Consider the following 56768-nt stretch of genomic DNA (forward strand, 5'->3'; position numbering starts at 1 on the left):
GTCGCACTCTTTCAAGTTGTGCTTTGACTGCTTTGGAAGCTTCTATCGTCGCACCCAAAGAGGCCTGCAGACTTTTGAGATTATAATAATCCTCTGTTATGGCAAGAAGTGTCAATTTTTTTGTCTCTTTATAACTGAAAGAAGCAGATTTTCTTTCATTCTCTTTTTGTTTTTTTGTATTTGATTTCTTTCCGCCGTCATATATGTCAAACCCGATTTTCGTCCTTGCTCCGTATGTTGTTCCAGGGAAAAAAGGACTCGGTTTATCATCTCTTTTGTAAAAAGCGCTCACATCTACCGTAGGGAAGTAATTGCTTGCGGCACTTTGTACCTCTTTTGCTTTTGCATGTACTGCTATTTTGGAGGCATTGACAAGATTGTTATTCTCTTTTGCAAATTCCATAAGTGTTTTCAGGTCATCTCCAAACAAAAGAGCAGGGACAACAGTGAGTAAAAGTAGTTTTTTCATAATCATTTCTCCATTAAATCAAATAAAATATCTATTTGCGTATCTATTTTTTGTTTTAAATCTTCTATGGCACTTGTGGTGACACTCATAATAAAAGTCCCCTGAGCAAAAGCAAAAATACCCATAACCAACTCTTTTGCTTCACTCTTTAACTCGTTTTTTTCTATGCCCTCTTCTATGATATTTTCCATCCATTTTTCATAATTTTCCATCCATTTTTCATAAAGCGTATAGCATTCTGTTTGAAAAGCCACCATCTCTTCATTTGTACTGCTCAGAGCAATGGCAGTAAACTGCTTGTATATTTCACGCAGTTCCTGATCTTCATCGGCATAAAAAAAGCTAAAGAAACTTTTGACTTTTTCCCGTGTGCTTACATGTAGTGAGAGTTGTTTCTCTTTTCTCTCGTTATGCTCCTGCATCAAAATCTCAACCAGTTCAAAGACTATCTCATCTTTGTTCTTGAAATATTCATACACAGTGCCTTTGCCTATGTTGGCAGCTTTTGCAATCTGAGAAATTGTTATATTGTTAATTCCGTCTTTAAGAATTAACGCTTTTGTTCCAAGAGCAATATCTTTTTTTTTCTGTTCTTTGTCAACTATAATTGCCAACACAACCCTCCGAAAATATTTTTGACCGACTGTCGTTCAATTATTATAGTAGTATTATTGTTAATTTTTTCTTAATGGCAATGGAGGTACCCTGAATATATCAGACTTCGTAGAGTGTAACCCGGTTTTTTCCGTTTTTCTTGGATTTGTACAGTGCTTCATCTGCCACTTTTATCATTTTTTCCAAAGAATCCGCCATCCCGTATGCTATGCCAAAAGAAACTGTATATCTGATTTTCATATTGTTGTATGTAATGATGTTGTTTTCAAAATCTTTTCTTATTTTTTCAAAAAGTTTTTCTGCATCCTCTTTGGAAATATCATCAAGAACAACGCAAAACTCTTCTCCTCCAAACCGTGCAAACAGATCATATCTTCGCAGATTTTTTTCTAAAATCTTTTTAACTTCTATGATAGCCAAGTCACCTGCATCGTGACCATAAGTATCATTAACACTCTTAAAATCGTCAATATCCATCATCACTACAGCCAGTTTGGTATGTTTTCGCAGCGCTTTGGAAAAAATTGCCCTGGCAACTTCAAAAAAATATCTTCTGTTATAAGCACCGGTCATATAATCCACTATAGTCTGCATTTTGAGTTTCTGATTGATAATTTTTGATTTTTGATACAAAAAAATCAAATAAAGGCTCAAAAGCATTAAAAGAAAAATAGGAAAGGTATATAAAAAAGATTTAAACCAAAGAGTGTGTGCCTGCACTCTATAAACAAAGTGCAGATGTACATACGGGAGTCTTTTGACAAAAATATATTGAGAGTCTTTGTATTGCAGAGATTCTAAAGTTTCATTCATATTTTGTATGGAGAGATCCAGAAAATCATCTATCTTGTATATCTTGCTTCGGTTGAAATCCTGTATCAGATTATGGCTTGCCACTATCTGGTTCTTGTTGTTATAAATCACACTTTGATTATTAAAATAATCCAGACGTGAAAGCAGATTGTCAAAATTGTTCAATGTTATATCCACATCAAGTGTCCCCAAAAAATGATTTTTGTAATACAAAGGCTTGCCGACAGTCACCATAAGCCCTTTGCCTATGGCATCCATATACAAAGGTGTCAAAAAGAGTTTTTTTTGAGGATTGGCCTGGGGAGTTGCATCATGATAGAAAGGTTTTTTCTCAACTACAGGGGTAAACTGAAAATCTGCAGAACAAACATAAGGGTAAAGAACCGTAAAATGATTTTTGGAATAGTAATAAATCCAGGCAAAATTTTTATTTTGTTCAGCAACCAGTTGAAAAAACGGAGTGAGTTGCAGTGCCGCCTCCATCTCCTGGAGCAGTCTTTTGTCCGAAAGTGCTTTTTTGCCAAAACCCAATAAGTTTACTTCTTTGTTTTCATCCAGTGCATAGGTGCCGTTTTCATTAACATACTTTACATGTAAAGCCTCATTTGGCTTGAGATTTTCTTTATTTTTAAAAATCTGCTCTGCGGCTACATGTAAATACTCTACCGCATTGATACTCATACGCATTTCATGTTCAATACTCAATGCCATCTCATTTGCATTTCTAAAAATATTTTTCATCTGCATTCTGTTAAACTGCAAAAAAAACAGCATATTTAATAAAACAATAATAAATACAGTAATTATAAGTTTTTTATTATCCATACCTATCCATTTCGTTTGAATAAGTATATCTAATCTCACAAAAATATCAAAGTATCGTATTTTCCTGGAAACTTTTTGAAGAGACAACTTTTTTGTTTTCTATTTTCAAGATTCTGTCACACAGCGGCAGCATCGCTTCATCGTGTGTCACCATGATTACCGCCACATTCTGTTCTATAGCTATCTTTTTGAGCATTTTTACAACATCAACAGAACGCTTGGAATCAAGTGCTGCTGTCGGTTCATCTGCCAATATAATCTGGGGTTTGTTTGCCAGAGCCCGTGCTATGGCTGCTCTTTGGTTCTGTCCGCCTGAGAGTTCTGAAGGCATAGAATAGGCCTTGTCCGCAATTTCAAAGTACTCCAAAAGTTCCATTGCTGTTTTTTTGCTCTCTTCTTCTGAAACACCGTTTACCTGAGGGACCAAAGTAATATTTTCCAAAATATTCAAAAAAGGAATCAGATAATGCGCCTGAAAAATAAAACCGATTTTTTCCCGTCTTATTTTTCGCGTCTCATTAGTCAGCCATTTGTTCTCATATACCTTTTCATCTCCCAGCCAAATGACGCCGCCTGTCGGCTCTTCCACACAGCCTATCATCATAAGCAGTGTTGTTTTTCCGGCACCGCTCGGGGCAACAAGTGCTACAAGCTCTCCTTTGTCTACACTGAAAGATGCACCGTCCAAGACCTCAACAAGAGAATCTCCCTTGCCGAAATTCTTCACCAGATTTTCTACTCTAATTGCCTGTTTACTCATATCAACCGCCTATTGCCTGTGCAGGATCTGCTGCAATTACTTTTTTTACCCCTATTAAGGAAGCCAGTATGGATGCAATAACAACAACGATAAAAAGTGCTACAGCATCCTGCGTTTCCAATACCACTCTTTTTGGAAATTTTGTATAAATAAGATGTGCAAAAATGTTACCAGTAATAAATGCCAATACTCCCATAATGAGTGTCTCTTGTACAATCATTTTGATAATCATACTGTTTGGTATACCGATAAGCTTCATTATAGCTATCTCTTTCATTTTTTCCAGCGTCATCGTATAGATAATCAGCGCAATAATAATCGTCGACACAATTACCAAGATAACCGTAAACATTCCTATCTGTTTCGACGCCCTTTCAATAAGGTTTTGTGTCAGTATTGTCTTCTCTTGGGCAGCCGTATATACTGCTTTATGTTTCCATTTTCTTATCTGCTGTGCAATAACATCAACATCATAACCATTTTTTTTCGTTGCTATCACAGCATTGACCATGTGTGAATTCACACCGGAAACACCTCTTGCTCTGTCATTTCGTATACGGGCATTGGAATATAAAAACTGTAACTGCTGTGCATCTTTGAGACTGATATACACCAAAGGATCGCCGCCTGAGGAGACGGTTCCGTGTGTTACACCGACCACATGGTAAATATCCCGTCCTAAGCGAATAGTGTCGCCCAGTTTAAAACCTGTTTTGTCAGTGACAACCATTTCATAATGATTTCTGCGAAGTCCTCGTCCGCTTATTAAACGCTTTGGATTAACAGGGTCAATGTCACCAAAAGGATCAAATCCCACTGCAAAGACACGGACAGCGCCGTTTTTTGACGGAAGCTGCAAATTTTGAAATGTCATTCCTTCTACTTTGTCTATTCCTTCAATAACCTTTACTGTATCTTTGAAGTCTTCATGTATCCGTGAGGATTCGGCAAAAGGACCAAGGGTATTTTCCTGTACTATCCAGAAGTCAACACCCACATCATCCAAAAGAACCTGCGCATCGATAATCATTCCTCTGTAAACACCCATCATAACAAAAACGATACCAAGCAGCATACCTACGCCTATCGCAGTAACGATAAACTTTCCAAAAGTATGGGCTATCTCTTTTTGTGCTAGATTTATCATTTGTAAATTCTCATACCTTCACTGAACGATTTTTTGGTTTTATCCGGGACCAAGAGTCCAAGAGTCGTATCCAGATTTTTCACAGCTGCTTCTTTGTCTGTTATAGCCGTTATATTTACATGTAAGAAGTGTGCATGTCCCTCTTTCTCTATCCAGACACCGGCCTTTTTATCTTTATAGACAATCAAGTAAGCAGGTATTTTAATCACATTTTTCAGTGTTTGTGTTGTAATGAGTACCTCTGCCTGTTCATTGATATAAAAGGGAGTCGGCACAGCATAAAAACTGACATCAACTTCTCGCTCTTGTGTCACAGCATCACTCTGTGCGACAATGCGGCTTACATACCCTTCAAGCTTCTTATTGCTTTGAGAACGCAATGTCACAACGGCACGCTGTCCTGTTCTGACATCTCCGCTTATCTTTTCATCTATATATGCTTTAATCCATACAGTTTTCGGGTCAACTATTTTCAGTATAGGCTGTGTCGGCAGAACATTTTGTGCAACCTCAGCCTCTTTGGCAATGACATAGCCGTCAACCGGCGCATAAATTTTATAACGTGAGAGCTTTACATGTAAGGACTCTACAGCCTTTTGCAAACGAACCACTTCTGTTTTTGAAGAATCTATATGCGCCTGTGTTGCCTGTATATTTGCCTCAATGCTGTCCAGGTCCGCCTTGGCTTTGTCATACTCCGCCTGAGAGACAAAAGCCTTTTCTTTTAGCTTTTTATACCGTTCATAGGTCAGTTTTGCCAAAATTTTCTGTGCAGCCAGGGATTTGAGCTCTTTTTGTGTTGCTTTGAGTTCAGACTTTGCTTTGTATACCGACATTTTTGCCTCTTCAATCAACTGGGGCAGATCTACACTGTCTATAACGGCAAGCAGATCACCCTTTGCAACCCATTTTCCCTCATCTGTATTTATCTGCACAATTTTCCCGCCTGTCTGTGCGGTGATGGCATAAATATTTTTTGCTCCTACTTCTCCTATCCCAAAGACCTCTTTGTTTAAATCACCCCGAGTCGGATGCACGGTTTCAAATGTATGTTTTGGAATAAAAACTTTGTTATAAAATACAATTGCGGCTACCACACCCAAAACAGTAAAAATTATATATTTCATTTTTGTACTCATTTTATTTTTCCTTGTAAATAATCGATTCTGTCTATACTCAGCGTTTTTGAGTAATAGGCCTCAAGCAGTCCGAGTTCTGCCTCTAATACCAGAGAACTCGCATCCAAAACTTCTATATAGGTAGAGAGTCCCTCTTTGTATCTTCCGTCAAGCACTCTTTTTGTCTTTTTTGCCGAATCCAGCTGTGCTTTTTTTGCTGTTATGGTCTCATCATATCTGTGTATATCCAAAACAAGATTGCTTATTTCTTCTTTTAAAGCGAGTATTTTTGAAGCTTTTTGCTCTTTGGCGACCTGCAGTCCTATTTTCGCATTTTGTGTCTGTGCTGTCAGTTTTCCTCCGGCATACAAAGGAATGTTCAGCACAACACCGACAAGCTGTGTATTATACAGATTTAAAGAGCTGACACGATTATACGAAGCGACGGCATCAAGCGAACCATAATGGGAGGCTCTTGCAGATTTATGCAACAAAGCATTTTTCTCTATGGTTTCATCATAGATCTTCAATTCGGTATTTCTCTCAAGTATCTCTTGTACAGTATTTTGAGTACTGTCAAACTCTTTTTTTAAAACATCAGCTTCCAAATCGACATTCTCCTCTATTGTCTCTCCCATGTAAAGAGACAAAGAATTTTTTGCTTTTGCATAAAGAGATTTTGCAATGGCCAGATTGTCTTTTGCCGCATATACCGCTGACAAAAAACGGCTTGTATCTGCTTCGGTCTTGAGTCCCTGCTGCAAAAGTGCTTTTGCCTGGGCATAATAGGCCTCTTTTACATGTAAGTCCGCTTCTCGTACAGCAATCGCTTCTTTTTGGACAACCATCAATTCATACAAAGATTTTACTTTTGAAGCAAGCAATGCCTGAAAATCTTTCAAAGAAAGTTTCGAGATATCTTCATCAAGTCTGCTTGCATCTATCTGCAAACTTGTTTTGGAAAAATCCCAAATTTTCTGTTTGACATTTACTCCTATATTCCATCCTGTATCATTAATTGTATTAAACTGTCCGTTGACAGGGAAAATATAGGTCTGTGTCGGGTTGTATTGCGCAGACAGATTCACCTGGGGCAGGTATTCTGCACGTGCAGATGTATACCCTGTATGCGACTGTTTTATTTTCAACGCAAAAGATTTTGCATCAGGATGGTTTTGCAGTGTTTTGTCTATACTTTCTTGTAAAGTAAGTGTTTTTCCCTGCAAAGAGAGTACCAGGAACAATAAATTTATATATGCTAACTTTTTCATACACAAAGTATAGCTTTTTCGTGTTAGCACAATGTTAAGAGCGCTTTTTTATTGAATGATTTTATACTTCCTGTTAAAAAAGTGGCCTCTGACATATCGTCCGTAGATCAGTTCAAAGAGACCGGAAATAATGATAAAGCCCATAAAAATAACAACTGCTCTCGGGTTTGATGTGTATGTATGAAAAAGCAGAGTGCAAAGCGCCAAAAAACTCAGTACAGATGATGTCAGCAAAACAAAACGGTTTGCCTTGATCTCTTGAGAGAGCTTAAATGCACTGATATTGACAAGCAAAAATATCAACAAAAACCCTGCACTGCCTATAATGGCAATTTCTGTCAGATCAATGCTGTTTGCCAAAACCAGACTCAAAAGAGTGGTATATAAAACACCTTTAAACGGGACACCCGATTTTTTGCCCTCATCCATTAAAGCTCTTGGCAGCTTGCCGTCTTTTGCTATGATGTATCCGAGTCTTGCATTGCCGTAAATTGTAGCATTGATGGCAGAAAATGTCGACAACAGCGCCGCAAATGCCACAAGGGTAAAGCCCATCTGCCCCAAAGAGGGTTTAGCCGCTTCTGCCAGGGCATAATCTTTTGCCTGCATCAAAATATTTTCCGGAACATTCCCTACTGTGATGACCGCAATCAAAATATACAAGGCTATCACGATAATGACAGACGCATAAAAGGCCCGAGGCAGATTCTTATCCGGATTTTTGATATCCTGGGCAGAATTTGCTATAAGCTCGAACCCCTCATACGCAACGAAAATGATCATACCTGCTGTCACGATGGAAAGAGCAGAACCCCAATGCACAGGAGACATACGCTCTGTATCTACATAAAAAGAACCTGCCGCAATTACTAAAACCAGCAAGGCAACTTTAATAACAACAATAACAGTTTCGCTTTTACCGACAAACGAAGCACTGACCAGGTTGATAACTGCCGGAATGATGATAGAAATAACAATAAGCCCGTGATGGAGCCATTGCGACTTATGTGTAAAAAACGTTTCGCCGTAAGAGGCAAAAGCTGTGGCATATAAAGATATTGTCACCAAATAACTCAGCCACAGCATCAAATTGACACTCCCCGAGAGGATATTGTCGCCAAAGGCTTTGTCTATGAAAGTAACCGTTCCGCCCTCACTTTGATATGTTACAGAAAGTTTCGCATACGAATATGCCGTCAATATTGCTACAACACCGGCTATGGCAAAGGCAACTGCCGTTGCCCCGTGTGCCAAAGAGACCGCTTCTCCCAAAACAGCAAATATACCGCCGCCTACCATACCGCCTATACCGATTGAAATCGCGCCTAAAAGTCCTATACTTCTCATTTATCTCCTTATGAAATCTCTGTCTATTGTTTTTATTATCCTGCTGATATTTTTATCTTTTACAAAACATCTTCTCAAGGTACATGCCAAAAAATCTTTATACTCTTTTGCTTCACGCAGCAGATAAGGATATTGTACCGTTTGCAGTATTTTAGCATTTTTGAGCAAATTTCCTTTTGTACTTTTCACGACGACAACACCCAGCTTCTGCATTAAATGCGCCTGTGCCAGTGCCGGTGCATTTGACTCTTCTCTTATAAGCTCTTCTTTGAGTTTTTCCATACTGCTTTGAAACAGTTTTTCATATTGAAAAGAGGCTTTGAGCGATGCCAGTCTGATTATGTTTTGCAGCATCTTTGAGAGCGGTGATGTATAATATTTGTCATTTATCCCGGCCTTTACATGTAAAGCGTCATTTGAGAGATACCATATACCGTTTTTGTAAAACCTGTACTTTGCCTGTGCTGCCAAATACTCGGCAAAATCAAGTTTGGCAGTATCGTAATCAACTTCATACCCGCTGATAAGCGCTCCAATCAAAAAACTGTAATCTTCCAGCAAAGCTTTTTGTCTGGGCACAGCTCCCTCTATGGTCTGATGATACAACTCCCCTCGCACAAACATCAGATTTTGCAAAGCTTTTAAATTTTTTTCTGCTGTGTCTGCGTATCTTTTGTCAAGAGCAGAGGCTTTGTACAGTGCTTCTATCATCATAGCGTTCCAGGCCGTGTTTATTTTTGTATCTATAAAAGGGTATTTTTTCTTTGCTCTTACATGGTACAGTATCTCCTTAAAGGATGCAAAACCGGGAGGCCTTTTGTCTGTATCAAAATTTATATGTACGCGGTTGTTGAAGTTTCCCTCTGTGCTAAATCCCAGAGCATCCTGTATTGCATTGGCATAAGGATTATTTTTGAGCGCCCTGTCTATTTCATCTGGGCTGAATGTGAAGTATGCCCCCTCTTTGCCCTGGCTCTCTGCACTGCTTGCACTCCAGTAAAGATTATGATGCAAAAAACGTTTTTGTACCATCGCTATCGTCTCTTGCACCACGCTTGCATAAAGCTTTTTATGACTTTTTTCATAAGCTCGGCCATACAGACCAATAAGCTCCGCCTGCGTATAGAGCATCTTCTCAAAATGAGGAATCTCCCAGTTTGCATCCACACTGTATCTGAAAAATCCGCCGCCTATATGGTCATACAAACCACGAAGTGCCATAGTGTCAAGCATTGCAAAAGAGTATTTTTTCAATGTTTTGTCTGCCGTTATATCCGCTATATCCATCATCAAAGCAAGTTTGGAGGCCTCGGGAAACTTTCTTCCTGTTCCAAAACCGGTATAAATATCATCAAAAGATTTTTTGAGAGAATTTTTCAGTGCAGTCAGGGAAACATTTTTGTCTTCTGTGTCTGAGAATTTTACTCTGCTTGCCACTGCCTTTTGAATCCTGTCTGTTTCTTGTCGGAGCGCTTTTTTGTCGGTATATAATTTTGAGAACTTTCGTATTAAATCCGAAAATCCTTCAGAATAAAACTCTTTTTTTGGAGGAATATATCCTGTTATATAAAAAACTTCTCTTTGCGGTGTCATAAAAACACTCAGAGGCCAACCGCCGGTCCGTTTATGCACATGCCGAAAAATATTTTGGTACAAAGCATCAACCTGCGGCATCTCTTCACGATCAACTTTTACAGATATGAAATATTTGTTCAAAAGCTGTGCGATTTTTTTATTTTCAAAGGATTCTCTCGCCATCACATGACACCAGTGACAGGTGGAATAGCCAATAGAGAGAAATATAGGTTTGTCTTCTTTTTGTGCCTGCAAAAATGTTTTTTTCTTCCAGGCATGCCAGTGCACCGGATTGTTCTCATGCTGTTTTAAATAGGGTGATGTTTCGTATTGTAAATCATTTTTTGCGCATAACAGTGAAGCAACACTCAGAAACAAAAGAAATAATATTTTCATATTTTATTGTACAATAATGTTGGAAATAAAATGCTTTTAGCGTGACTTGTGAGAAAAACTAAATTTTTTTCTGTAAACTGAGTTTTTAAAGACATACAGCCCGCACTGAAGTACGGGTTCCGAAAAGTCTATTCATCGGAATCGGTACTTTAGTGCCGACTGTGCGTCTTTGCTAAATTTGAAATTATTTACAGATATATAATTATATAAACTAAGATAATTTTAATTATAAGCAACTATAATTATAAAAATACTCAAAAAGGTTTTATCATGCAGTTTTTAGATGAAGATATTTATAATGCAGTACAAAACTACCTGCCAAAAGTAAGCGAATATGTCAATTCACACGGTGGCGGTATAGAACTTCTCGGCACAAAAGACGGTGTTGTCTACATCAAACTGACAGGAGCCTGCGGAGGCTGTTCTATGAGTCTGATGACAACAAAAATGGTCGTACAAAAAAAGTTGCGTGAACTGATTCATCCCGAACTGCAGGTTGTCAATGTAGACGGAACTCCTGAAAACGAAATGCCAAAAGATGCCTACACCGGTCCAAAAAAAGAAGAGCCAACAGTTGAAAAACACGGCTTTTTGGATAATGTAAAACATATGGTAGGTCTCTAAGATGGTGGTGGATTATGCAGACAAAGCACTTACACAACGCTATCAGCTTATGGCGCAGACCATCATCCCAAGGCCAATTGCCTGGATTTGTACGCAAGATGCAAAAGGCACTCTTAACATTGCTCCTTTTAGCTATTTCATGGGGCTCAGCTCTGAACCTCCTACAATGATAGTCAGTATAGGGCATAAAAATGACGGCAGCCAAAAAGACACGCTTAAAAATCTGCGTGAACACAAAAAATGCACAATATGCATGGTAGATGAGGCACATTTACAACAGATGCATTTTAGCTCCAAAGAACTTGATAACACGCAAAGCGAAGCAGAAATTTTTGGCATTGAGACAAAAAGCATAATCAAAGACTTCCCTCCAATAGTGACTGGCATACCGAGTGCCTTTTTTTGTGAACTCTACCAGGAGATAGATCTCAAAGGCTCAAAAACCATCCCGCTTGTCGTAGAGATAAAGTCCCAGTATATTGATGATAAAATCATTACAGACAAAGAGAAACTCACGCTTGATTATGAACCGCTCGCCCGTGTCGGCAAAAGCTACGCCCTGCTCTGCAAAAGAATCAATCCTCCAAAAATACCATAAATGCATGACTATATTCTCTTTGGTTCTATCACCCTTATACTCTCTACAGTCTTTTCTATGGGAGGAGCGGGTTCGGGTATAGCGCTTATTCCGATTTTACATTTTTTAGGACTTGATTTTACTGTGGCTAAAGCGGTCGGACTTTTTGCAGGAGCATCTACCACTGTGACAGCAAGCATTATGAATATCAAACGCAAAGCTGTTGAGTATACCTTTGTCTTGCCTATTGCTGTGACAATGCTCCTTTTTGCACCTCTTGGCGCATATTCCAGCAGTTTTATCAATGAAAACATAGTCAAATTTTTCTTTATGCTCTTGCTTTTTTACTCTGCAAGCATGATGATGTTTGGCAAGAAAAAAGCTCTTTTTTCCGCCCACTCAAAACTCATACTTTTGCTTGTCGGTGCTGTGATTGGGTTTATTGCCGGACTTTTAGGTGTAGGCGGAGGCAATATCCTCATTCCGCTTTTAACTCTTCTTGGATTTGCTCCCAAAAAAGTAGCCGTTGCGGTAAGTTTTGTAGTGCCTTTTTCGGCACTCGGTTCCTTTTTTACCTATGCCAGTTATGTACCTTTGGACTGGATTCTTTTGACGGTGGTTGCTCTGTGTGCCGTCATCGGTGGCTACATTGGAAACTATCTTATGCACTTTAAACTCGAGCAGTCTCACATTAAAAAAATTATGGCAGGACTTTTGTATCTCCTGGCATTTAAAATGCTTTGGTATTTTACAGTAATCCTATAAATAATGACAATAAACATCTCTGCTTTCACTTTTGTCAGCCCTCTTCCTTAACATTCCCCTAACACAAACGTTTTATACTAACAGTAAAATTTTACATACGGAGTTTATATTATGAAAAGATTACTTATACCGACACTGTTCCTAACAGGAAGTCTTTTTGCACAAAGTGCGCAGGAGATTATTCAAGACAATGGCTGTCTCTCTTGTCACGCAGTTGCAAGCAAAAAAGCGGCTCCCGCATTTGCAGGAATAGGAATGCGAAACAAACGTTTTGAAGGCGAAAATGCGAAAGAAGTGATTATGGCAAGTATCAAAAACGGCTCTCAAGGGAAATATCCAAGATTTTCTGATACTGCTATGCCCTCGTTTGCAAATCTGACACAAGAGCAGTTAAGTACCGTAGCTGATTACATCTTGGCACAATCTTCTCAAGCAAAAGGGATGATGGGCAAAGGTGGCGGTATGGGTCGTGGACAAGGGATGGGAATGGGAGGGGGTATGTAATGCAATATCCTCAATTTTTTGATACTATTGACAAAATAGTTTTGTATGATGACTTGAGCCGGTTTTTAGGTGTAAATGACGGCATACTTGATTTTTCCTACGCCGACATTGTCAAAAGTGCAGGACATAGTTGTGCAACTGTTGCAGGGGCTTATCTCATGGCACTTGAGGGCTTAAAATCACTCTATGGCGCTGAGTTGCCACAAAGAGGCTACATAAAAGTAGAACTTGCAAAAGAGCCGACTGTTGAAAATACCGGTGCTGTCGGATGCGTACTTTCAAACATTACAGGAGCAACCACAGACTATGGTTTTGGTGGCATTCCAACAGGAAAATACAATCGAAGAAACACACTTTTTTATAGTGTAGCGATGGATGCTGATGTCTGTTTTACCCGACTAGACACAAATGAAAAAGTATATGTAACCTACACACCTCAAAAAGTTGTCAATCCTATGGCAATACTCAAAAGTGCTATAATGCCTAATGCAAAAGAAGAAGATATAAAAAGCTTTCCTCAGCGTTTTCAAGAGATGGTGAAAACTGTTTTTGAACATAAAGACGAAGTGATTACAATTACAAAAAAGGATATCTAATGTTTACAAAATCAAAATATATACTCAGCGCTGCACTTTTAGGCTTACTTGTCAGTTTTGCACCTGCTTCTCAACTTGAAGCAGCTCCTGTGAAAAAAGCCAGCAAACCGTTCTTGGTTCAAAACCCTGGTTTACCGCATTTAACAATGTTAGTCAAAAAAATGTGGAATTCAGAAAAGCTTGCCTTAACCAAAAAACAAAAAAAAGAACTTTTACAGGTACGCAAAGAAACCTTGCGCAGTGTTATGAATCTTAAACAGAAGATTATGCCATTAGAGCAAACAATTGTCCAACTTTCACAACAAGGGGCTTCACCGCAAAAAATGAAAAAACTTGTTGATGAAGTAGCCAGATACAAAGCTCAGGCAACAATGACACATCTTAAGTGCATCTATGAGACAAAAAAGATTTTAACCCCCAAACAGTTAAAAACTCTTTTGCAGAAATAATATAAAGATATTACAAATGAAAAAAATCTTATTAATCGGATTTGGATTATTTATTGCAATACAATTTATACCATACGGAAGAGATCACACAAATCCGCCTGTAGTTGCTCAAGTGCAATGGGACACTCAAGAGACACAGGCTCTTTTTCAAAGAGCCTGTGCAGATTGTCATTCCAATGAAACAAAATGGCCTTGGTACAGTAATATAGCACCGCTTTCATGGAGTATCTATCACCATGTTGATGAAGGTCGTGAACATTTCAATGTTTCCATGTGGGGTGTTCAGAAAAAGAACAAAGGTGATGAAGCAGCCGAAGAAGTTGAAGAGGGAGAAATGCCTTTAGCATCTTATCTAATAGCACATCCAGAGGCAAGACTTACAAAAGAGGAAAAACAAGCACTTATTGCAGGACTTAAAAATACTTTTGGAAACGAAAAGTATGAAACGCATAAAAATGATAAAGACTAATCTTAATAGTATAAATTTATTATACGAGTACATATTTACTAATCAAAAATAGTTTCTTTATTAACGTTTTGCTAACACAAATGTGATAGAGTTGTATTTATAGATAGCAAGGAATAGTTTTTGCTTGCTATCTAAATCTAAGCTAAGGGATAGACTATGCAAGTAAGTTCAAATGGTTCAATGCAACAAATGCAGATGCAAATGAGAAAAATGGACGGTACAGGTGGTGGTCAGGGAAATGGCGGTATGAAAGATATCATGCAATCATTGTCTCAAGAAGACAGAACTGCTCTCAAAGATAAAATGAGTTCAATGGATCAGACACAAAGAGCTGATCTAATTGCACAGATGAAACAAGTAGATGCTTCAACTATGGATTCTCAGCAATATACACAAAGCTTGATGGATATTTTAAATCAAGATACTACGCAACAAAAAACAAATACAGCAAATTCAACTTTTTCTGTATATGCTTAAGTTTCTCCAGGATTTTTATGTAATAGCACTTGTTTGAGTGTTATTACATTTTATACCCATTTCTTTGAATTTTTGACAGAATTATACCGGATATATGTTCATGTGATTCTTGATAATTATACAGTGGAAAGATTTACGAAAGAAACTGAAAGTAGTTTCTTTCGTTAGATAAGAAAACTATTTTTTCTTTTTTTGAGCTTTTTTCTTTGCTTTGGATTTAGCTTTCTTTTTATCAGCTTTTTTCTTGCTCTTTTTCTTTGTATCTTTTTTCACAGCTTTCTTTTTTTCGGCTTTTTTCTTTGCCTTTTTCTTTTCAGCTTTTTTTTCAGCTTTTTTTGCCAACTTTTTCTCTAACTCTTTTTTTGTATCTTTTGCCATTGTTTGACCCTTTATGCAGTTTTTCATTACTATTAGTAATAAATTATAGCTATTATATATGATTTCAGACTACATGTCAATAAAATATAGAGTTAAGCTATAAAAGACTATACTTCCACATGACATTTATAGAATTTAAAAAACTACTTTTAGATGCGGAGATCAGCCTTCCAAAATTTTCAAAGCTTATAAAAGTCAGTGAAAAAAATATACAGGCATATAAAAAAAAAGGTGAAGTGCCTAATGCAATAGCAGTAGTAGCGCAATGTTTTGCAACAATGCATCAGAACCGTATAGACTACAAAGAAATTATCACGGCTCTTGAGCTTAAAGCAAAAACAAAAAAAGGTGCAGGGTTTGCAAAAACAAAAAAATCAGATTTATCTACTCACTCTTCGGACTAAAATAAAAACCATTCTGTGGTAATTGACCACCAATAGTTTTAGGATTGTTGTTTTTCAAAATTTCAAAGAAAAATTCCAAGTCTTTTTGTGCATCTTTTGCATTAACATCATTCAATTGAACATAGTCCAGACTGTCTGCTACAGCTTCAGGCACCAGCATTGGAATATATTTATGAACCAACTCTCCAGCTTCTTTTGGATGTGTTTTATACCATTGAAGCGCTTTTGCATACTCCTCATTGAAACGTTTGATGAGATATGGATCTTTTTTGCCAATAACCGCCATGCCGGCCTGTGGAATTTTGGCTTCAATATGAAAAACTTTTCCCCACTCTTTTTGTAAATCTGCACTTCTGTAAAGGTCAGGCGCTATAAGTTTCAACGGAAAAGAGTTTGTTTTTCTCAGTGCCATAGAGATGGCAGGTTCAGCCAAGAGTGCATGATCGACTCTGCGCATTATAAGCATCTGCATAGCATCTATCGGTGAGTTTACATAGCGAAGTGTAAAGTCTTTTTTCGGATCAAGCCCCTCTCTTTTTACAATCTCTTCAAAGACAATGTCAGGCATATCGGCACGAAAAGGCATTGCTATTTCACACCCTTTGAAATCTGCAAGAGTCTTTTTGGTTTTATCTCTTGTTATCATTCCCAAAATACCCCACACAGAGACATTGAGCAGTTTTATATCTACACCTTTGTTATAAAGATTTGCTGCTACATTGGTAGGAATTGCTATAAAGTCAGCACTGCCGCGAAGTGTGAGAGCACGCAGTTCATCGGGCGATTTCCACATAATAAATTTGACATTTGTTGCCACATCGTTTAATGCACCTGTTTCAATCATCCTTAAAAGCGGGTGGCTTACAGATGCCATAGGACCGCTTAAAACCAAAGTATCTACTTTTTTTATCCCGTTTGCCTGTAGAAAAAGTACGAGAGAAACTGTCAGTAATATTTTTTTAATCATAATAAAATCTCCTTAACTGGTTTATAGATTTTATCAAAAAAGACTTTAACCACAACTGAATTTGATAATTACTTTCATTATACTTACTTTAAGCTTAATTATCATACACTTTAATATTAATTATCATTTAAAGGAGTCTTGTTTGAAATTCTTACTTAAAATACTGAAAGATTTTCCGGCTTACTTATGGAGCGGATGGGGAGCTGTTGCTTCCATTCTGCTCTTTATAGCTTTGTGGGATGTTGGCAATCAGGTATATGGCAACTTAGTGTTGCCATCACCTCTTGAAACATTTAAGACACTTTATACCATGTTGCATGACAAAGAGGTATGGGAGCAGATTGACATTACCCTCTACCGCGCTTCTGTTGGCTTTGGGCTCTCTTTGTTGTTTGGCTCTGTCTTGGGACTCATCGCCGGCTTCTTTGCAACGGCGTCTATGATGAGTCGTCCGGTTGTCACCATCCTTGTAGGCATGCCTCCAATTGCCTGGATAGTTTTGGCGATGATTTGGTTTGGAATGGGAGATGAAACAGTTATTTTTACCATCATAGTTGCTTCTTTTCCCATTATATTTGTAGGTGCCCTGCAAGGTACAAGAACACTTGACGGTACTTTAAAAGAGATGGCTGAGAGTTTTCATCTGCCATGGCACATGAAGTTTACAGATGTCTATTTTCCTCATATTTTTTCCTACATTTTTCCTGCCTGGGTAAGCGGACTTGGTATGGCCTGGAAGATTGTCATCATGGCGGAACTTTTAGCTACAAGCGATGGGCTTGGTGCTTCCTTGGCAGTGGCCAGAAGCCAGTTGGACACTCCAACGGCATTGGCGCTTGTAACCATAATGATAGGTTCGCTGATGTTTATAGAGTATATCATTTTAGAACCGATAAAAAGAGAGGTAGAGTTATGGAGAAGCTAGAAGTAAAACACTTAACACATCATTTCGGGTTTACAGAGATTTTAAGAGATATAAATTTTACACTCAATAAAGGGGAGATACTCTCAATAGTAGGGCCAAGCGGAGGTGGAAAAACTACACTTCTGCATTTATGCTCCGGACTTTTGGATGTGCAAGAGGGAGAAGTGACAAACACCTTTAAAAGTTCCTCTTTTGCCTTTCAGGAAGGAAGACTGCTTCCTTGGAAAAATGTACTTGACAATATTGCCATTGGACTCCTTGCCCGTGGTGAGAAAAAAAGTACCGCAATAGAAAAATCCAGGGCAATTGCACTGAAATTTGGACTCGAAGAAGAAGATTTTGAAAAATTTCCAAAAGATTTAAGCGGCGGAATGAAACAACGCGTCAGTTTTGCCCGTGCTTTGGTTGTCAAACCCTCTCTTCTGTTTTTGGATGAGCCCTTTTCAGCATTGGATATAGGTCTGAAAAAAGAGTTGCAAACACATCTTATAGAAATAAGTCAAAAAGAAAATATCTCTATACTTTTTATAACGCATGATATGATGGAAGCTATTCGTCTGAGTGATGAGATACTTTTACTCAAAGCCGATCCTGGACATATAGTCAAAAAATTCAGCTTTGACCTTCCTCAAGATAAAAGAGATGATGCCTTTGTGTATGAGCAGAGTGTAAAAATACTGCAAGACAAAGATATCATAGAAACATTTGAACTAAATTCTTTGGAGTTAAAATAATGAACAATCAAGAAGAAAAACTTCATGCGACGAACCACTATCTGTACTATCCTGATGAAAAAAACATACCGCCATATTTAGCATACGGCTTTCGCCCTGTCTTTTTACTTTTGGCTCCCTATTTTATACTTTCGATGATATTGTGGGGGTTGGTTTGGAGCGGGTATTTGAGTATCCCGTTTATGGACAATATTCTTGTTTGGCATGTCTACGAGATGCTTTTTGGAGTACTTACTGCCGGAATCATGGCGTTTTTAACAACCGGTTTGCCGGAACTTTTCCCCGGAATGGTACCTTTTGTCGGCAAACGGCTCAAATATATTATGCTTTTATGGATAGCTGGTCGCGTGAGCTTTTGGTTTATAGATGTTACAGGTGTCTATCTTGCTGCATTTTTAAATCTTGCCATGCTTGCCTGGCTTATCTGGTTTGCAAAAGATGTTGTTTTAGATAAGCTCCAACGACATGCCTCTTTGGGCTACATTTTACTTGTTATTTTTGGTCTTGAGAGTTGGTTTTTTCTAACAATGGCAGAATTAGTGCAAAGTGACCCGATGAAAATTTTAAAGCTTTCCCTTGGTGCGATTGTTGTACTTGTTTTACTTGCAATGCGTCGTGTAAACATGGAAGCAGTCAATGAACTGATGGAAGACAAAGCAATTGATGATATTTATATATCACGACCGCCACTTACAAACTTGGCTATATTTTGTGTCACGCTCTTTAGTATTGTTGAATTTTTATACCCTGCAAACTCTGCACTTGGATGGATAGGATTGGCTGCCGGTGCTGCTGTTTTGGCGATTACGAGTGATTATCATCTCAAAGAGAAGTTTATACTCAATCAGCCTTATGTTATTTATCTGTTTTTGATTTTTCTTATGCTTGCTTTAGGATATGCTTTTATGGGATGGAGTATTTTGTTTAATGACGGAGTCGGTATCTCGAGTTTTAGGCATTTTATAACAGCCGGTGGGCTTGGACTTGCCTATTTAATGGTCATGATAACCATAGGATGGATTCACACGGGAAGGCATTTGACTTCAAACATTTATACCCATTTAATGGTATTTTTCATCATTATTGCTACATTGATGCGTTCACTTATACCTTTTTACGAAGCAGACGCAATGCAACTCTATTTATGGTCTGCTCTTCTTTGGAGTGTTCCGTTTATGCTTTATATCAAAGTATTTTTCGGTTTTTTGCTCAATCCAAGAGCCGATGGAATCAAAGGCTAAAAGGATTTGACGGTTTTATGTCAAGTCCGTAACCTATGTCATCGGCGGAGTTAAATTCAGCAGTTTTTTGTATTGTTCTTTTTATTTTTTTTCTTACTTTTTATCTGTTTTTATGTTTAAGGCTTTTTTATGTATCAAAGAATCTGCTGTTTTTTTTCTTGCCGACTCTACAAGTCGTGAAGTTGGTAGAGTCCCTCATAATCAGACAAACGAATAGCCTCCATTTCATCTTCGTAGAGTTCAATATATTCCAAATCAATACCACGAATACCACAAGGCTTAAAACAAACATCACTGTGATCTGCCCCGATATTTCGTAGTTTTCTTCTTCTTCCAACCATTCTTCTGCCTTAGATAACACCACTTAAAAAGTTTTTAACAACTTCATCAGCAGTTGTACCATGTTTTTGTCTAATTTTTTTTACTTTTAAACCTATAGATTCTAAAGCTTCTTTCATATTTTCACCAACAGCCTGTACTAAAATAATGTCACAATCTTTTAAAGCCTCTACATCTTTTCTATGAGAATTTGTATGCTCCTCATGTTCCATTTCTGAATGCTTATGTTCTTCATTGTGTCTGTGCGCATGATGTCCACCATCGTGATGCTTATTTGGCACCAAATCAACCATTTTGTCATCATCATATATTGCAAAATAAGCACTTTGCCCTGTTCTTTTTACTATGGTTTGTTTGTCTTCATCTACTGCTAAAACTATTTTCATCAATATTCCTTATAATTATTATAATATTACATTGGAATTATATAGAACATATGTGCATAATGTCAAATCTCATTAGCAATCCACTTACTTAATGTTTCAATATCATCATTGCTTATCTTTTCACCAAATGCCGGCATTATCGCATTTCTGTAACCTTTCCACTTTTTAGCAGAACCGTTTTTAATGCTTTGTGCTATCTGCGTAATATTTTCCTTGTATCTTTTAGCAATTTTATTAAAAGATGGTCCCACTAAATCTTTGTTTATTTTATGACAAGACAGACAGTTATGTTTTAAAGCAATTCTTTTTCCTTTTGGCATTGCATTCAACCTGTTTTGCAAATCTTGTGCTGCTGTCAAATTTTTTATTGTAAAATGTTCAAACATATATTCAGCAATCGCTTCAAGTTCATCTTGCGTAACTTTACCTTTTTGCGAAGGCATTACTCCATAAGTTCTTAAGCTCTCTTTATCACAAAAAGATTTTGAAGCACTTGGATTCACAACATAGTCTTTTACAAATTCTACAGCTTTTGGAATCTTGTCACTCTCACTGCTTGCTTTTATAAAATCTTTTATATGAAATGCAACCGCCATCATCGGCGGTGCTTTTTCATCCTGAAAAGTTTTTGGAGGCAGGTCAGTATTGTGACACTTGCTACATTTTTGCTCTAAAAGTTGTTTACCGTTAAGATTTGAATGAGATTTTGGTTCACATGCAGTAAAAAACAGTATACTAATTAAAATTATATATCTATACATTAATTATCCTTATGATTTTCATAAGTATTATATATCATTTTTGTAAATATTAAAAGCGTCTTCTGTTGCAGAACAGACCATATTTCAATAAATGTGATATAAATGTGATATATGAAAATGAAATATATGTTATAATTTAAACTTAAAATTATTATAACTATGAAAAGGATGTTGGAAAATGAATAGACTGATAAGTATTTTTGCGTTTTCTCTGCTGTTACATGTATCAGCGTCAGCGACCGAGGCATTGACACTGGATCAAGCACTACAGCTTTTGAAAGCAAAAAATCTGGAAATTAAGGCAGCCAAATTTGATGAACGCTCTGCAGAAGAGGATATTGATGCAGTGTCAGGAAAAAACTGGGGAACACTGACATTTATACAAGATGTGGCACGTTCAAATGATGCGGGAAATGTCTTTGGATTTAAACTGACTTCGCGTGAGGCAACTTTTGGGGATTTTGGTGCTCAAGAATTTATGACGAATTTAAACAATGGCGTAAATCCATATATTACACCTCCACAAAATCTAAACTATCCGGGTTACCGAAACTTTTTTCAGAGCAAACTCAAATATGAAGTGCCTCTTTTTACAGGATTTATGCTCAGTTCTTACACTGACATTATGCAAAAAGTCAAAGAACTGAAATCTTTGGACAAACACAAGATAGAAAAACAGAAAAAATATGAACTTAAAAAAAGCTTTTATGATATGGCACTGCTTGATTCTTCTATAAAAAATCTCAATAAAATTCTGGACAATATCCATATATTGGAAGAGACAACAAAAGAGATGATAGCGGTAGGCTATGCTAAAAAAGTAGATTTGCTTGAAGTACAGGCAAAAAAGGGAAATGTTGAAAGACTCTTGGTACAGATGCAGTCCAACAAAAAACTGTTATACCACTACATCAGTTTTTTACTCAATCAAAAAATTGAACATATTCAGACACCTGCAACAGAAGTGCGCATGCCACATATAAGTGATGAAGAGATTTTAGTGCGCAATATTGACCTGCAAAAAGCGGCAACAGGACTCAAAATCACAAAAGATATGCTTAAGGTCTCTCAGGCAGCCTACTATCCGACGCTTGGAGCTTTTGGAGAAGTCTCCACTGCGGACAATAGCTTTTTAGGAAATGCCGACAAACACAAAGCCTATACCATAGGTGCACGCCTGAGCTGGAACCTTTTTGACGGCGGAATCGATGCGGCAAAAATCGAAAAATCAAAAATCGAAAAACTTAAAATGCAGTCACAGCTGGAACTTGCAAAACAGGGAATTCTTTTAAAAATTGCAAAAATCCGGACACAGATAGAAGGGGTTGATGTCGAAATTGCCTCACTGAAAAAAGAACTGGAACTTGCAAATGCCATTTATGAAAATTATGAAGGCAGATATAAAGAAAAACTTGTTTCCATGAGTGATGTTATCATAAAACAGTCTGCACAGATTGAAAAGATACTGCAACTGCAGATAGCAAAGAACAAAAGAACAGAAAAAATACTTGCACTTGAAAAATTAGCAAACGGAGAAGACTAACATGAAAAAACTACTACTATTACTGGCACTGGGCGTTTCACTTTTAGCGGAGAGTTTAACACTTTCGGGAAGTGTGATTTCGGATAATCAGAAGATGATCACAAGCCGATTTATGGGTTTTGTTACCAATGTAAACACAAGCGAAGGGGAAAAGGTAAAAAAAGGCCAAATTCTTTACAGTATAGATTCACGTGAAATTGACTCGGCAAAACGTCAGGCAGAGCTTTCACTGCAAATGTATCAGAACCAGTACACGAATGTCAAACTGAACCTGGAACGCTACAAGAGACTGCTGAAAAAAGATATGGTCTCAAAATATGAAGTGGAAAATATGGAACTTGCGGCAAAAAATCTGCAGGATATGATAAACATAGCCAAAGCAAGACTCCAGGAAGTGGAAAATCAATACAAATACTTACATGTAAAGGCTCCAAACGACGGTGTTGTTGTTGCCAAAAACATCAAAGTCGGAGAGATGGCAATGCCCGGTATGCCTGCAATTGTGCTTTCGGATTTGAGTGATTTAAAAATTTCGGCAGAGATTGCGGAAAGTAATTTAAATCTCATTCATCACGGGAAAAAAGTAAAAGTGGTGATTCCTTCTGTCGGTGTCAAAACAATCGGAACGATTACGGCGATCATTCCAAATTCCAATCCGATGACGCACACATTTAAAATCAAAGTATCATTCAAGACACTGAACAAATCAGTCTACCCTGGTATGTATGCCACTGTAACCATTGACTAAAAGGGGAAAAATATGAATCATCATAAGCCATATACACCTAAAGATGTCGCAGGAAAACTGGCAAAAACATTTTTAAGAAATCCTTTGACCTCTGTTTTGGGAATTTCACTGCTTGTTATCGGTTACCTCGCCTTAATGATTATGCCTCGTGAAGAAAATCCGCAAATGGTTGTCAGTGGATCTACCGTCATAGTAGCTCTGCCGGGTGCCAATGCCAAAGAGGTAGAAAAAATCATAGTCAAACCCTTAGAACGAAAGCTCAAAGAGATTAAAGGTGTAGAACACATTTACGGCACGGCTATGGACAATGTCGGGATTGTCAATGCAGCCTTTTATATCGGAGAGAAGAAAGAAGATTCAAACCTCAAAATCTACGACAAAATCATGCAAAATGCCGACATGTTTCCAAAAGGGGCCATGAAACCGATTATCAAGCCTTTGGATATTGACATTGACATTCCCATTGTAAGTGTTGCCTTTTATTCCCATGACAAAAACATGTCTCAAACAGAACTCTATGACAAAGTCAAGCAAATCCAGCACCATATAAACGGTTTGAACAATGTTGCCGTTACAGCACTCAAAGGCGGTCACAAACACCAGTTCAACATAGAAGTGGATTTGAACAAACTCTCAGGCTATAACCTTTCTATGGGACAAATCACACAGGCTGTACAGGCAGTTTCCTATAATGTACCTGCGATTAAAAACAAAACAAAAGAGAATGAAATTGTAATGGTTGGCGTAAAAAATGCCATAGAAGATGCAAAAGATGTCGGAGACATCATTGTTGCACAGTATATGGGTTCTCCAATTTATTTGAGACAGGTTGCAAAAGTGACAAACTCTTATGATATTCAAAACTTCAAATCGGCACTTATCAGCAAACGAGAAAAAAACGGAAAATTTATGCCTTTTGAAAACCAGGTGACACTTACAGTCTCAAAACTGCAGGGAACGAATGCCGTCATTATTGCAGATGAAGTCAAAAAAGAACTGCAAAACTACAAAAGCGAACTGGACAAAAAAGGCATCAGTTATGTCATTACCAGAAATGACGGAGAACGTGCAAATGATGCAGTAAACGAACTTGTAATGCACCTGGTTTTATCTATTGTAATTATCGCGATTCTTCTTATATTTGTACTTGGCTGGAGAGAATCACTCATCGTAACCTTTACGGTTCCTGCAATTTTGGCAATTACTCTGTTTGTAGCCTATTTGAGCGGTCAGACCATTAACCGTATTACTCTTTTTGCATTTTTGCTTTCTTTGGGGCTTTTGGTTGATGCTGCTATTATTGTTATTGAAAATATTCACAGACACTACCATTCTGTCGAATCTGCCCATGAAAGCAATGATGAAATTATGATCAAGGCAACAGATGAAATCGGTGCACCGACAAATATCGCCACACTTGCCATCATTATGACAATGGTGCCTATGGCATTTGTCGGCGGTATGATGGGACAGTTCATGAAACCTATTCCTGAGAATGTTCCCGTAGCACTCATTGCTTCGCTCTTTGTAGCTTATATATTTACACCTTACCTTGCCGTGAGAATTTTAAAACGACCAAAACATGACAAAGGAGCGCATTAATGTTTAAGAAATTTGAAAAACTTGTACTACAAGGCATACAAAGTTCTGCGCAGAGAAAATTGATACTTATCGGTACATTAATAGCATTTATCATCTCTATTTTAATGATAGCACCGACTGAAATTGTCAAAGCAAAGATGTTGCCGGGAAAAAACAATGATACTTTTACCATCTATGTGAAACTGCCAACAGGCAGTTCGATACAACAGACCCAGCAAGTGACACAATGTGTCAGCAGTTATATTACTCAAGAAAAAGAAGTGCGTGATACCGAAGTATTTTTAGGCATGGGTGCACCTCTTGATTTTGCCGGACTTATTAAAGGCAGTCAGTTTAAAAACTCTGAAAATGTTGCAGAAATTGTCGTAAATATCACAAAAAAACATGACAGAGAAGAGCCTTCTTATTTGATGGTACAGCGTCTGCGTCCTGTTATTCAAGATGCTTGTGAAAAGCTCTATCCAAATACACATATCTCTTTTGTAGAACCGCCTGCCGGTCCTCCGACACTCTCGGCTATTGTTGCTGAAATATACGGTGACAATGCACAGGGCATAAGAAAGCTGGCAAAACGTGTTGAAAAAGTTTTTCAAAATACACAGGGGCTTGTTGACATTGACATTATGGAAGATGATATATACGATAGTTTTGAAATAATTGTCCATACAACAAAAATCGCAAAATCAGGTCTCACTGTCAAGCAACTCAACAATATTTTATACCTTGCTTTTGAAGGGATGGATATATCTGTAAAAAATTCAGACAAATACAGCGATCAGATTCCTCTCTTTTTACGCCTGTCGGACTCTTCAAGAAGATTTAGCAAAAAAGATTTGGATTCTGTAAAAGCAAAACTGGCTTCACTCAAACTCATGAACAACAAAGGCATGATGGTACCTGTCACGGAACTTGTTACCGTAATTCCTAAAAAATCAAATCCGATGATCATGAGTAAGGATTTGCACCAGATGACCAATGTTTTAGCCGAAACCGATATGGTTTCTCAGGTTTATCCTCTGCTTGATGCAAGAAATACAATTATCAACAGTTTTGGTGATGAATACAAAGTCGAAAAAACAGGTCTTTTTGATTTGCAACTCACAGACAAAGCAACAGGAAAAGTCTATAAACTCATTTGGGACGGTGAAATGAAAGTCACAATGGATACGTTTAGAGACCTGGGCGGTGCTTTTATTGCGGCTCTTATCCTTATCTTTTTACTGATGGTTATCTATTATAAAAGTTATACACTCAGCGGTATCATTCTTTTAGGTTCTTTTCTTTCTATCATCGGTGTCATATTCGGTCACTGGATTATGGATATTTTCACGGCAGACACCTTCTTTTTAACGGCAACATCCCTTATCGGATTTATTGCTTTAATCGGAATCAGTTCGCGTAACTCTTTACTGCTTATAGACTTTACAAAATCACTCATGAGTGAAAAGGGAATGCACAAGGCCGAAGCAATCGCCTATGCAAGTGCTACACGGGCAAAACCTATTTTCCTGACAGCCATCGCCATTATGCTCGCTTCTACACTGCTTGCAAAAGATGCCGTCTTTGGAGGACTCGGTGTTGCTCTTATATTTGGTACGGTAGCGGCAGTGGTGGCTTCACTTATCGTTGTCCCTGTTCTGCTTTACATGTCAGACTTGGAAAGCCATTTCCATTTCCATGAGAAAAAAGCCGTTTCAGTTGAAGATCCTGTCTAGTTAGACAGGATTATCAGCCTTTTTTCTATAAAAAGGTTTGAAAATCCAAACTTTTCTTCTATCCACTCAAAGGTCTTTTTTGTATAAAAAAAGACATGGGTCGGATCATTTTTATAATACCATGAAGAAAATTCTACACGCTCATCATAGATGTCTGTCATCAGATACAATTTTGCATTTTCTTTTAACATAGATTTTAAAAGTGTAAACTCTTTTGCGGGACGGTAAAAATGCTCTATCACCTCACACGAAGCAATATAATCGTATTTGTTTTCCAAAAGCTCTTTGTTTGGATGAAAATACGGATCATAAGAACGAATATCATAACCTTTTTCCTGCATGACCTTTGTAATGATTTGTGAGGTTCCTGCCCCAAAATCAAGTCCTTTCTCCTCTTTTGAAAAGTCTTTTTCAATATTTGCGGTAATGGGAGAAACAAACTTTCGATACCCTGCATCTTCGGCATTATCATCATGGAGTTCATAGCGCTCTTTTTCACTTTGTGCATCCGGCAAGTCTGTTTCATCAACAAATATTCCATGACAGACCTTACATGCAAAGTACCTTTGATTCTCTTCGTATAGCAAACCTGCACTGTTTTGGCATAAGGGACATATTTTCTTCATGCCTAATCTTAGTCTATTAGGCTTTAATAAGTAATAAATAGATAAAATCTCATTACTAAAGTTTTCGGAGCCTAGGTTTTAGCCTTTCAAGACATATAGCCCAGACTAAAGTCTCAATAACATTCGGAACCGGTACTTCAGTGCCGGCTGTTGCAATAGTCTTGCCACTCTCAGCCGGCACTGAAGTACCGGTTCCAAAAAAATGCTTAACTTAATGGTAGTGAGACTAAAGTACCGGTTCCCAAAGGGATACTGAACTTAAATGACATTAAAAGGAACTTTTTGCTTAATTTGCCGAATTTATTAGCATCTTTGCGTATTCTCATTGCGCCTGTGATGTTTTGGATTATACTCAATCCCCAAATTTTTACCGACAACGGGTTTGATATAACATGGAACTACTATTTTGCCTCACTTTTGTTTGTTTTGGCATCTGTGACTGATTTTTTTGACGGCTATATCGCAAGAGAATGGAATCAAATGACAATGCTCGGCGCCATCCTTGACCCGCTTGCCGATAAAATGCTCACACTTGCGGCATTTTTGGGGCTTATGGTTATGGGAGATGCTTCTCCCTGGGCAATTTACATCATTATAGTTCGTGAGCTTTTCATCACAGGACTTCGTACCGTTGCGGTCAGTGAAGGTATCAGCGTAAAAGCATCCTGGTCTGGAAAAGTAAAAACAGTAGCACAGATGATAGCCATAGGGTTTTTACTGATGCACTGGCCATATGGAGCGGCACTTCTTTGGTTTGCCGTATTTTTAACTGTTTATTCGGGCCTAGAATATCTTTGGGGATTTAAACAAGCGATTGTAAAGGAGCACAAAGCATGAGTTGGATTGTTTCACTTTTAGTCCTCTCCGGACTTATATTTTTCCATGAGCTTGGGCATTTCACCGTAGCACGCCTGATGGGTGTCTATGTAGAAGTATTTAGCATAGGTTTTGGAAAACGTCTTTTTACTTTTCGGGCTTTTAATACAGAGTGGAGTATTTCAGCCATTCCTCTTGGCGGCTATGTCAAGATGAAAGGTCAGGATGATGCGGACCCGAGTAAAAAAAGTTACGATGCAGACAGTTACAATACAAAAACGCCTCTGCAAAAGATTTTAATTCTTTTAGCCGGTCCTGCAGCAAATTTTGTGCTTGCATTTATACTCTATTTCATTATAGCACTTGGCAATCCTCAGGTTTTAGCCCCTGTTGTGGGAACGGTTATCAAAGACTCCCCTGCCTATGTTGCGGGTCTTGAGTCCAATGATACCATTATGAGTATAAACGGCAAAAAAATCACAAGCTGGAAAGAGATGGCACAAATGATTGCAGAGGCAAAAGGCTCTGTTGCACTGCAGGTGGACAGAAACGGCTATCTGAAGCTCATAACACTCAAACCAAAACTGCAAACCGCCAAAAACATGTACGGAGAAGATGTCAAACGCAAAATGATAGGCATATCCGCTGCGGGTGTCATGCATGAACAAAAACTGGACTTCGCAGACAAATTAAAATATGCCACCGATCAGACTGTTTTTGCCTCTACTTTGATTTTTACCGGTTTGAAAAAACTCGTGATGGGGGATGTCCCGGCTTCGGAAATGGGCGGAGTTATCTCCATTGTAAAACTCACATCCGATGCAACGGCAGTAGGCTGGATGAGTGTTTTGTTTTTTGCGGCATTGATTTCTGTAAACCTCGGGGTACTGAACCTGCTCCCTATTCCGGCACTTGACGGCGGACATATCATGTTTAATTTATATGAACTCCTCTTTAGACGAGAACCGAGCGAAAAAATAGTCATTAACCTGACAATAGCCGGCTGGGTCATACTCTTCGGGCTTATGGGACTTGGAATTTTTAACGATATTAACAGATTAGTTGGCTGATAAAATTACAGCTAACTACAACTGCCCACAAATACCCCAAAATTAGGGCTTCTAAAGAACTTCTTAAACTACAAGACGCTACAATGAAATATAAATAATTACAGAAATCCCTACTTTTTAGGCTAAAAATGGCAAAAAGTAGGGATTGTGTTCAAAGGTCGTATTTATGGGTTCAAAAGCACTAAAACCACAAAAGATTAGAATCAACAACAATACGGCTTCTGGTATGTATATTCTTTTGTATGATGATGAAATTAGATTTACAAAAGACAATGAAACAAAACCGCCAAATAGAATTTATCAAATACAAATTGCAGTTGAAGCAATGTACAATCATAAAAGATGTAGAGGTAAAAAAAACTTTACTATCCATAAAGGTACAAGTATCATCAAAGCAGTTGCAGATATGCAAAAATACAAAGTCGAAATGCAAACAACGTTGCGGGAAAAAGGAACACTCAAACAAGAAAGAAAAAATTTCAAGCAGATCAACAGCAAGGACAGAAAACTATCATCTGTTTATGAAGCATGGATAAATGGAAAAAAGATTAATCAAAGTCCGACCACTGTTCGCCTTTATGATGGCTGCTATAATACACATCTTACAAAGCTCAAAAATAAAATCATTGATGATATTACCGAAGATGATATCCAAAACATTATAAATACTATGCTTAACAATGGCAAATCTCCATCAACTATAAATATGGTAAAAATGGTTATGAAGCCACTTTTAGATATTAATGATGTGCAGCTTAATTGGAAGAAAATAATATTGCCAAAAAATGATAAAAAAAGAACTTTTAAAGGAACTGATGAAGATGCAAAAAAAATAACAAAAGCACTTTTAGAATATAAACATCCTATTATGAGAGGTATATTCGCTTTTTTGCTTAGTGGCAGGAGGATAGGAGAAACATTACAACTTGAATACAAGCATATTGATTTTAATTCTGATACTTTTACGTTACCCAAGGAAATAACCAAAACAAAGACATCATCCACTTATGTTTTAACTCCCCTGCTTCTTAATGCCATAAAATCCCAAAAAACGACCACAGGAAAAATATTTGCACTCAAAAGGGATGCTGTAAACTATCATTTCCATAAAGTTATGCAAAGCATTAATGTTCACAATATGGTTATGCATGACATACGCTCAATGGTAGCAGTTGTTGCACTTAGAAACGGAGCTGACATATACGCAGTAAGTAAAATGCTCTCACATAAGCTTTTATCTACTACTGAAAAATCATACATTGGAAACGGCACGGAAAGAGCTATAGAAGCCCAAAATACTTTTTTAGCAGTTGCAGGCAACACTGGCAATGTAATAGATGTCGAAGTGAGTGATACTGACACCGAATATGAAGCACTAAAAAAAATATATCCAAATGCAACAGATGAAAAAATATATGAGATTATGGAGATGATGAAATGAAAAATATTCAAGATGTTATAGATGATATTTTAAGGGGCATGTAATGGCAAGACCAAGTAAAAAAACTTTAGAACTAAGAAAAAAAATATTAGATACTGAAATATTTAAAAGAGATAATAGCATTTATGAAACACTTAATGATATCGCTCAAGATAGTAACAAATACTCAATTGCATATTATTTTTCCTTAAAATGTTTTTCAAGAAATCCAGATAGGGGAAGAGGAAATATTGTAGCTGACATAATAGAAGAAAAAATGAAAAGTGACCTTAGAAAAGAACAGGCATATATTTTATTAAGAAATCTTAATGAAGATATTGCAGAATATTACTTAACTGTTCTTAAAGATGAAAAACTTTTTTATCAAGACAAAGAGATGATAAACAACAAATATTTTATTGAAAATGAATTAGAGGTTGCTATTATAAAAAATGCTCTAAGCAAAGACAGAACAAAATATTTTTTTAATGAACTTATTAGCTTAACATTAAATGATATGACAGATAATGAGTTTATTGATTTCCCATTAACAAAAATTGAAAAAAACGAGATTATAAATTCATTAAATGAACATGGATGGAGAGCTGATAAAACAATAATTCATTTATCTGTATTGCCTAATGAAATTGAAAGTATTTTAAATGATAATAAGAATAAAAATGTATTTGCAGAACTTGACTTAACAAAATCAAAAGAGGAAATTTTAGAATATGTTTCAAAACTAAAAGATGATTTTGATGATGACCCATCACAATTTCCAAATGCCTATGAATTTTTAGGAGAAAAACAAGAGGTATTTAGTTGCGATTTGAAACAATGCGACATATATAAAGATACACGAAGTTTAAAACCTATTAATGGAAGATTATCTGATGTGCTTTTTATTTATGACTGTAAAAAAGTCAATGAGATTTTAGGAGCTGATGTATTTACAAATGAATATATTACAGATGAAATAAATAGATACTGGCAAGAAATAAAAAATATTTCCACTGATGGGTTTCATTCTTTAGATGAATATTATGCACTTGCAAAAGAGTACATAAACAATCAGAAATACAAAGATTATTTAACAGGAATAAAACATCCACTATAAAACTAACTTACAATAAATGGGGTTATTGAAATCCCGTTAAATACCTCTTTTTAAATCTTTTTTTTAGTATCAAAATACCCCTATCAAAACATAGGAGTACATCAAATGACAACAAACTACACGGACTTAATCCCAAATAAAGTTTTATTTAACCTAAGAGAAATTGACGACTTGGGTATTATTAAGATGGATATGGCAAAAAAGCTTATTTCCAAAGGAATACTTGAAACTGTACGAGTAGGAACAAAGATACATGTATCGAGAGCCGTACTTATAAAGTACCTCGAAGATAACACCGTAGCAGTAGCAAGTTAGGTTACTGTCATGTCAAGCATCAAACATTATGTATATGCAGCCATAAAAGATAATCCCTCACGCTATGCCGTTGATGGTGGCGACTTACACCTGATAAATGACTACTTTATATCGCAAGGGTGGCAACCTTTGATGATTGAGCAGCATAAGGCTATTGCAGGAGTGATACGACAGCGAAACGAGTTCTTAAAAGACGATACTAATCGTGCTTATGATTTACGAAAAAGAAAAACGGCTTATGTACATGTAGGGCAGACAAGTATCTTTGATTTTTTAGATGCTGACACAAAAGAACAGCTGCCTAAAATCATAAAATATTGGAGTGCTGATGCTTCACGCTTTGAGTATTCAAATAGTAGAATTAAAAAAAGCATAAGAGGCGTTGATGATGAGCATATAACCGCTGCAAAAGTGATGTTGCCTCTCCTTGTAGCAAACCCACAACTCAAACAAAAACGAGTAAAAAAAGCGAATATTGGAGACACACACAAAGTACCAACCGACCGAGCTTTAAACAATGTTTATGATGGAGTATTGGAGACAAATTATGATGAGGTAAAGCAAGGGTAGCACCCCTTGCCTATAAATGCATAAATGAATTGTAGCACAAATTCTATACTTTTATCAACCACAATCGCTGCCAATAAAAAATCAGTATATGGTTTTGAAGTGACAGAACTTGCTTCACTTGATGAGCTGATTCGTGTCATGAACACAAAAGCGGTATCAAGTGGACTTTATCTCAACGGACACAGGCATCAAAACTTCTTAAAAGCGTGTGGCAATGTTTACTTTATTGATATTGATGTAGCACCAGTAGCCAATGAAGTTCCTTACTATAAAACAATCGAACAAAAGTTAAAAGATAAAAATGTATCTTTTGTAAGCGTACCAAGCCAAAGTGCAAATGCGTACCCTTATAAAAGGCACATAGCAATTATTCTTAATGGATGCTTACCAACAAGCACAAAAGCTTTTAAACTTGCTTCACTTTTCATACTTGATTATTTATGCATTGACATTTCAAAAATAGATGAAGCGGTGGCAAATGATGTTACACGACAATTAGCACCGGCAAATATAAATCATAACTTTACAAATATTGATGAGATGTCAAACTATTATGAAAGTGAGCCTTTATCACTTCCAAGTGAATACAAAGCCAAATACACCACTCAAAATGAACATAGCAGCGATATTTCAACAAACAGTATGATAACTTTTGCAGATGGCACGACCGTATCAATTTATGATGCAAAAAAACTTGTAAGTGCCGGTAGCAATAAATCTTGCTATTGTGTCAATCCAACACATGACGATACAAATCCAAGTGCAACTTTTTATCACAATGTGGACGGAACTGTAAAACTGTTTTGCGGAAAATGTGGCAATATTAAAATCTCAACTCATTTTATTCCAACTACTCCAACAGTTGCACATCAAAATTACAACTATTCGATTGTCATCAAAAAAGATGATACAAGCCCTACAAATGATTTACTCGCAAAAATAGGCAAATATACATACGAAACACAACAAAGCTTAATTTGGCACTTCAAAGTTAATTCTATGAGTGATATCTATATGCTACTTCTTGCAAAATGCTATTTAGTTGATAATTGTTTTGAAGTATCGACAGTAATGCCAAGTAAAGTAGCACAAATACTTTTAAATGTTGATGTGTTGAAGCCTTTGACCGTAAACCAAACATTACCGACTGTTTTTATAAAAGCAACTTCAAAATTGACACCGCTCCAAGTCCGGTATATGCAAATGAAGCAATACATACAGCGAAGCGGTTACTTATTTGTTGAAGCATCAATATTTGCTACATTTCAAAACATTATCAATCCAAACCGTGATTTTATCACTACATGTAATCTGGGTTTGGCATATTTTGAACACATACTAAAAGTACAGCAGGAGCAACAGGGCTTGATGCAAAAGGACAAACTATTTCCTATGAAATTACAAGGCAAGGCAAAAGTGAAAGCAAATCAAAAGCGTACAGAAAAATCAACCAAAACAAAACACTCAAATATGACAAGTAAACAAAAGCAGGTTATGAAGCTTTTAAAAAATCCAAACTATCTTAAAAGTAATGGCAAACCAAACATCACACTTATAGCAAATAAATTAAATATGCATCGTAGCACTGTTCATGAATATATAAAAAAGGTGAGTAACAAATGATGAATAATATACATTTATATAGCAGATACATATCCGACACTTTTAACACCTTACAAAGTGCGAATTTTAGGGCTTTAAAATCAGTAAGCAAATACATATCCGACACTAATCCGACACTTTTTAAATTTAAAAATATCAAAAAAACTAATAAAAAGGAGTATTTGAAATGATAACTTTACGACCATACCAAAAAGATATCATCCAACAGGCGACCAAAGCAAAAGGCAGTGTTTTAGTTGAAGCACCCACAGGATCAGGTAAAAGTGTAATGGCTTCAAAGATAGTTGAAAATGAAACTTTAACAGGTGGCAGTGTTTTGATAGTTGCCCCAAAAATAACACTGCTTGAACAACTTGCAGATACATTTCAAGACCTCAACCCTCAAATAATTCACGGTAGAAAAGATTACGACCGTAAACATAATGTATTTGTATCGACACTGCAAACAGCTCATAAAAAAGATTTAGGTTTTGTACCAAGTATGATTGTCATTGATGAAGTGCATTTTGGATTTAGCGGAAAGATGATTGAACAACTTCTGCAAGATTTTAAAGGTAAACTTGTAGGACTTAGTGCAACACCTTATGACAAAAGAGGCAAACCGTTGCAAGGTTTCGAACTACACATTAACAAGTATGATTTAAACTATATGATAAGCAACGGCTATTTAGTTCCGCTTATAAGTTACCAACCCATAAAAGTTAATCTCAAAGATATACGAACAACGGCAGGAGATTATAATCAAAGCGATTTGGAAGAAAAATTTAATACTATTGAAAGTGTTATGCAGGTGGTGGATAGTACAAAAAAGATGATACAAAGACGTAATCAAGGTTTGGTGTTCGGTATCACAATTAAGCATAGTGAAGCCCTTGCAGATGCATACAATGATGCAGGAGTTCCAACAAAGGCGATACACTCAAATCTTAGTGCTGATGAACAACAACAGATAATGAGCGAGTTTAAAAGTAAAAAGCTAAAACTACTCACTAACCCGGATATGCTCACAACAGGCTTTGACTATCCACCGTGCGATGTCGTTGTTCTTGCACGAGCTACCAAAAGCCAAAACTTATATAAGCAGATGGTAGGACGGGTATTACGACTTGCGCCAAATAAAGATAATTCTGTCTTGCTTGATTGTGCAGGTGTCATAACTGATTTAGGATTACCGACTGCACCCATAAAGCCAAATAAAGAAAAAGTAACTGATGCAATAAAAAGTACATGTAATGAGTGCGGAAGCAGTCGAGTATATCGAACACTGAAAAATAATCAGGCTTTTAAGGTATGCGCTGCATGTGGATTTGATGAAATTGTCGAGAGTGAACAAGGGTATGAGTGTTGCGAGTGTGGATTAATACACGGCAATGATGCAAATTTCTTTGTCAAAGATGAAAAGTTATTTTTGAAGTGTAGCAGTTGTAAAGCATCAACGGTTATAAGTGAAGCAACCACACATGATGAACTCAAAGCAATATTTGATAAAAACATTGTTGAAGCGATTAAGAGCAGAATAACCGCACAGTATGTTACATGGCTGATTGATAATCATAATGCAATGTTTCCATTTAATAATGCCGTTATACAACAGATAAAAGCACTCCATAGTTATATTGAAGATAATCCACATGTGCTTTACAACTTCAACAGCAGCATGATTAAAAGTGACGGGTGGAGCATTGTAGAATACAAACAAAAGCCTGCAATAAATATTGAAACATTGAAACAAAAGTTTTTTAGCATCAAGGGTACCGGCATCATTGAAGCGATAAAAAATTTAAATATTGTGCTTGAAGCCGAACATAAAAATGTCATCAATGATGATGTACTGCAAACAGTTGTGCATCAAATCAACAGCTCACGGATAAACGGCATTGAAGCAATGACTATCCAACGACTTAAAAATATTTATAGCAATAAAAAAGATTGTAACAGCATAAAAAACTTTGTGCCATACATTGAGCGCAAACGAGGAGCGTCTCCTTAATATCAAAAATAAATATTCACAAAAAATACATTACAAAAAAGAAAAAGGACTAAAAACAATGCAAAATACAGCAGTAAAAACAAAAAGAAAATATGAGAAAAAATTAACAAATGCTATTAAAAAAGTAGGCGGTATTTCTCTTAAAAAAGAGGGTGTAAATATTGACTTTATCTCATTAGCAGAACCAAAAGGGTTATATGCAGTCGATAACTATGATATTGATTTTGTGAAGATAGAAGCAATAGTGCAAGAAGTATCAACAGGCGAGGTTATGGCATTTAATAAAGAGTTTGGAGTAATGCGGTTAGAGTTTGATTTTATGGGAAGTAGAGAGGCGTGTTATAAGTTTCTACTTGATGAAAAAGAGAATGATGCCGAAGCAATAGCACGACTTCATTTAACTATAAACGAAGGGGCAAGTGATGAAAAATAATGAACTTACAATAGCCGAACTTTTAGAGAGTGCTTCTCCTGAAATGTTAGAGATTATTAAAAAAAGAGTGATGGGAGAAGATATAAAAAAACAGGCAGGTAAAAAGTACGAAGCATATTTAAGTTGTGCTCAAAATAATTACACTTCACGGGTAAATGCTCAAAACCTACTGGCATTAGAAAGCGGACTGCTGCAAAATTTACAACGTGTACAGGAAGCACTCGATCAAGAGTGGAGCATAGAAGACCAAAGAACGGCAAGAGAGGTTTTGGAAGATGGAAAATGAAATAAAAATAACACATATACATCAAGGCAAAGATGACGAGAGCAGCTTTATAGAGTTTATCAAGTTAGATAACGGAAAAACTTTATTATTGCAATGGAACTCTTTTATAAAGCGGTTTGGCGTTGAGGTCATAGAAGCCTTTAAAACCTCAAGACCACAATAACAAGTATTTGTACTTCCAAGCCGAAACAATGGCTTAGAGGTGCATTTATGTTAAAATAACCACTACATCAATAAAAGGCGTGTAAGTGGAATTTTGGGAACAAAAGAACAGATTAAAAAGTAAACCTACACTAAAGAATAAAACCATCTTGACGCTTGAACAGATTTGTAAAAAATATAATCTATCAATGGGAATGGCTATTGAAAGCATTTTTGATAATAAAATAGATTATTTATCGGAACATGAAGAAGTTAAGGATATGGGCTACATGAGCTTATGATCCAAAGAATGTGCCAGGAAAGAAGAAACTATGCAGCGTTGGCAACTCGTCTAACTTTGTGTGTTCTCAAGCAGAAACTTAGCACAGTTGCTTACTCATCTAACTTTGTACGAATTTGGCAGAAACTTACCGGCAAGTAAACATGGTCCAAAGAATGTGCCAGGAAAGAAGAAACTATGCAGCGTTGGCAACTCGTCTAACTTTGTGTGTTCTCAAGCAGAAACTTAGCACAGTTGCTTACTCATCTAACTTTGTACGAATTTGGCAGAAACTTACCGGCAAGTAAACATGGTCCAAAGAATGTGCCAGGAAAGAAGAAACTATGCAGCGTTGGCAACTTATAATAAAAAAGGTACTCCTTAGAGGTTTATCACTTGCGGGTAGTGTGAACCTCATCATTTTACTATTTTACTTTTTTTTTCAAAGTGTAAAGGAATTTGGTTATTTTAATATTTCTTTAAAGTGTAAGCGAACAGGTGTAAAGGAATTGCGGTACATGTAAAGGATAGTGTAAAGAATAAAGCCCTACACGCCTTTTTTACTTCAAAAGCGATAATGATACATCAAAAGAGAGTTAAGAGGTTTTAGCGTGATTTTTGTGATGATTTTAATGTAATCTGTAAGAAGCCTAAGAGGTGGTTAGTCTCTTAGGTTGTAGTTATTGCTTTATAGCAAAAAGTAAATACACTATTGCTATAAGCAAATAGCCTACGGTATGAAGATTGAAAAAATCGGGTATCATTTTTAAACCTTACAACAATCTAACCCCATAACCCAACCATCTAAAAAATAGACCAAAAAAAAAGCCCTACCACTCAATAAAGAGCGATAAGGCTTAATTGTTGCAAAGTTTGATACCCGATTAAAAACTTCACACACAAAGCAACCACGCTTTGATGCAAGAATTATAACACAGTTTATTTAATATGTGTCAATGCCTATAAACGAAATAAGTCAATACACCATCCTAAGGGTATAAACACCATAGTAAAACGCCCTCTAAGGGGTTATTTTAAGAACATAAGCCTACTCTTTACAAACATTAGCACGGATGATTTCTTTTAATTCCTTACAGTCTTTGTTCTCTATGTAGAGATTTAGCCATGATTCTACCCATAAAGGCACATTAGAACTTCCACCCCAATTATTAACTGCTGATGTAGATAGCTCAAATTTTACAGCAAATTCTTTTTTTGAAAACCCAGCTTTTTTGAGAAGTTCGTTTAATTCCATTTTATCCATTTTTACACCTTGTTACTAAAATATGTAACAAATTGTATCATAAATTACATTATTTAGTAACTATCTATTGACTTACTTACTAATATTAGTATATAATACTTGTATAAAAGATAAAAACTTACTTTAATTAGTAACTAAAGGCTAAAAAATGAAAACTTACCAAACACTAAACGACATCAAAGACGAAGTCACAAAAGATGAGCTTTTAGAGATTATCGGATTATCTCTTGATGCTGGTGTATCTATTGAAGAAGCAATAGTGGAGTTTATAGAGGCAAATTATGAAGATTTACAGGAGGTAGCATAATGCAAGTATCAAGATACAAAACAGCGGAACTTATCAAAGCTACAAACGGAAAAATCTTTGCGTGTGAGTTCATCAAAAAAGATGGCTCATTTAGAAAGATGGTGGCACGTCTGGGAGTTGCCAAAAATCTTAAAGGAGGTAAAAACGGAGTGAGTAATAAAAACAGCTTAGTGACTGTTTGGGATATGCTGGCAGGTGGTTATCGTATGATTAACCTATCTACACTTACAGCGTTAAAAGTTGCAGGTGTTAAATACGAGGTGGTATAAGATGATAACAATCACAGTCACTGACAAAACAGCCGAAGCGATAAATATCCTTAATGATAGATATTATTTCGGACTGTTTGAGCATTTAACCGCAAATAGTGAAGAAGAATATCTTTTCAGAGATGCAATCGAGAAGATAGCAAAATCAATTCAAGAGGAGAAAAGAAAATGAAAGTAAAAGTGTTCCTGCCGTATGGCTACAAGATATTACATGTAACAGGTGCTGATGGTATTCAGTCAATAGCAAAAAAATATTTAAGATGGGAGTATGTGTCATGAGTACAGAAAATAAAAAATTAATGTTATACGGTTTCAAAGATTTAGATTTGCAAGTAAAAAAGCTTGAAATGGTGGAATTGTCTCTAAGAGAAGATATTGAAACATACATGTATATGTTAGAAGATAAAAAAGAAAACAGCAGTGCGGAAGACGTTAGATTTATAATGCTTGATTTATTGACAGCTATACGAAGAAACGCAACGGCACTTGATGGTTTTATAGATGATATGAAGAAAGCAAGTGTTAGAAAACTAAAAGAAGACAATCCGCGAGCCGGAGAAATAGAAATCTATTTTAATGAAGATTTTAAAAAACAGTTTGCCAAATGGTAATAGTTTTCGGTCGAAAAATTGGCGACCCAATATGAAAGTGGCAAAGGAAGAATAGATAAAAGACGGCAAGATTACGGCAAGGCGGAGGGTATATAAAAATTCTACATGTAATAGCCTTTTGGTTCATCGGACACTTGGTCACGATTTTATCGGCGTTATGTTTCAGAATTTAAAAAAGGTTTCACTAAATATAGTAGTAAATTTATTGTAAAGAAGTAAATAGTATAATTCTGTAAAAATATATTATTGTATTTAAAAAAATCCCTACTTATTTTAGTATTTCTATCATAAAGTAGGGATTTAAAAACAACTATAAGCACTATAATTAGGGCTTTAATTGAATTTTAACAACGATATTAACAGATTGGTAGGATAAGAAAATGGACGAAATTGAATACAAATTATATATAGATGATGTTATCAGACGGGTTGAGACGGCACGTCTAAAGGTAAGTGAACACCATATAGTAAAAATTGTTGCTGTGAGCAAATACTCAACGGCTGATGAGATAAAAAGACTGTACCATATCGGTCAGCGTGCTTTTGGGGAGAATAAGGTACAGGATTTAAAAGCAAAAGCAAAAGAGCTTGAAGAGTTGCCGCTTGAATGGCATTTTATAGGCAATCTGCAAAAAAACAAAATCAACAACCTTTTAGATATTAATCCAAGTCTTTTTCAGGCACTTGATTCATTGGAACTTGCCCATGAACTGCAAAAAAGACTTCTGGCAAAAGAGATGACGCTTGAGTGCCTTTTGCAGATCAATTCGGCAAAAGAAGAGAGCAAGCACGGTGTTATGCCTGAGGATGCCATAGAAACCTACAAGCAGATTATGCAGGAGTGTCCGAACATACACCTTAAAGGTGTTATGAGCATAGGCGCACACAGTGATGATGAGCAGCTTGTAAGAAAAAGTTTTGAGACGACCCATGCAATCTATGAGCAGCTTCCAAATGCAACAATCTGTTCTATGGGAATGAGCCAGGATTTTGAGCTCGCTATTGAGTGCGGGTCAAATATGGTTCGCCTTGGCTCCATTATGTTTCCCAAGTAAGTTTTTTATCTAATCTAATTATAATTATTATAAGATATACTTTTAGCAAAATTATAATTAGGATTAGTTGATGACAAAAACAAATTTTATGGATAAGTATCCCGTCTTTTCATTACATGTAAAGAAAAATGAAACAAGTTTCAAAAATGCAGATGAAATTATTGCATATTTTCAAGAACACATACAAGAACATCCTGTAGCTACTTTTATAGCGATTTTCGATCACTATCAACACACATCCTCATTACAGGACGCTACTATTGCCCCTGAAATAAAAGATGCAAAAAACATTGTATTTTGTTTTGGCAAACAGCTGCCAAATGCTAAAATACTTGCAGTGCGTCCCAGAAGCATAGGTGTTTGTGAATTGGATGACAGTTTTGAGATCAGTTTTTTAGAAGTTCCAAATGAACAACTCCAAAACGTTGTTTATGAATGGGTACAGGCACTAAAAACTCAAGCCTAGTTTACTCTTCTCTTAAAGCGTACCGCGTGAGAGCGTGGATTTTGTATCAGCTCTTTTTGGTACGCTATCATTGCATGAAACGGTTTTAAAAAACCGGCTAACTGTTCTTCTTTAATCTGCTCTATTTTCCACTCCTGCAACAACTCCAAAACAACCAAAGTCGATTCTATTGTAGAGAGATAATTTTCATCCGGCTGTATTTTTATTTGATATTGTGACGTTTTTGTCGTTGTAAAGCTCATGTGTTTGAGTTTTTGCAGGTTTTTACTTTGTGTAAACATCTTTTTTGTACAGCTCCACGTAGAGTCTATCAAAAAAATCGCCAGAGGCTTTTGGCTTCTTTTTGGATTTGCAGTTGTCAGGTTCACAGCATCTTCTGAGGGAAAAAGTATATAACTCTCATGTGTGGCAATAATCTCATTAATTCTAGTGTTACATGTAAAGTCTATGCCGACAAAAAGTTCGGAATTGTCAAGACTCTGATGCGTGAAGTGCCCTGTATTGTTTTTGACCTTTTTAAACTCTTTGGGGTGCATCAAAATGACAAATTTTGTTTGTGTCTGTATATGCTCAAAATGCCCGCACATGCAGGAACTTTTGGGTCTATAACACTTATAACATTTTTCTCTGTCGCCCATAAGTACCTCTCTATAGATAACCCCAAATTCAGCAAAGAACAAATAGTTCTAGTGCTAGGCAGATTTCTGCAGGACTAACTGGTTAATCCAAAGGAATCTAACGACGCAACAGGGCTATTTGCTCTTTGCCCGAAGGGAAGTTTAAAAAGAGAGCTACTGCTTCGTTAAAAATCCTTGAAGCTACTAGTAGCTCCTACGAATCTTTGCCTTACATTAGCCCTCTTTTTAAGCTTCTGAAACTGGGGTTATCTATAGAGAAGTACTTTAATAAGTTTTCATTAATGCAATTATACTAAAATTACAGAATGATTGAACCAGAGAATAAAAAACATTATGATGTCATCGTTGTCGGAAGCGGTGCAGCCGGAATCATTGCAGCAATAGTTGCGGCACGTGAAGGCAAAAAAGTCCTCCTTTTGGAAAAACTCTCAAAAATAGCTTCCAAACTAAAAGCCACAGGCGGTGGCAGATGCAATCTTACAAACACCCTTTCAAATGAAGATTTCATGGCACGTTTTGGAAGAGAGGGGCGTTTTATGCAAGATGCACTCAAAGCCTTTGACAACAAAGCTCTCGTCACTTTTATGGATGAAATCGGCGTAGAGACCCATGCCCCTGACGGATTTAGAATTTTTCCCACATCACACTCTTCTGCCACCATCATTGCCGGGCTCCAAGAAGAGCTGCTCAGACTCGGTGTCAGCGTTACATGTAACCAAAGAGCCACAAGGCTTTTAGCAACCGGCAATCACATAGACGGGGTTAAAACACAAACAGATATCTTTTATGCACCCAATGTCATCATCGCAACCGGTGGGCTTGGTTACCCTGTGCTTGGTGCTGAGGGTGACGGCTACAATCTTGCCAGTGAAATCGGTCATAAAGTAACCGACCTCTCCCCTGCCATGATGCCCTTAAAAACAAAAGAGAGCTGGGTCAAAAACTGTCGGGCTGACACCATTGCCAAGGTTGAACTGCGTGTCAATCTGAAAAAACATAAAAAATTGCGGGCAAAGGGTGATTTGATTTTTACAAACTCCGGCATACGAGGACCCGTTGTGCTTGATTTTGCCAGAGAGGTCACACCGCTTTTAAAAAAATACGGTGAAGTGCCACTGCTGTTGAATCTGACAAAGGGAAAAAATGAGGAACAGATACGCGAACATTTTAAAAAAGAGAGTGCAAAAAAAAATATGACAAACATCTTGCAACTGCTTAAAACTCTTTTGCCGGAAGCACTTGGCCTTGAGCTGTGCCGATTAGCAGACATAGAGCCAGACACACCATACAAAAAACTCGAAGGGAAAAAACGAGACAGACTTATTTCACTCTTGGCATGGACACCCCTCACCGTTACAGGACATGACGGCTTCAAAATGGCAATGATAACAAGAGGCGGCATCTCCCTCAAAGAGATCAATCCTAAAACAATGCAGAGTAAGATTATGGACGGTTTGTATTTTTGCGGCGAGGTTATGAACCTTGACGGTCCCTGCGGAGGATACAACCTGCAATGGAGCTTTGCCAGCGGCTTTCTTGCAGGCAAACTTTTAAAATAAAAAAGCTTAACTTAATGACAGTGAGGTTGAAACCCAGGTTTCAAGAAAGTATCGAAAATACAAACTTTACTTTTTTTGAGTCTGCCATAGTGGTTTTACCAGAGCACACTCCCAACCGTCATATTTTCCATTATAAGCTTCACTTACATCTATAAGTTCCACAGTCAAAGCATCTATATCATAATAAAAAGGCTTGTCTTTTCTGTAAAAAGAAATACCGTACATTGTTTCATCTCTAAAAGGCACTTCACTTCTTTTTTGCTCTGCAAATCCCATCTCCTGAATTTTTTGCACAAATCCTTCTCTGTCATCATTACATGTAAAGTAGCTTTTATGTTCTATTGCCCTTGCCTGCTGAAGGTCATCACCTTGTTCTTTAAGGTTGTCGCAGGCATGATGATTGGTGATGATCTGCCACTCTTTTACAGTCGGAAAGAGAAGTTTTTGATAAACCTCCCATTCGCTGTCTATGCGTGATCCAAACTCATAACTGTACTCAGGAAAATGTTTCATCGCATCTTCGACTGTATTTTTCCATTCAAAATCCATTTTCAAAGCATAGATAAAATTTACTGCACCCTGTGTGATAATGCGTCCTATATATTTTCCGTTGCGATACCGCAAAGACTCCATCTCCAGCCTGTCTTCTATAAATCCGACATCATCACCCTCTTGTTCCCAAACCAAACCGTCCTCTTTTGGATTATTCAGTTTTACTTTGACAAATCCTACATACATGTACTCCCCATCCGGCACGCTGTCTGCCACACCGGCATTCAATGACACCATCGCCGCATGCCCGTCCATAGGCTTCATATACGCTTCCCAATACTCTTGCATCTCTACTCCATTTCCAAACTCATAAGGAACATATCTTCCCCGTCTGTTACATTGACATCAACCGAACCACAACTTTTACAACAGTAATGAATTTTTTCAAGTTCACTGACTTCTTCACAACTGTTGCACTTTATGACAATCGGCTGAATGTTCATGACAAACTCCGCACCGTCGGCTATGGTCTTTTCCTTAAAGGTATTAAACGCAACCTCAAGAAGGTGCGCTTCTATACCGCTCATGACACCGATTTTTACAATGATTTTTGTTACTTTTGTTGCTTCATTTTCTTCGGCAATATTTTCAATCTGTTCCAATAGTGCCTGGACTACACTGTACTCATGCATTTGCTTTTCCTGAATGATTATTCGTTATTGTAGCTTTTAGTCGCTGTGGTGTTTCTAAAGGGCATATTTTATAGACAAATTCATAGCGTTTTTTATGAAAAGAGCTGCCTTCTTCCCAAAATTCCGGGTACATCACTGCTATTTCTTCTTCACGATGATGTTCTATCTGTTTTTTATGTGATTCTATGTATTCCTCTTTGTCCCATAAAAAATCTTCTAATTTTTCCTCATCACAAATAAGTTCCAAACAAAAATTTTCAAGTTCTTTTCTATACTCTTTGTGAGCAAAAAGTTTGTCCGCCAAACCTGTCTCTTTTGCTTTGCCTGCACTCAAAGGCAGACACTCCTCTAAAATCTTCTCAGCATACTCTTTACCGACCCGCTTTGGTAAGCTGTAGGTGTGATACTCACTGCCACTGAGACGCAATGTTTTGTAGTGGGGATTAAGCACAACCCCTTCTTTTACCACAACATAATCACAGGCAAGTGCCAAAAAAACACCGCCTGCTCCCGCATTTTTATGAAGAGAAGCTACAGTGACTACATCATCGGCAAACAAAACACTTTTTACCAAATCATTTATTGCATTGATATTGCTCCAGCCGTCTTCGCCGTTTTTTTTACTGTCTTCTAAAATATTCAGATGAATGCCATTACTGAAAAAATCCTCTCCGCCCATCAGCACAACAATTTTCACCTGCTCTTTGATATATTCAAGAGCATATTTTAATTTCATACACTTGTCACTGCTGAAGGCACCGTTGTGAAAATTGAAATACAAATATGCCACTTCTTCTTTTATATCACAGCTTATTTCATAAAAAGTTTTATAACTTTTGTCAAAAATCAAAGGCAGTCTTTGCTCTTTGACACCTTGCAATCGCTCTTTTAAAACATAGGTGGCAGGAAGTTTGAAACGATTTGGCTCTTTGAGATGGGTAATCCAGACCGCTCCGTCAACAGTTCCCAGGCAGATGGCACCGTCTCGTTTAGCAAGAATCTCTTTTGGTTTACCTCTTAGTTTTTCCTCTCTCCATGCTCCGTACAGGTAACATTCTACTCCTAAAAGTTCATCTTTTACTCCAGGATGAGAATCACTCATATATATTTTTTTTAGAATTTCCTGTGTTGTGTCTTTCTGCCAGTCAATCGCTCTGTCTTTTTGAGACAGAGCCTGATGCATCGGTAAATTTAACTGCGATGTAAACTTTTTGCCCTGTATATTTTCTAAAAAACCATCAAGCATACTGTAAAAAGTTGTTATAACTTCATTTCTGTATATACTTGCTTTGTAAGCTTGCCGCATCCCAAAATTTTGTGTAATGACAACATCACCACTGTCAAATTCTCCATTTGCTTTAAGAACAGTAACTCCCCACTCTTTTTTGTCAAGCCTGATGGCATTATCTATCGCATACGCCCCTCTGTCACCCAGTACACCAGGATGGACAATGTAAGTATCGATGTTTTCATAAATCTCTTTGGGTACAAACTTCTTTAAAAACGGACACAAAATAAAATCGGGGCCAAAACAAAAAACCTCATCTATCATCTGTTGTTCATTGATGGCAAATACCACATCAACACTGTACTTTCTGTCTTTAAAGTAAGTATATGCCACCTGTGTCAAGGAATTAAAGGCACTGACAAGAAGAGTAATTTTCATGTAAAAAAACTTATGACTTCAACTTAAGCGGAATTTTGTAAAACTGTTCTATCGCTTTTTTTCCCAAATACCCGAGTATTCCATCTACTTTTACAAATGATGCTGTTGCAATGGCAAATTTTCCTCCAAGGGCTATGGCCAGACCGTAAATTTTTATGTTTGCTTTGATAAGCGGTTTTTGTTTGATTGTACGGAGGATATTTTTTGCAGCGATGACTCCGCTTTGTTCTGCGGTTTGTGCGGTTTGCGGTAACGGTTCACCTGTTTTGTCTTTTAAAAATGCACAATCCCCGATAGCAAATATATGTTCATCTACTCGCAGATACTCATCGACCTTTAAAAGATTTTTCTCTTTTTCAAAGCCAAGATTTTTTATAAATTCACTTACTTCGAGTCCAATGGCTACAACCCCAAAATCAAACTCTATGAGCTCATCCTCAAGGTGTAAGCTGTTTGCTTCAACTTTTTGTACCATTTTTTGCAGTATGCGTATGCCGCTGTTTTGTAAAGTTTGCAGTGCTTTTTTTCTGGAGTGTTCATCAAGTTCACTCAAAAAAGCATCTGCAATCAAAGAGATTTGTATCTCCTGTGCCAAATTTGATTTTAAAAGATAATTTTGCATCTCAGCAGCAATCTCAACACCACTCGAACCGCCGCCGATAACAACTATGTTCGTATTTTTTTTCTCTTTTTTGAGATGTTTTACGATGGTGTCCTCAAAAGATTGTTTCAAATGCAAAGCATTTGAGAGATTTTTAACTTCAAAAAGATGATCATTTTTAAAAATAGAAGGAAGCAGTGTCTTTACCCCTACTGCTATTATGAGATAGTCAAAAAAATATTCTCCTTCTTTACATGTAACCCTATGTGTATCCACCTTGAAAACTTCATCCTGGATAAAACAAAAATTTTTATCTATCCCTTTGACAAGACTGTCCAAAGGGATGATGATATCATCCAAAGAACTGTTCAATGCAACAAGATTATAACTTTCTGTCTGCAGATAATGATAGCGGTTTTTATCTATCATCGTTACCTCGATGTTTTCATTGTTGGCCAAAGTTTCCAGTGTTTTGATACCGCCATAGCCACCACCGAGAATAATAACTCTTTTTTTTCTGTTCATCTGTTACCTTCTGCTGTATTCCTGTATATGTTCAAGTCGTGCTTCTATAGGAGGGTGTGAGGCAAAAAAACTTCCTAAAAATCCGACTATTCCAAATGCTCTGTAATCATCGCTGAGTGCCAATTCTTCTTTTGGAATACGCCCTAATTTCGCCAGTGCATAGTATATTCCCTGTGGTCCACTCAAATCAACAGCCCCTTCATCTGCACGATACTCTCTGTGTCTTGAGTACCACATCAGTATAGCAGTAGCAAACAGAGAAAAAATCATCTCTAAGGCAAAACTTATCGCAAAATACATCATATGATTTGTATTGCCGTTTCTGTCTCGCGCAACCATAGAAGCAAGTAAACGGGAGACAAATATGACAAAAGTATTCAAAACCCCCTGCATAAGTGTCATCGTAACCATATCACCATTTTTTATATGACTTATCTCATGTGCAAGAACGCCCTCTATTTCATCTTTGTCCATACTCTCAATAAGTCCGGTACTCACAGCAACAAGAGAATTGTTTTTATCCCAGCCTGTTGCAAACGCATTCGGTGGTGCATCAAATATACCAACTTCCGGCATACCTATATTTGCCTCAACGGCAAGCTTGTGAATTGTACCCAAAAGCCACTCTTCAAAACTGTTTTGCGGTGTATCTATCAGCTCCACACCCATGCCTCTGACAGCCATCCATTTTGACATAAAAAGAGAAATAAAACTTCCCCCAAAACCAAAAAGTGCAGCCATCATAAAAAGCCCACTCATACTCTGTTGATCAATATAAATACCAAAAAAACTGCTTAGAATAAAAAGTGCTACATACAGTGATGCCATAACAGCCAGGTTCATTACTATTAACATGATTAAAGACATAGTTTTCCCTTTATAAAAAAATTATAATTTATTGTAGCTTCTTTTTTTATGCTCTTTTGCTACATAAGTAGCTTAAGCGCGCCTCTGAAAACCCTTAACAGATACGGGGCAAAAGTTCCCCTGTAGGGGTATCTAAAAACCTTTTTGTTCCGTACGGGCTTAACAATATAACTTTTTGACTGTATTGTTTAGTGACACTGGCAATTGTAACAGCATTTTTGGAATTTTCAAAACCATGCAGTATATCAAGTGCTTTTTGTGCATCTTCTTTTTTCACTGCCAAAACAAAAGTACCTTCATTTGCAAGGTTGAGTGCTTCAAACCCCAACATCTCACATACTCCGTTTACCTCCTGCGAAACAGGAACAGCATCTTCTTGCACTTCTATACAGATATTGGATTGTTTTGCCCATTCATTCAGTACCGCACTGACTCCGCCACGCGTTGCATCCCGCATAGCAGTGACTTTCACACCTGCATCGAGCAAAGCCTGCACCTGATGGGTCAGTGATGCACAATCACTCTCTAAGGTAGTTGAGAGTTCTATTCCCTCACGAGCACAAAAGATGGTTGCACCATGACATCCGATATCACGACTCAGCAAAATAACATCATCAGTTGTGATATTGTTGGAGCTTATCCCTTTTTTTTGGATTTCTCCTATTCCTGTTGTATTGATAAAGATTTTGTCAACACTGCCACGGGGAACAACTTTTGTATCACCGCTGACAACTACAGCACCATTGACTTCAAGCTCTTTTTTCATACTGCGCACTATTTTTTCAAGTTCACGGGTTGAAAACCCCTCTTCTATAATAACACTGCATGTAAGATATTTCGGCTTTGCACCCATCATGGCAAGATCGTTACATGTACCGCATACAGCCAGCTTTCCTATGTCTGCTCCCGGAAAAAAAAGAGGGCTTACCGTAAAACTGTCTGTAGAAAATGCAAGTTCACCGCCATGTATCACCGCGGCATCTTCACTTTTTTGCAATATCTCATTTTTAAACGCTTTGTAAAAAATTTTGGAGATAAGCTCGTTGTTCTCTTCTCCGCCATTACCCATGGCCAAAGTTATCTGTTTGTTCATAATAGATTTCCATATTTATAATACGCCGCACAGGCACCTTCACTGCTGACCATACAGCTGCCAAGCGGTGTCTGCGGTTTGCAGGCTGTACCAAAGATCGTACATTCGTTTGGTTTTGCCATTCCTCGAAGTATATCACCGCAGATACAAAGCTTATGGTCTTCTATCTCCTCTTTTGGTAAAATATCAGCATAAATATGTTCCGCATCAAGATAAGCATATTCGTCTTTGAGTCTGTATCCGCTATCGGGAATATTTCCAAGTCCCCGCCATTTAAAAAGAGAGGCTTTTTCAAAATACTTCTCTATAAGTGCCTGTGCTTTTTTATTGCCGTCATACGAAACGAGTCGTTTGTACTCCACTTCAAGTTCGCATCTGCCTTCATTGAACTGTCTGACTATCATCAAGATAGCTTCCATGACATCGACCGGCTCAAACCCTGCAACCACTACAGGTCTGTTATACTTTTTTGGGAATTTTTCGTAAATTTTACTTCCCGTTATAACGCTTACATGTGAAGGCCCCAAAAAAGCATCAATTCTGTTGTTATAGCTGTCTACATGTTCATCTCTGCTGTCTATAAGCTCCACCATGACTTCAGGAACCGTGACATGGTTGATATGAAAGAAAATGTTTTTTATCTCTTTTTTAATAACAATATCTATAAGTGAAGTTGTCATAGGCGTTGTTGTCTCAAAACCGATGGCAAAAAAGATTATTTTTTTATCCGGATTTTCCTGAGCAATTTTGAGTGTATCAAGCGGAGAATAGACAAAACGCACATCCGCACCTTTTGCACGAGCATCCTGCAGACTGCCGTGGCTTCCGGGTACTTTTATCATATCACCGAGTGTTACCAAAATCGTATCATCAAGCTCTGCCAATATGTAGGCATGATCAATCCGCTCTTTTGGCATAATACATACAGGACATCCCGGTCCGTGGATAAAGTTTATATTTTTTGGCAGAAGCTGCGGGAGACCAAATTTCATGATAGAGTGTGTATGACCGCCACAGACTTCCATGATATTAACCGGTTTTGGAAGTTTTTTTGCCTCTTCGTTTATAAGTTTTGCAAAACCCTCGATTACCTCAGGATTTCGAAAACCGTCATACAGATCTTTTAACTGGAGTTGGCTCATTTTATGCACCTCTGTTTGGACAGTTATCATCCTCTTCAACCAAAGAACGCCGCTCTTCCTCATCAAGTTTTTCTAAAATTTCATTATAAACTCTGAGTGATTCGAGGGCATCCTCTTCATCTATTTTGTTCATAATGAAACCGATATGCAATAATACATAATCACCGATTTGTACATCATCTTCTTCCATAAGTTCGAGTCCTGCCTCTCTTGTGATACCCATAGTATCAACAACCGCAACATTACGCTCTTTGTCTATCTTTACTACTTTGCTTGGTATTGATAAGCACATATTACCCTCTCATCTTTCTTTTAAACTCTATCCAGTCTATCACTTTTTCAACGGAGGCTTTGTCTTTGATATTTACTTCCAAAATATCTACATTTGGCTTGATTTTTCGTGCTTCATTTTTTTCATGTTCCACATCATACTCAAAATGCTCAAGCAAATCCGTTTTTGTAATAAGTATCAAATCAGCCTGACGAAACATTACAGGATATTTTTCTATCTTGTCGCTCCCCTCAGGAACCGAAACAAGGACAATATTCAGATGTGTACCGACATCATAAGATGCAGGACAGACAAGATTGCCGACATTTTCCACAAAACAGACATCAATCTCCTCAAGAGGCATTTCATGCAGACCCTTATGTACCATAAAAGCATCCAAATGACAGGCACTGCCTGTTTGAATCTGATATGCCGGTATCCCTTTTGCTTTAATCCGCTCAGCATCTCTGCTTGTTTCCAAATCACCCTCGATGACTCCAAACTTAAAATCAGCCATATCAGCCATATTTTCCAAAAGTGTCGTTTTTCCGCTTCCCGGGCTGCTCATCAGATTAATACTCAAGACATTGTGTTTATCAAAATGGGCACGGTTATGTCCTGCTTCATGATTGTTTTTATCTAAAATTTTTGTAATGACACTAATCGTTTTAGAATCATTGAGCTGTGGGTTATGATGCAGTGTTTCATGTGCTGCCTGGTGTTCATGGCTATGGTCGTGATGATGGTGATGCCCATCTCCTAAAGTTGTTCCTGTTATACTGCATCCGCAATCTGCACACATGTTTTCTCCTTATCCTAATAACATATCAGCACCTACAAGAACCGATATGAAACCGGCTGTTGTAAAGACTTTTCTTACATTCTTTTTGTTTGTCAAAACTTCTTTGTTGAGATATAAAATAATGCCTCCGAAAGAAACAAACACAATACTTACCCCTGCTATGAAAAAGAGTATCATCTCAAAATTTATACTCTTGTCATGAAGAGCACCAAGAGTAACAAGCATACCTCGTACTCCGCCCATACCCATCAGCGCTCCCATGGTCCATGCTGATGCTGTTTCTATATTTTCGGTATGTGTATGCTCTTTTCCAAAATAGATATGAATATGTTCTTTTCCGTCATGCATATGTTTGTTGAGATGGATTTTGTCCGTATAGACCATATACAAAAGATATATTCCCATTCCGATAATAACAGTTGAAGAGATAATATCCCCATATGCTGTTATTGCCTCAGGCAATCGATACACCTCTAAGATCTTTGCAAACATAAAAAGTGTCAATCCGTGGCCAAATGCAAACATAACTGTAATCATCATGGTTTTTTTCATAGACTTTCCGATAGAAAAATCCGCAATAGCTGTTAAATGGTCAGGCCCAAATGCATGAAGTATCCCGTAATAGAAGATTATCATATATCCTAATTCCATAAAGTTTTATCCTTTAAAAATGAATGTTTATTCAGGTTTAAAAGATTTTATACTATATTATGTAAAAGAAAGCTAAAAAGCAGTATTTCTTATATAATTTTAGAACTTTGGAGTTACAATGCACTGGCAAACCGAATGTTTATATTGCGGTGGTTACATGTATCGTCTGCATTCACACAATATCAAATGTTCACAATGCAAAAAAAAGCTTTCAATAAAAAGAGTAAATACAGTACTTTTTCTGATGGAGGCTTTTTTAGACAACAAAAGTGCTTTAGATGCATCGAAACTGCTGCATATCTCCTATGTCTGTGCAAAAAACTATTATCAGGATTTCAGAATGCTTTGTGCAAATATCAGTGAAGAGCATTATATGAAAATAAGAGACAATGCCGTAGAATATGAAGAATACTTTTATATAGAAAAATCAAAAAAACATAAAAGCGGTGCCATCTTTGATGCATACAATTTTTTGACTTTTGACTATAATGGATATATTTATACACTTTTAATGCCCTCTTTGCAAAAATATAAAAATCAGTTTCTAGAAGACAACCTTGAAGATACGTATACCAAAGAGTTTAAAAAATTTCAAAGAGCAAGCAAACTCATCCGACTTTCAAACAAAGAAAACAAAATTCTTGATTTTTGGAAATATTTTGAAAAATCGATTCTTGTATATAAAGGTGTTTCCCATAAACTTTTTGCCTACTATCTCAAAGAGTTTGAGTTTAAATTCAATTATTCAAAAGAAGAAGCTTTAGAACTTCTCATACAAAATTATTTTAAAGAGCAGACATGAAACAATTGGCACTCCTGAGCGTAGGAAACATTTTAGAATTTGATGATGGTGTAGCTGTCTATGCTTCACAATACCTGGAAAAAAACTACACATTTTCTCCGCAGACAGATATTCTCAACGGCGGTGTTGAAGGCATAAATCTCTTAAATCTTTTTATGGAGTATAAACATATCATCATTCTTGATGCCATTGAGATAGATGACAAACCCGGCAGTATCTACCATATACCTTCCAAAGAACTTACAGGATATGGTCTCAATTCCGGCGGAGCACATGAAATAGGTGTGTTGCAGTGTTTTGATATTTTAGAACTTATGGGAAAAGAGATCCCTAAATCGAGTATCATCGGTATAGTGCCACAAAAAATTGATGTATGCATAGGATTAAGTATGACTATGCAGGAGACTTTTGGTACATATATTGATACTGTCATTACTGTCTTGCAAAAAGAGGGAATTCAAGTAAGTAAAAATGAACATCCTGTCTCATTGGAAGCTATTATTGAAAGTTTCAAAAACCCGGTAAGTCGATAATGCAGATGCAATAATTTGCTTTGAACTTTGAGGAATTACAGGAGTTGTGGATATATCTCATATCTGCATTATCATGAAAAAGTCGTAGTTGCATCCAAAATCTTAAAAATGAATGAACATTCATATATTAATATATTCTATCTTATATTCCTGTTAAAAACCACGATTAAATTCTATACTCGGATTGGCAAATATATGCAAAATATCTTCCAAAGAGCATCTTTTTTCTTTTTCTTTCACAACAATGCCCATATTTTTCAAGGTCTGCAAAATAACACTGATATAGTTTTGCCAATGCGACTCAAGAGCTTCGCTCAATGCCACTTCTACCGATATAATATCCTCTGGAACAATACTGATGACCGTTGTCTCTGCCATTTTTTCACTCATAGAACAAATTTGCAGCATTTCGGCAATTTCGACTTCATTGGCAGTTTTTTTGACAAGCTCTCCGTCTAAAAATTCATCAGTTGTTTTTACACTGATCTCTCCCGTTTTTTTCATATTATCAGAGGCTGTATTTACAATAATGACTGCATCATATTCCTGCAAAAGAGGCATTAGTCTAAAGCCCAGTGTCCCTCCATCGACTATTTCGATTTCCGGTTCAAAATCAAAATTTTCTTTTAAAAACTTTCCGGCATACAGACCGGCCCCTTCATCTTTAAAAAATGCATTGCCGCTTCCGATAAGTGCTACTTTTTTATTCATAATTTTCCTTGATACTGTTTTGATGTAATGCATAATAGGCCTGCCCCAGTGATATACCACCGTCATTTACCGGTACTTTTGATGCAATATTATATTTAATATGATTTTTTTGAAAAAGAGACACAACTTTTTCCAGTAAATAACTGTTTTGAAAAACGCCTCCGCTGAGTATTACTCTTTTGTTTTTATGTTGTAAGCTGATTTGTATTATCATCGCAGCAAGAGCATTCATAAATTTTGCCGGTATTAGCTCTTTTTTCTCTTCGGCAAGTATCTCCTTGATAAGATTTTTACAAGATATCACATCATCTTTTACCTCAAAAGTATACTTCTTTCTTGTTTTAAATTCGCGTGCAAGACTCTCCATAATCATCCCGCTCTCTCCTTCGTGTCCTAAAGGATTCAAAAAACCACACAAGGCATATACAGCGTCAAAGAGTCTTCCCACAGAAGTAGTCTGTATAGAGTTTATACTCCTGTTTCGCATGAGGTAGAGCGTTTGTATCTCCTTTTTATCCAAAGAAGATACAAAATCATTGGGCATACTCTTTATTTCCTCAAGAGAAAAAATATCAAATAAAAGAGAAAGTGCAACTCTCTTTGGTTCTTTTATCGCTTTTTCACCCCCTATCAAAAAAAATTCTTCCATATGGCAGACTCTTTTGTACGCTTTTGGTGTTGCCAAAAGCACTTCACCGCCCCATAACACTCCATCGTCTCCAAAACCTGTACCGTCAAAACAAAATGCCAAAACTTCTTCATCCAAAGCATACTCTGCCATCGTACCCAAAGCATGCGCATAATGATGCTGCAGCTGTATAAGTTCACATAAGGGATGATTTTGTATGTACTCTTTGGCCCATTTTGTTGTTTCATATCCTGGATGTTTGTCACATACAATAATGTCAGGCTGAAAATTATAAAGTCTTTGAAAAGTTTGCACAGTCTGTCTGAAATATTCCATAGCTCCAACTGTATTTAAATCCCCGATATGAGGTGACATAACAATATTTCCCTCAAAAGCCAAAGTAATTGTACTTTTTTGCTGTGCACCGAGTGCCAGGATTTTTTTACTCTTTTGTATCTTTGTTACAAAACTCAGTGGGGCAAAACCCCGTGCCAACCGTAATGTGATATTTTGATCGGCAATCTGCATCATAACACTGTCATCACAGCCGTTAATAATCTCACGGTCATGGTTAAGCGATACTTCCACAACAAGGGGCAATTTTTTAAAGAGTTCTTTTTGATCTTGAATAATCGGTTCATCACTTAAATTTGCACTTGTGGCTACTATGGGGAATTTGAGTTTTTTTAAAATCAATTCATGTAAGGGTGTATAGGGAAGGAACGCACCGATTTTGTCTATATTCGGAGCAATGTATTTGCATAATACCTGTTGCTGGCTTTTCTTTTTTACCAAAACAATGGGACGCTCTTTTGAAACTATGAGTTCTTTTTCACGCTTGGAAACTTGACAGATTTTTTGTAAAGACTCTATATTTTCAAACATTACAGCCAACGGTTTGCTTGGTCTGTGCTTGTTAATTCTCAAAAGCATCACTGCTTCTTCATTTCTTGCATCACATACAAGATGAAAGCCGCCCAGTCCTTTGACAGCCACTGTTTTACCGGATTTTATACACTCACATATTTTTTCTACAGCCTCATTGTTCTGAGCCTGACACTCTTCCATCAAAGATACAAATTCCAACTTTGGTCCACAGTCATAACAGGAAATCGGCTGCGCATGATAACGGCGATTTGTCGGGTCCTCATACTCCTCTTTACATGTATCGCACATTGTAAAGTTTTGCATTGAGGTGTTTTTTCTGTCATATGGAAGATTTTTTATAATGGTATATCTCGGTCCGCAGTTGATACAGTTGATAAAAGGATACATGTAACGGCGGTTTTTCTTATCAAACATTTCACGCTTGCAGTCATCACACAGTGTCATATCCGGGCTCAGCATTGTTGAAAGAGCGCTGTCTTGGGATTTTACAATACTAAAACCATCATCACTTTTGAGCTGTATATCTTCAATGCCAAGCGTATCTATTCTACTCAAAGGCGGCGCTGAAAAATCAATCTCTTTGATAAATTCAAGAAGCGTCTCGTTTTCCCCCTGTACTTCAACAACAACGCCATTTCCATCATTAAAAACAAAGCCGCATAACCTGTACCTGTTGGCTAAGGCATAAATAAACGGGCGAAATCCGACACCTTGAACAATACCGCTGATATATATCTTTTTTCTACAGATAGACTCCGCCGACAACAGCACTCTCCTTGCCAATTGGATAATTCATGTTCATAAGAGGCGGAGACATTTTCAAATTTCTTTGCATTCTTGAAAAAAGTGACTGGTTTGAAAAATATGTTCCGCACAGTACAATGTGTTGGGCTTTTGTTTTGGATTTGAGTTCCTGTAAAATATCATTAAAATAATCCCCAAAACTCTCAAATATGGAATAAGCGAGGATAGAAGTACTTACATCAGCCAACTGGTATGAGATAATGC

General features: G+C 37.1%; 67 protein-coding genes (2 of these 67 only partly in view). 37 read left to right on the top strand and 30 right to left on the bottom strand.

Going from position 1 to position 56768, the window contains the following annotated elements; genetic code table 11:
* From ETP70_RS07015 to ETP70_RS07055, 9 genes are all read right to left on the bottom strand, one after another.
* Positions 1–469: the start of a TolC family protein gene (locus tag ETP70_RS07015; RefSeq protein WP_151900509.1), read on the bottom strand. It extends 770 nt beyond the left edge of the window; 469 of the gene's 1239 nt are visible here — the first part of the coding sequence; it begins with the start codon at positions 467–469; the stop codon falls past the left edge of the window.
* Positions 470–471: 2 nt separating this feature from the next.
* On the bottom strand, positions 472–1083 hold the full coding sequence (locus ETP70_RS07020; RefSeq protein WP_151900510.1) for a TetR/AcrR family transcriptional regulator: 612 nt from the start codon (positions 1081–1083) through the stop codon (positions 472–474).
* Between the two features lie 100 nt (positions 1084–1183).
* Complete coding sequence (locus ETP70_RS07025) at positions 1184–2722, bottom strand: sensor domain-containing diguanylate cyclase (RefSeq protein ID WP_151900511.1); 1539 nt, start codon at positions 2720–2722, stop codon at positions 1184–1186.
* 46 nt (positions 2723–2768) lie between these two features.
* Positions 2769–3482: an ABC transporter ATP-binding protein gene (locus ETP70_RS07030; protein ID WP_151900512.1), complete on the bottom strand. Its 714-nt coding sequence runs from the start codon at positions 3480–3482 to the stop codon at positions 2769–2771.
* Position 3483: 1 nt separating this feature from the next.
* Positions 3484–4629: an ABC transporter permease gene (locus ETP70_RS07035; protein ID WP_151900513.1), complete on the bottom strand. Its 1146-nt coding sequence runs from the start codon at positions 4627–4629 to the stop codon at positions 3484–3486.
* On the bottom strand, positions 4626–5768 hold the full coding sequence (locus tag ETP70_RS07040; RefSeq protein ID WP_151900514.1) for an efflux RND transporter periplasmic adaptor subunit: 1143 nt from the start codon (positions 5766–5768) through the stop codon (positions 4626–4628). Before ETP70_RS07040 ends, ETP70_RS07035 begins: the two co-directional genes overlap by 4 nt.
* On the bottom strand, positions 5765–7018 hold the full coding sequence (locus ETP70_RS07045; protein WP_151900515.1) for a TolC family protein: 1254 nt from the start codon (positions 7016–7018) through the stop codon (positions 5765–5767). Before ETP70_RS07045 ends, ETP70_RS07040 begins: the two co-directional genes overlap by 4 nt.
* A gap of 48 nt (positions 7019–7066) precedes the next feature.
* Complete coding sequence (locus tag ETP70_RS07050) at positions 7067–8365, bottom strand: APC family permease (RefSeq protein ID WP_151900516.1); 1299 nt, start codon at positions 8363–8365, stop codon at positions 7067–7069.
* Complete coding sequence (locus ETP70_RS07055; RefSeq protein WP_151900517.1) at positions 8366–10336, bottom strand: thioredoxin domain-containing protein; 1971 nt, start codon at positions 10334–10336, stop codon at positions 8366–8368.
* 270 nt (positions 10337–10606) lie between these two features.
* Here ETP70_RS07055 and ETP70_RS07060 point away from each other — a divergent pair, with 270 nt between their 5' ends.
* The 8 genes from ETP70_RS07060 (at position 10607) to ETP70_RS07095 (ending at position 14797) form a co-directional block, all read left to right on the top strand.
* A complete protein-coding gene (locus tag ETP70_RS07060; protein ID WP_151900518.1) occupies positions 10607–10960 on the top strand; it encodes a NifU family protein in 354 nt (117 codons plus the stop codon).
* 1 nt (position 10961) lies between these two features.
* Positions 10962–11558, top strand: coding sequence for a flavin reductase family protein (locus ETP70_RS07065; protein ID WP_151900519.1), 597 nt, complete (start codon positions 10962–10964; stop codon positions 11556–11558).
* Positions 11559–12302, top strand: a complete 744-nt coding sequence (locus tag ETP70_RS07070; RefSeq protein ID WP_151900520.1) for a sulfite exporter TauE/SafE family protein — start codon at positions 11559–11561, stop codon at positions 12300–12302. It abuts the gene before it with no gap.
* A gap of 111 nt (positions 12303–12413) precedes the next feature.
* Positions 12414–12806: a c-type cytochrome gene (locus tag ETP70_RS07075; RefSeq protein ID WP_151900521.1), complete on the top strand. Its 393-nt coding sequence runs from the start codon at positions 12414–12416 to the stop codon at positions 12804–12806.
* A complete protein-coding gene (locus ETP70_RS07080; RefSeq protein WP_151900522.1) occupies positions 12806–13402 on the top strand; it encodes a hypothetical protein in 597 nt (198 codons plus the stop codon). The genes ETP70_RS07075 and ETP70_RS07080 overlap by 1 nt, the downstream gene beginning before the upstream one ends.
* A complete protein-coding gene (locus ETP70_RS07085; protein ID WP_151900523.1) occupies positions 13402–13851 on the top strand; it encodes a hypothetical protein in 450 nt (149 codons plus the stop codon). The genes ETP70_RS07080 and ETP70_RS07085 overlap by 1 nt, the downstream gene beginning before the upstream one ends.
* Positions 13852–13867: 16 nt before the next feature.
* Entirely contained in the window at positions 13868–14320 is a 453-nt protein-coding gene (locus ETP70_RS07090) for a heme-binding domain-containing protein (RefSeq protein ID WP_151900524.1), read from the top strand.
* A 156-nt stretch (positions 14321–14476) separates the two neighbouring features.
* Complete coding sequence (locus ETP70_RS07095) at positions 14477–14797, top strand: hypothetical protein (protein WP_151900525.1); 321 nt, start codon at positions 14477–14479, stop codon at positions 14795–14797.
* A gap of 177 nt (positions 14798–14974) precedes the next feature.
* Here ETP70_RS07095 and ETP70_RS07100 read toward each other — a convergent pair whose 3' ends face one another.
* The gene (locus ETP70_RS07100) at positions 14975–15139 is read right to left on the bottom strand and encodes a hypothetical protein (RefSeq protein WP_188109956.1); all 165 of its coding nucleotides are present in this window, start codon (positions 15137–15139) and stop codon (positions 14975–14977) included.
* A 155-nt stretch (positions 15140–15294) separates the two neighbouring features.
* Here ETP70_RS07100 and ETP70_RS07105 point away from each other — a divergent pair, with 155 nt between their 5' ends.
* On the top strand, positions 15295–15579 hold the full coding sequence (locus ETP70_RS07105; RefSeq protein ID WP_151900527.1) for a hypothetical protein: 285 nt from the start codon (positions 15295–15297) through the stop codon (positions 15577–15579).
* Here ETP70_RS07105 and ETP70_RS07110 read toward each other — a convergent pair.
* On the bottom strand, positions 15560–16546 hold the full coding sequence (locus ETP70_RS07110; protein WP_151900528.1) for an ABC transporter substrate-binding protein: 987 nt from the start codon (positions 16544–16546) through the stop codon (positions 15560–15562). The genes ETP70_RS07105 and ETP70_RS07110 overlap by 20 nt on opposite strands.
* A gap of 142 nt (positions 16547–16688) precedes the next feature.
* On the opposite strand from ETP70_RS07110, the gene ETP70_RS07115 reads away from it, so the two are divergent.
* From ETP70_RS07115 to ETP70_RS07125, 3 genes are read left to right on the top strand one after another with little or no spacing between them, the layout of a single operon-like run.
* A complete protein-coding gene (locus tag ETP70_RS07115; protein ID WP_151900529.1) occupies positions 16689–17471 on the top strand; it encodes an ABC transporter permease in 783 nt (260 codons plus the stop codon).
* Complete coding sequence (locus ETP70_RS07120; protein ID WP_151900530.1) at positions 17459–18205, top strand: ABC transporter ATP-binding protein; 747 nt, start codon at positions 17459–17461, stop codon at positions 18203–18205. Before ETP70_RS07115 ends, ETP70_RS07120 begins: the two co-directional genes overlap by 13 nt.
* On the top strand, positions 18205–19446 hold the full coding sequence (locus ETP70_RS07125) for an NnrS family protein (RefSeq protein WP_151900531.1): 1242 nt from the start codon (positions 18205–18207) through the stop codon (positions 19444–19446). The genes ETP70_RS07120 and ETP70_RS07125 overlap by 1 nt, the downstream gene beginning before the upstream one ends.
* Before the next feature lie 167 nt (positions 19447–19613).
* Here ETP70_RS07125 and ETP70_RS07130 read toward each other — a convergent pair whose 3' ends face one another.
* From ETP70_RS07130 to ETP70_RS07140, 3 genes are all read right to left on the bottom strand, one after another.
* Positions 19614–19787, bottom strand: coding sequence for a DUF134 domain-containing protein (locus ETP70_RS07130; protein ID WP_151900532.1), 174 nt, complete (start codon positions 19785–19787; stop codon positions 19614–19616).
* A gap of 9 nt (positions 19788–19796) precedes the next feature.
* Positions 19797–20171, bottom strand: a complete 375-nt coding sequence (locus ETP70_RS07135; protein WP_151900533.1) for a NifB/NifX family molybdenum-iron cluster-binding protein — start codon at positions 20169–20171, stop codon at positions 19797–19799.
* A gap of 62 nt (positions 20172–20233) precedes the next feature.
* Complete coding sequence (locus ETP70_RS07140) at positions 20234–20932, bottom strand: c-type cytochrome (RefSeq protein ID WP_151900534.1); 699 nt, start codon at positions 20930–20932, stop codon at positions 20234–20236.
* Between the two features lie 178 nt (positions 20933–21110).
* On the opposite strand from ETP70_RS07140, the gene ETP70_RS07145 reads away from it, so the two are divergent.
* From ETP70_RS07145 to ETP70_RS12680, 4 genes are read left to right on the top strand one after another with little or no spacing between them, the layout of a single operon-like run.
* Positions 21111–22475 (top strand): TolC family protein, encoded by a 1365-nt coding sequence (locus ETP70_RS07145; RefSeq protein ID WP_151900535.1) that lies wholly within the window; start codon positions 21111–21113, stop codon positions 22473–22475.
* Between the two features lies 1 nt (position 22476).
* On the top strand, positions 22477–23223 hold the full coding sequence (locus ETP70_RS07150) for an efflux RND transporter periplasmic adaptor subunit (protein ID WP_151900536.1): 747 nt from the start codon (positions 22477–22479) through the stop codon (positions 23221–23223).
* A 12-nt stretch (positions 23224–23235) separates the two neighbouring features.
* Positions 23236–24825 carry an efflux RND transporter permease subunit gene (locus ETP70_RS12675; protein ID WP_151900537.1) on the top strand — a complete coding sequence of 530 codons (1590 nt, stop codon included), beginning with the start codon at positions 23236–23238 and terminating at the stop codon, positions 24823–24825.
* Positions 24825–26540: an efflux RND transporter permease subunit gene (locus tag ETP70_RS12680; RefSeq protein WP_151900538.1), complete on the top strand. Its 1716-nt coding sequence runs from the start codon at positions 24825–24827 to the stop codon at positions 26538–26540. Before ETP70_RS12675 ends, ETP70_RS12680 begins: the two co-directional genes overlap by 1 nt.
* Here ETP70_RS12680 and ETP70_RS07165 read toward each other — a convergent pair.
* Positions 26537–27166 carry a class I SAM-dependent methyltransferase gene (locus ETP70_RS07165; protein WP_151900539.1) on the bottom strand — a complete coding sequence of 210 codons (630 nt, stop codon included), beginning with the start codon at positions 27164–27166 and terminating at the stop codon, positions 26537–26539. The genes ETP70_RS12680 and ETP70_RS07165 overlap by 4 nt on opposite strands.
* A 282-nt stretch (positions 27167–27448) precedes the next feature.
* On the opposite strand from ETP70_RS07165, the gene pgsA reads away from it, so the two are divergent.
* From pgsA to ETP70_RS07220, 12 genes are all read left to right on the top strand, one after another.
* Complete coding sequence (pgsA, locus tag ETP70_RS07170; protein ID WP_151900540.1) at positions 27449–28003, top strand: CDP-diacylglycerol--glycerol-3-phosphate 3-phosphatidyltransferase; 555 nt, start codon at positions 27449–27451, stop codon at positions 28001–28003.
* A complete protein-coding gene (gene rseP / locus ETP70_RS07175) occupies positions 28000–29052 on the top strand; it encodes an RIP metalloprotease RseP (RefSeq protein ID WP_151900541.1) in 1053 nt (350 codons plus the stop codon). Before pgsA ends, rseP begins: the two co-directional genes overlap by 4 nt.
* Before the next feature lie 166 nt (positions 29053–29218).
* Positions 29219–30493 (top strand): tyrosine-type recombinase/integrase, encoded by a 1275-nt coding sequence (locus ETP70_RS07180; RefSeq protein WP_151900542.1) that lies wholly within the window; start codon positions 29219–29221, stop codon positions 30491–30493.
* Positions 30494–30536: 43 nt separating this feature from the next.
* On the top strand, positions 30537–31589 hold the full coding sequence (locus ETP70_RS07185) for a hypothetical protein (protein ID WP_151900543.1): 1053 nt from the start codon (positions 30537–30539) through the stop codon (positions 31587–31589).
* Between the two features lie 105 nt (positions 31590–31694).
* Entirely contained in the window at positions 31695–31904 is a 210-nt protein-coding gene (locus tag ETP70_RS07190; protein WP_151900544.1) for a DNA-binding protein, read from the top strand.
* A gap of 9 nt (positions 31905–31913) precedes the next feature.
* Entirely contained in the window at positions 31914–32474 is a 561-nt protein-coding gene (locus ETP70_RS07195) for a hypothetical protein (protein WP_151900545.1), read from the top strand.
* Between the two features lie 24 nt (positions 32475–32498).
* The gene (locus ETP70_RS07200; protein WP_151900546.1) at positions 32499–34097 is read left to right on the top strand and encodes a LexA family transcriptional regulator; all 1599 of its coding nucleotides are present in this window, start codon (positions 32499–32501) and stop codon (positions 34095–34097) included.
* Between the two features lie 166 nt (positions 34098–34263).
* Entirely contained in the window at positions 34264–36087 is a 1824-nt protein-coding gene (locus ETP70_RS07205; protein WP_151900547.1) for a DEAD/DEAH box helicase, read from the top strand.
* A gap of 58 nt (positions 36088–36145) precedes the next feature.
* Positions 36146–36520 (top strand): hypothetical protein, encoded by a 375-nt coding sequence (locus ETP70_RS07210; RefSeq protein ID WP_151900548.1) that lies wholly within the window; start codon positions 36146–36148, stop codon positions 36518–36520.
* Complete coding sequence (locus ETP70_RS07215) at positions 36510–36806, top strand: hypothetical protein (RefSeq protein WP_151900549.1); 297 nt, start codon at positions 36510–36512, stop codon at positions 36804–36806. Before ETP70_RS07210 ends, ETP70_RS07215 begins: the two co-directional genes overlap by 11 nt.
* Positions 36796–36969, top strand: a complete 174-nt coding sequence (locus ETP70_RS12400) for a hypothetical protein (RefSeq protein WP_188109957.1) — start codon at positions 36796–36798, stop codon at positions 36967–36969. Before ETP70_RS07215 ends, ETP70_RS12400 begins: the two co-directional genes overlap by 11 nt.
* 85 nt (positions 36970–37054) lie before the next feature.
* Positions 37055–37249, top strand: coding sequence for a hypothetical protein (locus ETP70_RS07220; protein ID WP_151900550.1), 195 nt, complete (start codon positions 37055–37057; stop codon positions 37247–37249).
* A 1026-nt stretch (positions 37250–38275) separates the two neighbouring features.
* Here ETP70_RS07220 and ETP70_RS07225 read toward each other — a convergent pair.
* Complete coding sequence (locus tag ETP70_RS07225) at positions 38276–38491, bottom strand: XRE family transcriptional regulator (protein ID WP_151900551.1); 216 nt, start codon at positions 38489–38491, stop codon at positions 38276–38278.
* 148 nt (positions 38492–38639) lie between these two features.
* Here ETP70_RS07225 and ETP70_RS12405 point away from each other — a divergent pair, with 148 nt between their 5' ends.
* The 6 genes from ETP70_RS12405 to ETP70_RS07245 all read left to right on the top strand — a co-directional run bounded on the left by ETP70_RS12405 (position 38640) and on the right by ETP70_RS07245 (position 41199).
* Complete coding sequence (locus tag ETP70_RS12405; RefSeq protein WP_188109958.1) at positions 38640–38798, top strand: hypothetical protein; 159 nt, start codon at positions 38640–38642, stop codon at positions 38796–38798.
* Positions 38798–39067 (top strand): SH3 beta-barrel fold-containing protein, encoded by a 270-nt coding sequence (locus ETP70_RS07230; protein WP_151900552.1) that lies wholly within the window; start codon positions 38798–38800, stop codon positions 39065–39067. Before ETP70_RS12405 ends, ETP70_RS07230 begins: the two co-directional genes overlap by 1 nt.
* A gap of 1 nt (position 39068) precedes the next feature.
* Entirely contained in the window at positions 39069–39239 is a 171-nt protein-coding gene (locus tag ETP70_RS12410) for a hypothetical protein (protein WP_188109959.1), read from the top strand.
* A 103-nt stretch (positions 39240–39342) separates the two neighbouring features.
* Positions 39343–39678: a hypothetical protein gene (locus ETP70_RS07235; RefSeq protein WP_151900553.1), complete on the top strand. Its 336-nt coding sequence runs from the start codon at positions 39343–39345 to the stop codon at positions 39676–39678.
* 380 nt (positions 39679–40058) lie between these two features.
* Positions 40059–40733, top strand: a complete 675-nt coding sequence (locus ETP70_RS07240; RefSeq protein ID WP_151900554.1) for a YggS family pyridoxal phosphate-dependent enzyme — start codon at positions 40059–40061, stop codon at positions 40731–40733.
* Between the two features lie 70 nt (positions 40734–40803).
* On the top strand, positions 40804–41199 hold the full coding sequence (locus tag ETP70_RS07245) for a DUF6858 family protein (protein ID WP_151900555.1): 396 nt from the start codon (positions 40804–40806) through the stop codon (positions 41197–41199).
* Here the strand turns inward: ETP70_RS07245 and ETP70_RS07250 are convergent.
* The gene (locus ETP70_RS07250; RefSeq protein ID WP_230973237.1) at positions 41196–41786 is read right to left on the bottom strand and encodes a tRNA-uridine aminocarboxypropyltransferase; all 591 of its coding nucleotides are present in this window, start codon (positions 41784–41786) and stop codon (positions 41196–41198) included. The two genes, ETP70_RS07245 and ETP70_RS07250, sit on opposite strands and share 4 nt — an antisense overlap.
* Before the next feature lie 356 nt (positions 41787–42142).
* Here ETP70_RS07250 and ETP70_RS07255 point away from each other — a divergent pair, with 356 nt between their 5' ends.
* The gene (locus ETP70_RS07255; protein ID WP_151900557.1) at positions 42143–43396 is read left to right on the top strand and encodes a BaiN/RdsA family NAD(P)/FAD-dependent oxidoreductase; all 1254 of its coding nucleotides are present in this window, start codon (positions 42143–42145) and stop codon (positions 43394–43396) included.
* 66 nt (positions 43397–43462) lie between these two features.
* Here the strand turns inward: ETP70_RS07255 and ETP70_RS07260 are convergent, their stop codons facing one another.
* The 10 genes from ETP70_RS07260 to ETP70_RS07305 form a co-directional block, all read right to left on the bottom strand.
* Positions 43463–44236 (bottom strand): DUF695 domain-containing protein, encoded by a 774-nt coding sequence (locus tag ETP70_RS07260; protein ID WP_151900558.1) that lies wholly within the window; start codon positions 44234–44236, stop codon positions 43463–43465.
* Between the two features lie 2 nt (positions 44237–44238).
* On the bottom strand, positions 44239–44580 hold the full coding sequence (gene hypA, locus ETP70_RS07265; protein WP_151900559.1) for a hydrogenase maturation nickel metallochaperone HypA: 342 nt from the start codon (positions 44578–44580) through the stop codon (positions 44239–44241).
* A complete protein-coding gene (locus tag ETP70_RS07270) occupies positions 44573–46246 on the bottom strand; it encodes an enoyl-CoA hydratase-related protein (protein WP_151900560.1) in 1674 nt (557 codons plus the stop codon). The genes hypA and ETP70_RS07270 overlap by 8 nt, the downstream gene beginning before the upstream one ends.
* A 10-nt stretch (positions 46247–46256) precedes the next feature.
* On the bottom strand, positions 46257–47372 hold the full coding sequence (locus ETP70_RS07275; RefSeq protein WP_151900561.1) for an NAD(P)/FAD-dependent oxidoreductase: 1116 nt from the start codon (positions 47370–47372) through the stop codon (positions 46257–46259).
* A 3-nt stretch (positions 47373–47375) separates the two neighbouring features.
* Positions 47376–48239 carry a protease HtpX gene (gene htpX / locus ETP70_RS07280; protein ID WP_151900562.1) on the bottom strand — a complete coding sequence of 288 codons (864 nt, stop codon included), beginning with the start codon at positions 48237–48239 and terminating at the stop codon, positions 47376–47378.
* 94 nt (positions 48240–48333) lie between these two features.
* Entirely contained in the window at positions 48334–49332 is a 999-nt protein-coding gene (gene hypE, locus ETP70_RS07285) for a hydrogenase expression/formation protein HypE (protein WP_151900563.1), read from the bottom strand.
* Complete coding sequence (gene hypD, locus ETP70_RS07290; protein WP_151900564.1) at positions 49329–50474, bottom strand: hydrogenase formation protein HypD; 1146 nt, start codon at positions 50472–50474, stop codon at positions 49329–49331. Before hypD ends, hypE begins: the two co-directional genes overlap by 4 nt.
* 1 nt (position 50475) lies before the next feature.
* Positions 50476–50766, bottom strand: a complete 291-nt coding sequence (locus tag ETP70_RS07295; RefSeq protein WP_151900565.1) for a HypC/HybG/HupF family hydrogenase formation chaperone — start codon at positions 50764–50766, stop codon at positions 50476–50478.
* A gap of 1 nt (position 50767) precedes the next feature.
* Positions 50768–51547 carry a hydrogenase nickel incorporation protein HypB gene (hypB, locus tag ETP70_RS07300; protein WP_151900566.1) on the bottom strand — a complete coding sequence of 260 codons (780 nt, stop codon included), beginning with the start codon at positions 51545–51547 and terminating at the stop codon, positions 50768–50770.
* Between the two features lie 9 nt (positions 51548–51556).
* A complete protein-coding gene (locus ETP70_RS07305) occupies positions 51557–52198 on the bottom strand; it encodes a hypothetical protein (protein WP_151900567.1) in 642 nt (213 codons plus the stop codon).
* Between the two features lie 244 nt (positions 52199–52442).
* Between ETP70_RS07305 and ETP70_RS07310 the strand changes: the two genes are divergently transcribed.
* Positions 52443–53000: a transposase gene (locus ETP70_RS07310; RefSeq protein WP_151900568.1), complete on the top strand. Its 558-nt coding sequence runs from the start codon at positions 52443–52445 to the stop codon at positions 52998–53000.
* On the top strand, positions 52997–53533 hold the full coding sequence (locus ETP70_RS07315) for a HyaD/HybD family hydrogenase maturation endopeptidase (RefSeq protein WP_151900569.1): 537 nt from the start codon (positions 52997–52999) through the stop codon (positions 53531–53533). The genes ETP70_RS07310 and ETP70_RS07315 overlap by 4 nt, the downstream gene beginning before the upstream one ends.
* A 153-nt stretch (positions 53534–53686) precedes the next feature.
* Here the strand turns inward: ETP70_RS07315 and ETP70_RS07320 are convergent, their stop codons facing one another.
* The 3 genes in view from ETP70_RS07320 to ETP70_RS07330 are tightly spaced (each overlapping or abutting the next) and all read right to left on the bottom strand, a layout consistent with a single transcriptional unit that may run on beyond the window.
* A complete protein-coding gene (locus ETP70_RS07320; RefSeq protein ID WP_188109960.1) occupies positions 53687–54244 on the bottom strand; it encodes a hydrogenase maturation protease in 558 nt (185 codons plus the stop codon).
* Complete coding sequence (gene hypF / locus ETP70_RS07325; RefSeq protein ID WP_151900571.1) at positions 54237–56525, bottom strand: carbamoyltransferase HypF; 2289 nt, start codon at positions 56523–56525, stop codon at positions 54237–54239. Before hypF ends, ETP70_RS07320 begins: the two co-directional genes overlap by 8 nt.
* On the bottom strand, positions 56503–56768 hold the end of the coding sequence (locus ETP70_RS07330) for a Kae1-like domain-containing protein (protein ID WP_151900572.1). The gene runs 1660 nt beyond the window's last position; only the last 266 of its 1926 coding nucleotides appear in the window; its start codon lies beyond the right edge, outside the window; the stop codon is at positions 56503–56505. The genes hypF and ETP70_RS07330 overlap by 23 nt, the downstream gene beginning before the upstream one ends.

Origin of the sequence: Sulfurimonas hydrogeniphila (genome assembly GCF_009068765.1) — a bacterium.
Classification (GTDB): domain Bacteria; phylum Campylobacterota; class Campylobacteria; order Campylobacterales; family Sulfurimonadaceae; genus Sulfurimonas; species Sulfurimonas hydrogeniphila.

Bases quoted from the DNA above. Each gene is read 5' to 3' on its own strand.
- ETP70_RS07025 (WP_151900511.1), bottom strand. From the start codon at position 2,722: ATGGATAATAAAAAACTTATAATTACTGTATTTATTATTGTTTTATTA.
- ETP70_RS07030 (WP_151900512.1), bottom strand. From the start codon at position 3,482: ATGAGTAAACAGGCAATTAGAGTAGAAAATCTGGTGAAGAATTTCGGC.
- ETP70_RS07035 (WP_151900513.1), bottom strand. From the start codon at position 4,629: ATGATAAATCTAGCACAAAAAGAGATAGCCCATACTTTTGGAAAGTTT.
- ETP70_RS07040 (WP_151900514.1), bottom strand. From the start codon at position 5,768: ATGAGTACAAAAATGAAATATATAATTTTTACTGTTTTGGGTGTGGTA.
- ETP70_RS07045 (WP_151900515.1), bottom strand. From the start codon at position 7,018: ATGAAAAAGTTAGCATATATAAATTTATTGTTCCTGGTACTCTCTTTG.
- ETP70_RS07050 (WP_151900516.1), bottom strand. From the start codon at position 8,365: ATGAGAAGTATAGGACTTTTAGGCGCGATTTCAATCGGTATAGGCGGT.
- ETP70_RS07055 (WP_151900517.1), bottom strand. From the start codon at position 10,336: ATGAAAATATTATTTCTTTTGTTTCTGAGTGTTGCTTCACTGTTATGC.
- ETP70_RS07060 (WP_151900518.1), top strand. From the start codon at position 10,607: ATGCAGTTTTTAGATGAAGATATTTATAATGCAGTACAAAACTACCTG.
- ETP70_RS07065 (WP_151900519.1), top strand. From the start codon at position 10,962: ATGGTGGTGGATTATGCAGACAAAGCACTTACACAACGCTATCAGCTT.
- ETP70_RS07070 (WP_151900520.1), top strand. From the start codon at position 11,559: ATGCATGACTATATTCTCTTTGGTTCTATCACCCTTATACTCTCTACA.
- ETP70_RS07075 (WP_151900521.1), top strand. From the start codon at position 12,414: ATGAAAAGATTACTTATACCGACACTGTTCCTAACAGGAAGTCTTTTT.
- ETP70_RS07080 (WP_151900522.1), top strand. From the start codon at position 12,806: ATGCAATATCCTCAATTTTTTGATACTATTGACAAAATAGTTTTGTAT.
- ETP70_RS07085 (WP_151900523.1), top strand. From the start codon at position 13,402: ATGTTTACAAAATCAAAATATATACTCAGCGCTGCACTTTTAGGCTTA.
- ETP70_RS07090 (WP_151900524.1), top strand. From the start codon at position 13,868: ATGAAAAAAATCTTATTAATCGGATTTGGATTATTTATTGCAATACAA.
- ETP70_RS07095 (WP_151900525.1), top strand. From the start codon at position 14,477: ATGCAAGTAAGTTCAAATGGTTCAATGCAACAAATGCAGATGCAAATG.
- ETP70_RS07105 (WP_151900527.1), top strand. From the start codon at position 15,295: ATGACATTTATAGAATTTAAAAAACTACTTTTAGATGCGGAGATCAGC.
- ETP70_RS07110 (WP_151900528.1), bottom strand. From the start codon at position 16,546: ATGATTAAAAAAATATTACTGACAGTTTCTCTCGTACTTTTTCTACAG.
- ETP70_RS07120 (WP_151900530.1), top strand. From the start codon at position 17,459: ATGGAGAAGCTAGAAGTAAAACACTTAACACATCATTTCGGGTTTACA.
- ETP70_RS07125 (WP_151900531.1), top strand. From the start codon at position 18,205: ATGAACAATCAAGAAGAAAAACTTCATGCGACGAACCACTATCTGTAC.
- ETP70_RS07130 (WP_151900532.1), bottom strand. From the start codon at position 19,787: ATGGTTGGAAGAAGAAGAAAACTACGAAATATCGGGGCAGATCACAGT.
- ETP70_RS07135 (WP_151900533.1), bottom strand. From the start codon at position 20,171: ATGAAAATAGTTTTAGCAGTAGATGAAGACAAACAAACCATAGTAAAA.
- ETP70_RS07140 (WP_151900534.1), bottom strand. From the start codon at position 20,932: ATGTATAGATATATAATTTTAATTAGTATACTGTTTTTTACTGCATGT.
- ETP70_RS07145 (WP_151900535.1), top strand. From the start codon at position 21,111: ATGAATAGACTGATAAGTATTTTTGCGTTTTCTCTGCTGTTACATGTA.
- ETP70_RS07150 (WP_151900536.1), top strand. From the start codon at position 22,477: ATGAAAAAACTACTACTATTACTGGCACTGGGCGTTTCACTTTTAGCG.
- ETP70_RS12675 (WP_151900537.1), top strand. From the start codon at position 23,236: ATGAATCATCATAAGCCATATACACCTAAAGATGTCGCAGGAAAACTG.
- ETP70_RS12680 (WP_151900538.1), top strand. From the start codon at position 24,825: ATGTTTAAGAAATTTGAAAAACTTGTACTACAAGGCATACAAAGTTCT.
- ETP70_RS07165 (WP_151900539.1), bottom strand. From the start codon at position 27,166: ATGAAGAAAATATGTCCCTTATGCCAAAACAGTGCAGGTTTGCTATAC.
- rseP (WP_151900541.1), top strand. From the start codon at position 28,000: ATGAGTTGGATTGTTTCACTTTTAGTCCTCTCCGGACTTATATTTTTC.
- ETP70_RS07180 (WP_151900542.1), top strand. From the start codon at position 29,219: ATGGGTTCAAAAGCACTAAAACCACAAAAGATTAGAATCAACAACAAT.
- ETP70_RS07185 (WP_151900543.1), top strand. From the start codon at position 30,537: ATGGCAAGACCAAGTAAAAAAACTTTAGAACTAAGAAAAAAAATATTA.
- ETP70_RS07190 (WP_151900544.1), top strand. From the start codon at position 31,695: ATGACAACAAACTACACGGACTTAATCCCAAATAAAGTTTTATTTAAC.
- ETP70_RS07195 (WP_151900545.1), top strand. From the start codon at position 31,914: ATGTCAAGCATCAAACATTATGTATATGCAGCCATAAAAGATAATCCC.
- ETP70_RS07200 (WP_151900546.1), top strand. From the start codon at position 32,499: ATGAATTGTAGCACAAATTCTATACTTTTATCAACCACAATCGCTGCC.
- ETP70_RS07205 (WP_151900547.1), top strand. From the start codon at position 34,264: ATGATAACTTTACGACCATACCAAAAAGATATCATCCAACAGGCGACC.
- ETP70_RS07210 (WP_151900548.1), top strand. From the start codon at position 36,146: ATGCAAAATACAGCAGTAAAAACAAAAAGAAAATATGAGAAAAAATTA.
- ETP70_RS07215 (WP_151900549.1), top strand. From the start codon at position 36,510: ATGAAAAATAATGAACTTACAATAGCCGAACTTTTAGAGAGTGCTTCT.
- ETP70_RS12400 (WP_188109957.1), top strand. From the start codon at position 36,796: ATGGAAAATGAAATAAAAATAACACATATACATCAAGGCAAAGATGAC.
- ETP70_RS07225 (WP_151900551.1), bottom strand. From the start codon at position 38,491: ATGGATAAAATGGAATTAAACGAACTTCTCAAAAAAGCTGGGTTTTCA.
- ETP70_RS12405 (WP_188109958.1), top strand. From the start codon at position 38,640: ATGAAAACTTACCAAACACTAAACGACATCAAAGACGAAGTCACAAAA.
- ETP70_RS07230 (WP_151900552.1), top strand. From the start codon at position 38,798: ATGCAAGTATCAAGATACAAAACAGCGGAACTTATCAAAGCTACAAAC.
- ETP70_RS12410 (WP_188109959.1), top strand. From the start codon at position 39,069: ATGATAACAATCACAGTCACTGACAAAACAGCCGAAGCGATAAATATC.
- ETP70_RS07235 (WP_151900553.1), top strand. From the start codon at position 39,343: ATGAGTACAGAAAATAAAAAATTAATGTTATACGGTTTCAAAGATTTA.
- ETP70_RS07240 (WP_151900554.1), top strand. From the start codon at position 40,059: ATGGACGAAATTGAATACAAATTATATATAGATGATGTTATCAGACGG.
- ETP70_RS07245 (WP_151900555.1), top strand. From the start codon at position 40,804: ATGACAAAAACAAATTTTATGGATAAGTATCCCGTCTTTTCATTACAT.
- ETP70_RS07250 (WP_230973237.1), bottom strand. From the start codon at position 41,786: ATGTGCGGGCATTTTGAGCATATACAGACACAAACAAAATTTGTCATT.
- ETP70_RS07255 (WP_151900557.1), top strand. From the start codon at position 42,143: ATGATTGAACCAGAGAATAAAAAACATTATGATGTCATCGTTGTCGGA.
- ETP70_RS07260 (WP_151900558.1), bottom strand. From the start codon at position 44,236: ATGCAAGAGTATTGGGAAGCGTATATGAAGCCTATGGACGGGCATGCG.
- hypA (WP_151900559.1), bottom strand. From the start codon at position 44,580: ATGCATGAGTACAGTGTAGTCCAGGCACTATTGGAACAGATTGAAAAT.
- ETP70_RS07270 (WP_151900560.1), bottom strand. From the start codon at position 46,246: ATGAAAATTACTCTTCTTGTCAGTGCCTTTAATTCCTTGACACAGGTG.
- ETP70_RS07275 (WP_151900561.1), bottom strand. From the start codon at position 47,372: ATGAACAGAAAAAAAAGAGTTATTATTCTCGGTGGTGGCTATGGCGGT.
- htpX (WP_151900562.1), bottom strand. From the start codon at position 48,239: ATGTCTTTAATCATGTTAATAGTAATGAACCTGGCTGTTATGGCATCA.
- hypE (WP_151900563.1), bottom strand. From the start codon at position 49,332: ATGAACAAACAGATAACTTTGGCCATGGGTAATGGCGGAGAAGAGAAC.
- hypD (WP_151900564.1), bottom strand. From the start codon at position 50,474: ATGAGCCAACTCCAGTTAAAAGATCTGTATGACGGTTTTCGAAATCCT.
- ETP70_RS07295 (WP_151900565.1), bottom strand. From the start codon at position 50,766: ATGTGCTTATCAATACCAAGCAAAGTAGTAAAGATAGACAAAGAGCGT.
- hypB (WP_151900566.1), bottom strand. From the start codon at position 51,547: ATGTGTGCAGATTGCGGATGCAGTATAACAGGAACAACTTTAGGAGAT.
- ETP70_RS07305 (WP_151900567.1), bottom strand. From the start codon at position 52,198: ATGGAATTAGGATATATGATAATCTTCTATTACGGGATACTTCATGCA.
- ETP70_RS07310 (WP_151900568.1), top strand. From the start codon at position 52,443: ATGGAGGCTTTTTTAGACAACAAAAGTGCTTTAGATGCATCGAAACTG.
- ETP70_RS07315 (WP_151900569.1), top strand. From the start codon at position 52,997: ATGAAACAATTGGCACTCCTGAGCGTAGGAAACATTTTAGAATTTGAT.
- ETP70_RS07320 (WP_188109960.1), bottom strand. From the start codon at position 54,244: ATGAATAAAAAAGTAGCACTTATCGGAAGCGGCAATGCATTTTTTAAA.